Here is a 57267-nt window from a genome sequence, read left to right as displayed (position 1 = left end):
CCCGGCGCGCCCCTGCCGGGGGCGTCCGCGATCTGCACGTGGCCGATGCGCCGCGCGTGGTCGGCGATCACACCGGCCACGTCGTCGCCGTTCACGGCCAGGTGGTACAGGTCGGCGAGGAAGCGCACATTGCGGGCGCCGGACGCGCGCTCCACCCGGTCGATGACCCCGATCGCGTCCGCCGCGGTGAGCAGCGGGTACGCGGGGGCGCCGCTGACCGGCTCCACCAGGACGGTGCCGCCGATGCGCCGCGCCGCCTCGGCCGCCAGCGCCAGGTTCTCGGTGGCCAGGGCGTCCTGCTCCGCCGGGTCGGCGCCCTCGACGCGGTTGCCGTACAGGGCGTTGAACGCGCGGCAGCCCAGCTGTTCACCGATGGCCACGGTCACATCGATGTTGTCGCGGAACTCGGTGCTGCGGGCGGGCCAGGACACCAGGCCGCGGTCGCCGCCCGGCATGTCCCCGGCGAAGAAGTTCAGCCCGGTCAGCCGGACCCCGGCGTCCCGCACGGCGCGTACGAAGGCATCGGCGTCCTTGTCCTCCGGCACCGCCACGGTGTGGGGCCACCAGAACTCGACCGCGTCGAACCCGGCGGCCTTCGCCGCGGCCGGGCGCTCCAGCAGCGGCAGCTCGGTGAAGAGGATCGACAGGTTGACCGTATACGGCAGACGGTGGGTGCTCATTTCTCACATCCCGGGAAGTGGTGCGTGCAGGACTCGTAGGGAGGAAAGGGGTCAGGCCCCGGTGGGGCTCGCGTCCCGGACCGCCGCGGCGACCGCGGGCGCGACGTCCGGGTCGAAGACGCTGGGGACGATGTGTCCGGCGTGCAGTTCGGCGGGCGCCACCGTGTCGGCGATGGCGCGGGCCGCCGCGATGAGCATCGCGTCGGAGATCTCCCGGGCGCCCGCGTCGAGCAGTCCGCGGAAGATGCCGGGGAAGGCCAGGACGTTGTTGATCTGGTTGGGGTAGTCGCTGCGGCCGGTCGCGACGACGGTGGCGTGGCGCCGCGCCCGGACCGGATCGACCTCGGGGTCGGGGTTGGCCAGGGCGAAGACGATCGCGTCGTCCGCCATCGCCGCCACGTCCTCGCCGCTCAGGATGCCGGGCGCGGACACGCCGATGAAGACGTCCGCGCCGCGCAGGGCGTCCGCCACGCCGCCGGTGCGGTTTCCGGCGTTGGTGTCCTCCGCGAGCCGCCGGCGGGACGCGTCCAGTCCGGCCCGGTCGCGGTGGATGACACCGGACCGGTCGCAGGCCACGATGTCGCCGGCGCCCTCGGCGGCCAGCAGCCGGATGATGGCGGTCCCCGCCGCGCCCACTCCGCTCACCACAATCGTCGTATCGGCGAGCTTCTTGCCGACCACGCGCAGGGCGTTGGTGAGGGCGGCGAGGACGACGACCGCGGTGCCGTGCTGGTCGTCGTGGAAGACGGGGATGTCCAGCTTTTCGCGCAGCCGCCGTTCGATCTCGAAGCAGCGCGGTGCGGAGATGTCCTCGAGGTTGACGCCTCCGTACACCGGGGCGATCAGCTCGACGGCCCGGACGATCTCGTCGGTGTCCTGGGTGTCCAGGCACACCGGCCACGCGTCCACGTCGGCGAACCGCTTGAACAGGGCGGCCTTGCCCTCCATGACGGGCAGGGCCGCCGCGGGGCCCAGGTTGCCCAGGCCGAGCACGGCCGATCCGTCGGTCACGACCGCGACGGTGTTTCGCTTCACGGTCAGGCGCCGGGCCTCTTCCCGGTCGGCGGCGATGGCCTGGCAGACGCGCGCGACTCCCGGGGTGTAGGCGCGGGAGAGGTCGTCGCGGCCGCGCAGCTCGACCCGGGGGCTGACCTCCAGCTTGCCGCCGATGTGCGTGAGGAACGTGGCGTCGCCGACCGTGCGCACCCCCACCCCGTCGAGCGCCGCCACCGCGTCGGTGATCACCTTGATGTGGTCGCTGTCGACGGCGTCACAGGTCAGGTCGACCACGATGTGGTCGGCGCCGGTCTCGACGACGTCGAGCGCGGTGAGCACGCCCCCGGCGTCGCCCACCGCCGCGGCCAGCCGCCGGGTGGCGGTGGTGTCGGCGGGGGCCTCCGCACGCAGGGTGAGGGCGAATCCGGGACTCGGTGTGGGCATGGGCTGACCTCGCACGTCGGGGCGCCTCTGGAACGCCGGGCTGCTACGTCTCCACCACTCTCGTAACTTCCACGATGCGGATAGTGGTTTTTGCTTAGTGGAATAACAACCCTTGTGGTCCGTCGGCGTCAACCCCCGGCGACGGTTGATGGCGATGCGTCCGCTTCGGCGAGATGTTTGATCGATCCGCTGGGAGTGAAGCGTTGACATGGATTCGCGGCCGACCTATACATCTCCCAGTTGAAAAAAGATTTCCGCGAAGTGGAATGGCCTGGATCGGGGAGAGGTGACCACCCCTCCTGATGGGCCGAGCCCTCCCCCGGTGGCATCACCCCGGCGGGACCGTCCCACGCTCGTGTCATCCCCAGAGGAGCCCCGCCCCGTCTGAGGAGTGCGGCCCGCCCCAGGAGGTTCTTGACGTGAAACCCATCCATCTGCTCGGCGCGATCCCGTTCATCGGGATCCTCGGGGGGATCTTCTTCGTGAACCGGGTGACGCCCTATGTCCTCGGTATGCCGTTCATCCTCTTCTGGCTGGTCCTGTGGGTCGTCCTGATATCGGCGACCATGGCCGTCATCTACCGGCTCGACCCGGCCAACCGTGAGGAGACCACCTCGTGATCGCCCTCGCCGTCATCTTCGTCTTCCTCGCCGCCGCGCTGCTGCTGGGGCTGCGCGCCCGGCGCGGCAGGGACATGGACCTCGAACAGTGGTCGGTCGGCGGCCGCGGCTTCGGCACGATCTTCGTGTTCCTGCTGCTCGCCGGTGAGATCTACACGACCTTCACCTTCCTCGGCGCCTCGGGCTGGGCCTACGGCAAGGGCGCCCCGGCGTACTACATCCTCTGTTACGCCTCACTCGCCTACGTGCTGTCCTACTGGCTGCTCCCGGCCGTCTGGCGGTACGCCAAACAGCACCGGCTCATCTCCCAGTCCGACTTCTTCGTCGCCAAGTTCGACAGCCCGCTGCTCGGCGCGCTCGTGGCCCTCGTCGGCGTCATCGCGATGGTGCCGTACCTCGTCCTGCAGCTGAAGGGGCTCGGGATCATCGTGTCCGTCTCCTCCGACGGCCGCATCCCCTCCCACTGGGCCATCGTGATCGGCACCATCGCCCTGACCGTCTACGTCACCATCTCGGGCATCCACGGATCGGCCTGGACCGCCGTCATGAAGGACGTCACCATCCTCGCGGTCGTCCTGATCCTCGGCATCTACCTGCCGATCCACTACTTCGGCGGCTTCGAGGACATGTTCCGCGCGGTCGACAAGCACCAGGCGGGCTTCCTCACCCTGCCCACCAGCGGCATGAGCACCTCGTGGTTCGCCTCCACCGTGCTGCTCTCGGCACTCGGCTTCTACATGTGGCCGCACACCTTCAGCGCCGCCTACAGCGCCCAGAACGAACGTGTCTTCCGCCGCAACGCCATCTTCATGCCGCTCTACCAGCTCATCCTGCTCTTCGTCTTCTTCGCCGGGTTCACCGCCATCCTCGTCGTGCCCGGCCTCAAGGGAGCCGACGCGGACCTCTCGCTGCTGCGCATCACCACCGCCACGTTCCCCTCGTGGTTCGTGGGCATCGTCGGCGGCGCGGGACTGCTCACCGCGCTGGTCCCCGGATCGCTGCTGCTGATGACCTCCGCGACCTGCCTGGCGAAGAACGTCTACCGCCTCGCCCGCCCGCGCAGCAGCGACAAGCAGGTGACCCGCCTGGCCCAGTGGCTGGTCCCCGCCCTCGCGCTGGTCTCCCTCTACTTCACCTTCAACGGCGGCAGTTCGATCGTGTCCCTGCTGCTCATGGGCTACGCCCTGGTGACCCAGCTGTTCCCCGCCCTGCTCGCGAGCCTGGCCAAGCGGCAACTGGTGTCCAAGCAGGGAGCGGCCGCGGGCATCGTGGTCGGAGTGGTCACGGTCGCCGCCATCACCCTCTCCGGTGCCACGGTCGGCAGCCTGTTGCCGGGACTCCCGCAGGCGATCAAGGACCTGAACGTGGGCGTCATCGCGCTGGTCCTCAACGTCGTGGTGATGGTGGCGGTCTCCGCCGTCACCCGCCCCGCGGGGCGCCCGAGCCCCGCCCCGCAGATCCAGCCCGAGGCCGCGGCCGGCGCCGGCTGAGCCACTTCGCCCGCATGCCACCACCCCCGGCCGCGCCGGGGGTGGTGGCATGCGGGCGACCGTACGCGGGCGGCCCCGGCGCCGCGCGGGCACGGGCCGGCCTCACCTACGGTCGAATTCGTTCGGCCGGACGGCCCCTCGCGCGGGTGCGCGGCCCGGGCGTCAGAAGACTGAAACCATGCCCATGAGGACCGTCGCCGGGCCCACCGGCCATGTCGTGGTCGTCGGAGCGGGCCTGTCCGGGCTCGCCGCCACCTTGCACCTGCTCGGCGCCGGACGCCGGGTGACCCTGGTGGAACGCGCCACCCGGCCCGGCGGCCGGGCGGGCCGCCTGGAGCGGAGCGGCTACCACTTCGACACCGGCCCCACCGTGCTCACCATGCCGGACCTGCTGGCCGAGCCACTGGCCGCCGTGGGGGAGGAGCTGGCCGACCGGCTCGACCTGGTCGCGCTGCACCCCGCCTACCGGGCCACGTTCGCCGACGGCAGCAGCCTCGACGTCCACACCGGCGCGGACGCCATGGAGGAATCCGTACGCGCCTTCGCCGGGTCACGGGAAGCGGCCGGATACCGGCGGCTGCGGACCTGGCTGGAAGCCCTCCACCGCGTGCAGATCACCCGCTTCATCGACGCCAACTTCGACTCGCCGCTCCAGCTGCTCCACCCCGACCTGGCCCGGCTGGCCGCGCTCGGCGGCTTCGGACGGCTCGACCCGGGCATCGGCCGCTTCCTCCGGGACGAGCGGCTGCGCCGGGTGTTCTCCTTCCAGGCCCTCTACGCGGGCGTGCCACCGGCCCGCGCCCTGGCCGCGTACGCCGTCATCGCCTACATGGACACCGTCGCGGGTGTGTACTTCCCCCGGGGCGGCCTGCACGCCGTGCCCCGCGCGCTGGCCGCCGCGGCCACCGACGCCGGCGCCGACCTGCGATACGGCCAGCGGGTCACCCGGCTGGAGCGGCGGGCCGGGCGGATCACCGCCGTCATCACCACACACGGCCGCGTCCCCTGCGACGCCGTCGTCCTCAGCTGCGAGCTGACCGAGGCCTACCGGCTGCTGGGCCGCGCCCCGCGCCGCCCGCTGCGCCACCGGCGCTCACCCTCGGCCGTCGTCCTGCACACCGGCACCGACCGCACCTGGCCGCAACTGGCCCACCACACCCTCTCCTTCGGCGCCGCGTGGCGCGCCACGTTCGAGGAACTGACCGTCTCCGGGCGGCTGATGAGCGACCCCTCGCTCCTCATCACCCGGCCCACCACCCACGACCCCGCCCTCGCCCCGCCCGGCCGCCACATCCACTACCTCCTCGCGCCCTGCCCCAACACCGACATCGGCCCCCGCGCCGCCGAGTGGCGCACCCTCGGCCCGCGCTACCGGGACCGCGTCCTCACCGAGCTGGAGCGCCGGGGCCTCGCCGGACTCGGGGCGGCCATCGAAGCGGAATGCCTGGTCACCCCGGCCGACTGGGCGGCCCAGGGGCACGCCGCGGGCAGCCCGTTCTCGCTCGCCCACACCTTCGGCCAGACCGGGCCGTTCCGCCCGGCCAACCTCGTACGTGGAACGGAGAACGCGGTGCTGGCGGGCTGTGGCACCACTCCCGGGGTGGGCGTCCCGACCGTGCTGCTCTCGGGAAAGCTGGCCGCCGCCCGCATCACCGGCCACCCCCGCCCGGGCCCCCGCCACGTCCACCTCGACGGTCCCCGCCGCGTCCGGCCGCGGGCCCTCCACCGGCAAGGATCCCCATGACCCGACACGAACTCGACGCCGCGGGCATCCACGACCCGGCGCTGCGCGCCGACTACCTGCGGTGCCGGCAGCTCAACGCCCGCCACGGCAGGACGTACTTCCTGGCCACCCGGCTGCTGCCCGCGGCCCGGCGCCCCGCCGTGCACGCGCTCTACGGATTCGCCCGCTGGGCCGACGACATCGTGGACGACCTCGAAGGCTCCGCCGGTCCCGCGCGACGCGAGGCCTGCCTGGACCGGCTCGCCGACGAGCTGTCCCGGGCGCTGCGCACCGGCCGCGGCCACGAGCCGGTCGTACGGGCACTGGTACACACCGCCGCCACGTACCGCATCGACCACCGGCACTTCACCGACTTCATGGCCTCGATGCGCAGCGATCTGACCGTCACCGACTACCCCACCTTCGCGCACCTGCGCCATTACATGCACGGTTCGGCCGCGGTGATCGGCCTTCAGATGCTGCCCGTCCTCGGCCACGTCGTGCCCCGCGAGACGGCCGAGCCGCACGCGGCGGCGCTCGGTGTCGCCTTCCAGCTCACCAACTTCCTGCGGGACGTGGGGGAGGACCTGGACCGCGGCCGGATCTATCTGCCCGCCGACCTGCTGGCCGCGCACGGAGTGGACCGGGCGTGCCTGCGGTGGTCCCGCCGCACCGGGCGGCGGGACCACCGCATCACCGCCGCCCTGCGCGACTTCGCCGCCCTGACCCGCGGCTACTACCGCCGCGCGCTGCCCGGCATCCCGATGCTCGACCCCGTGGCCCGCCCCTGCATCCGTACCGCCTACGTGCTCTACGGAGGCATCGTCACCGCCGTCGAGCGCGACGGGTACGCGGTGCTGCACCGGCGGTCGGCGGTGCGGCGGCGGGTCCGCGCCGCGGTCGCGCTCGACGGACTGGTCCGGGTCGGCGCCGCCCGGCTGCTGGCCGCCCGTACGGTACGCACCGGCCCGCCCGGCCGGCCGCTCCCCGCCGAGGAGGCCGCATGACACCGGTCGTACCGCGCCGTCTTCCGCTGTCGCTGCGCCGCGGCGGTGTGCCCTGGGACCGGCAGCGGCCCACCTGGCGGGAGGCCAGGCCCGCCCTGATCGCCGCGGCCCTGAAACGGGCCCAGGACCGCCCGTCGGGCAACTGGTACGTGCTCGGCGCGTCCGCCGCCGTCACCCCGGGCCGCCCCTTCGGCCGCACCATCGCCGGCAGCGAGGTGGTGGCCTGGCGGGACGCCACCGGGCGCCTCGCCGCCGGACCCGGCGCCTGTCCGCACCTCGGGGCGCCGCTGAAGGACGCGGCGGTCAGCCGCGGCGCGCTCGTCTGCCACTGGCACGGCCTCGCCCTGCCCGGGGACGCCACCGCGGGCTGGTCCCCGCTGCCCGCCCACGACGACGGCGTGCTCGCCTGGGTACGGCTCGACGCGGCCGGTGGCGAGGAGCCGCTGGAACGCCCCGTACAGCCGCCCCGCCCGGCGGCCGGGGCCACGGTCGCCGCCGTCCACGACGTCACCGGCACCTGCGAGCCCGCCGATGTCATCGCCAACCGCCTCGACCCGTGGCACGGCGCGTGGCTCCACCCGTACTCCTTCGTCGACCTCACCGTCGAGGAGCCGGACGGCGAGGACGCCCTCGCCGTCCGGGTGTCCTTCAAAGTGGCCGGGCGTGTGGTCGTCCCCGTCCGCGCCGTCTTCTCCGCGCCCGGGCCCCGCACCGTCGTCATGCGCGTCACCGAGGGTGAGGGCCGCGGCTCCGTCGTCGAAACCCACGCCACCCCGCTGGCCTCCGACCACCGCGGCCGCCCCCGCACCGCCGTCATCGAGGCCGTCCTCGCCACGTCCGACCGCCCCGGCTTCGCCGTCGCCCGCGCGGCCGCACCCCTGCTGCGCCCCCTGATGCGCGCGGCCGCCGCGCGCTTGTGGCGCGACGACCTCGCCTACGCCGAACGCCGCTGGGCCCTGCGCGAGGCCGGGCGCTTCCCGGGCTGACCGACGGTGGGCGCGGCGGACGGACCGTCGGCCAGCCGGTGCACACCGCGCAGCACGGCCACGCGGCCGTGGCGGGGGACCGTCCACAGCCGCTGGCCGCGCACGCCCCAGCGGGCGAGCAGCGCGTTGGCGGCCAGGAACCCGCTGGTGGCCGCCCGTTCCATCAGCGCGACCGGCAGATCGGTGCGGACGAGGTCCCCGGCCAGCACCACCGCAGGATCGGGCGTGCGCACCGTGGGCCGGTCGCGGTAGCCGCCGACCGGGAAGGCCGGGCAGTCGGCGCGCCACTCGTGGCGGGCGTCGACCAGCCCGGCATCCCGGGTCTCGGGGTAGACCCGGGCCAGCTCCGCCCGCAACCGGCGCTCCACGGCGGTCCGGTCGGCGGCCGGGTCGACGGCGTACGCGTGCAGCTCCAGCACCGATCCGCCGGTGGCCGCCGCCCAGCGGGCGGCTTCGCCCTCCCACCGGGACACCACGCTGACGTTGTCCAGCGGTCCGTAACCGCTCGTGCCGAGGAACCCGGGGCGGCCGGGGTCCGTGGGCGCGCCGAGCCACAGGCGGGAGACCAGGAACGGCGGCGCGGTCCGCAGGGCCGCGATCCGCTCCCGCCACCTCGGGTCGCCGAGGCCGGGGGAGTCCGCCACCAGCGCGCGCAGGCCCGCCGTGTCCAGGGCGAGCACCACCCCGTCGTACGCCTCCCCGTCCACCGCCACCCGCCCGCCGTCCAGCGGGCACACCGACTCCACGGCGGCACCCAGCCGCACCCGTGCGCCGTGGCCCTCCAGATAGCGCCGCAGCGGATCCCACAGCGCGCAGGGGAACGGCTCGCGCACCACGTCGAACAGCAGCCCCTCGCTGGACCCGAGGAAGTAGATGTGGAACATCACCGCCAGCTCGGCCGCGGACAGCTCGCCCGGATCGGTGAAGAAGCTGCGGGAGAACACCTCGAACGCCAGGTGCCGGGCCGCCGCCGGGAAGCGGACCGCGTCCAGGAACTCCGCCGCGCTGAGCGCGTCCAGCCGCTCGTGGATCCCTGGCAGCCGGACGTCGAACAGCGGCAGCGCGGCCACCGGGTCCATGCGCGCCAGGTCCCGCCAGCCGAACGACGGACTGCGCGCGGCGAAGCCGAGCGCGGACCACGGCGGGGTGCGCGGGACGCCCGTGAACCCGTCCCGCAGGCCCGAGGCGTGCCACAGCGGATAGTCCGGCAGCCCGGTGAACAGGCTCAAGTCCGGGTCGATCCGCCGCAGCAGCCCGCGCAGGTTGTAGTACTGCCTGAAGAAGGCGTGGAAACCGCGGCACATCGTCGCCGCCGATCCGTCCGCGAGCGTGGTCGGCCATCCGGCCAGCCGCCCGCCGAGCGTCGCGCCGCGCTCGTACAGCACCACCGCGACCCCGCGTTCGGCCAGCGCGGTCGCCGCCGCGAGCCCCGCGATCCCGCCGCCCACCACGGCGACCCGCGGCGCACATCCGGCCGGGACCCGGGCCCGGCCCGCCGCCACGGGCAGCATCTCGGCCCGCCGGTCCCGCCCCCGGCGAGCCGCCACCGCGCGCTTCACCGCCCCGCCTCGGTGGCGCCCGGCCGGTGCGGGTGCGCACGGGGCCGGTCCGCCACCGCGGCGCCCGCCGCCTTGCGGAGCCAGGGCAGTTCGGCCACCGTGCGCAGCATGGGCGCCACCGGGGTCCGCAACCCCACCATGACGTCCTCCGCCCACCCGGTGCGGCCGTCGAGGAAGCGCAGCAGCCGCTCGGCGGGGACGCGGCGGAAGAGCGTGGTGAAGACATCGGCGCCGGTCACCCGGCCGGTGGCCAGGGCGCGCAGCATCGCCGCGTCCATGGCGAGCGCGCGGGCCGGATACGGGGCGGGCGGCACCGGGCGGCGGCCCGCGGCGAAGGCCGCCGCCACCGCGCGGGACTGCCGCTGCACCGCGGCGAAGGTGTAGCCGGTGGCCGGGCGGGTGGCGCCGCCCGCGGTGCCGATCCGGAACACATGGGCGCCCGCGTGGCGGGGGAAGCGGCCGTCGGTCATCGGGATGACGCCCTGCTCGGCGGAGAGCACCCGGAAGGGCGGCAGCCGCAGCACGGTCCCGGTGTAGTGGCGCAGGGCCGCGTCGTACGCGGTGTCGTCCAGCACCGCGGGCGAGAACTCGGTGTACTCCACCAGCGCCTCACGGTCGCTCAGCGGAAGCACATAGCCGAAGGACAGGCCCCGCTCCGGCTGCGGGGTGCGGAAGTCCATCAGCTCGGCCACCGCGGGGTCCAGGGCGGGGGCGTCGCAGCGGAGGAACCAGCCCCGGAAGTGCTGGAGCAGCGTCGTACGGGCCGGTGGCAGGGCGGCCGCGGGGCGGGAGTCGAAGGCCCACCGGGTGCGCCAGGCCACCGGGCGGCCGTCGGCGCGGACGCCCCGCACGAGGGCGCCGTCCGCGTCGTCGCACACCTCGTCCACCACCGCCTCCATCCGCCGCACCGAGGGCGCGGCGTCGAGGCGGGCGGCCACCCGGCGTTCGAAGTCGCGCGACCGCAGCATCTTGTAGACGAAGGGCGCGATCTCGCGTCTCAGCGGGCGGCCGTCGGCCCCGTGCATCCCGACCCGGCTCCAGCGGGCGGCCAGTGCTCCGTCGAACTCACCGCCCGGCTCCTCCCACCAGCACCACGTCCGCTCCGGTGGCCGCAGCCGCCCCTCCGGCGCCTCGACCAGCAGCACCCGGGGCGGGGAGGGCAGCGTGGCGAGCCGGTGGGCCAGCGTCAGACCGGCCGCGCCCGCGCCGACCACGGCCACTTCCGCGTCCCACGCCACCGCCGAGTCCTTAACGGGCTGGGCTCAGCGCCGGACGCTTCGGTGGCGGCGCATCAGGAGCACACCCCCGGCCGTGACGGCCAGGACCGCGCCACCGAGGAGGGTGGGCTTGTTCTCGCCGACCGCGGCGGGTCCGAAACCGGCGTGGACCCCGCCGGTGGGGCGGCTGCGCTCGACCGCGACCGTATCGGTGATCTTGATGCTCGGCGGACACTTCACGACCACGTCGTGGTCGCCGGACGCGGCGTCCCCGGGAATCCGGAAGTGGCCGGTGAGCACGCCGGTGTGGTTGTCGTCGAACAGGTGGAACTCGTCTCCGCCCGCGGTGCCCTTGCCGTAGGTCACGTCCGAGCCGCAGGCGGTCGTGCTGACGGTGACCGTGGACCCCGGGGCGCCGTTCCTCGGGCTGATGCGGAGCTCCGAGTCATCGGCGGCAGCGGCCGGGCCCTGCAGCGCGAGGGCACAGAGCGCCAGGCCGATGCCTGCGCCGACGGGTACGTAACGCATGAGAATCCTCCAACGGAGCAGTGGCCGACCCGGTTACGCGGCACCTGTGAGGTGTTCCGCTCATGAGCCAACCGACAGTCCGCAACCCCCGCAACACGAGGCGTCACCCCACCGCGCCACGGCCACCACTGAACTTGATCGTTTACGCAGGTCACCGGAGCGCCCTCCCGGCGCGGAGCGGAAGCGACCGGGGAGGGGCGAATGGGCCATCCGCGCGCTGCCGGCAGGCGATTCAGGCCGCGGGCCAGTTGCGCAGCAGGGCGTCGAGTGCGTCCAGGGCCCGGGACCAGGACTCCTCCGAGTCGGGGGAGCTGTGGCTGAACCCGCCGGCCAGCTCCAGGCTGACGTAGCCGTGGAAGACGCTGCCCAGCAGCCGCACCGCATGCGTCTGGTCCGGCTCCGCCAGGTCGTAGCCGCGCAGGATCGCCCGCGTCATCTGGGCGTGCCTGCCGCCCGCGCTGGCGGCCGCCGTCTTCGGGTCCAGCCGGAACTGGGCGGCGGCGTAGCGGCCGGGATGCTCACGGGCGTAGTCGCGGTAGACGTGCCCGAAGGCGGTCAGGGCGTCCTTCCCGGCCCGCCCGGCCAGGGCGTCGGCGGCCCGGTCGGCGAGTTCTTCCAGGGCGAGCAGGGCGATCCTGGTCTTGAGGTCGCGGGAGTTCTTCAGATGCGAGTACAGGCTCGCCACCTTGACGTCGAACCGCCTGGCCAGCTCCGACACGGTCACCTGCTCGAAGCCGACCTCGTCGGCCAGCTCCGCCCCGGCCCGGGTCAGACGCTCCGCGGTCAGCCCTGCGTACCCCATGCCCCTGCCTCTCCGCCGACAGCGTCATGTCGGCCGAGCCCATTATTCATTTGCCTAAGACCTTTAGGCAACTTAGCCTCCAGGTCATGAAGCCGCTGACCGAGCGAGAGATCCGCTCCGCCTTCGTCAACTGCACCAAGGGCGAGGCGAAACGCCTGTCCGTACCCCGCGACCTGGCCGACCGTCCCTGGGACGACCTGGACTACCTCGGCTGGCGAGATCCCCAGGCCTACGACCGTGCCTACCTCGTCACCACGCTGGACGACCGCCCGACGGGCCTCGCGCTGCGCTGCCCCGCGCCCGCCTCCTGGCAGACCCAGCGCGGCATGTGTTCGCTCTGCCTCACCTCCCCCGCGGGCGGCGTCTCCCTGATGGTCGCGCCGAAGGCGGGGAAGGCCAGGCAGCGGGGCGACTCGGTGGGCACCTACATATGCGGCGACCTCGCCTGCTCGCTGTACGTACGCGGCAAGAAGGACGCGGGCGCGGGCGCCCGGCTCCATGAGTCGCTGACCCTGGAGGAGAAGATCGAGCGGACCGTGACCAACCTCGCCGAGTTCCTGGCCAAGGTGACCGCCTGACCCGGGAGGTCCCGGAACGCCTCGGCCAGGGCGGATCTGACGGAACGGTGACGTGATCCACCCCGCTGCCACGGTCCGGCCGCGGGGCTATAGCCTTCCGTCGAACGCGTCCGACATGACAGAGGAGTTCCATGCGACGCAATACGCGTAGGCGGTCGAAGACCGCGAGACGGGCGATCGTCGCCACCGCCGCGTTAGCCCTGGGGGCGGGTGGGCTGGTGACGGTCAACATGTACGCCTCGGCCGACGCGGGCGGATCGCAGCAGGGTGACAGCCGCGACCGGGCACTGTCCGCCCGGGCCTCCACCATCGACTGCCCCGACGTCGGCCAGCGCCTGAGCGCGGTGCCCCAGCGGGCCAGGGCCGAAGTGGACCGGGAGTTGGCCCTGCTGGACAAGCAGGTCGCCGAGGCCTACCAGCGGCTGGCCGGCTCCCAGCGGGCGATCCAGCAGGACGCCAACTTCGCGCAGAACGCGATCATGGGGCCGCTGAAGGACAAGCGCACCGCGACCATCGACCGCATCTCGATCGCCATCGGCAGAGTGGCCGCCACTCCGCAGGGCCTCGACGGGCTCGCCACCTGCACGCTGAAGGAGCAGTCCGGCGGCGGCCAGGGCGGCGGCCAGGGCGGCGGCCAAGGCGGTGGCCAGGGCGGAAACCAGGGCGGTGGCCAAGGCGGCGGTCAGGGTGGCGGTCAGGGCCAGAAGGGCAACGGCCCGGTGGCCGCGGACTTCGTGGACATCACCCGCGTCCAGCCCAATGTGCGCACCCCGCGCCCGGCTGGGAACGCCTCCAAGGGCCTGTTCACCACCACGTGCGGCGTCAACGCCAACAAGCTCTACAACACCGACAACGTCATCGTGGCGCCCGGCGTGTCCAACGGGGCGCATCACACCCACGACTACGTCGGCAACCAGGCCAACAACGCGTTCGCCGACAACGACACCTTCGCCCGTGGCCGCACCACCTGCCAGAACCAGGGCGACAAGTCGACCTACTACTGGCCGGTACTGCGACTGCAGGACGGCACCCGCGAGTTCGACGCGGACAAGCAGGGCGGCGGCGCCGAGGGCAACTCCGGCCGCATCCTGACGGCCAAGAAGGTCACCCTGGAGTACGTGGGCAACCCGCGCGGCAAGGTGGTGGCGATGCCCAGGTTCCTGCGCATCATCACCGGCGACGCGAAGGCCTTCAGCAACGGGACGGCGAACGCCAACGCCTCCTGGAGCTGCACCGGGTTCGAGAACCGGCAGCTGAAGGACAAGTACCCGATCTGCCCGCAGGGCAGCGACGTGGTGCGCACGGCGAAGTTCCAGAGCTGCTGGGACGGCAAGAACGCCGACAGCGCCAACCACCGCTCCCACGTGGCGTTCACCGACGCCGACGGCCGCTGCCCGAAGGGCTTCGTGGCGATTCCGCAGCTCGTGCAGCGCCTGGTGTACGACGTGGACGCGCCCAGCCTGAAGGACAACGGGAAGACCCGGCCGTTCTTCGCCGTGGACGGCTTCCCCGAGCAGTTGCACAAGCCGGTCACCGACCACGGGGACTTCATCAACGTCTTCGACGAGCGTGTGATGAACCAGATGGTGCGGTGCATCAACACCGGCCGCACCTGCCGCTGAGACACCGCGAAGCCCTGCCGGCGGCCCTGCTCCGGGCCCTCGGCAGGGCTTCGCCCTCTTTTTTCAGGGCGTGCGCACCACACGGGCGTACGCCTCGGACAGCGCCGTTGTCACCTTGCCGACGCCGTACCGGTGGCCGTCCACCGCGCCGGCCGGCTGGACCTCGTACGCGGTGCCGGTGAGGAAGACCTCGTCGGCCTCGGCGAGGGCGTCCGGCTCCAGCGGGCGCTCATGGACGGGGATGCCGAGGTCGTGGGCGAGGCCGATTACGGTCTGGCGGGTGATGCCGTTGAGGAAGGTGTCGGGGACGGGGGTGTGCAGGGCTCCGTCGATGACGAGGAAGAGGTTGGCGCCGGTGGCTTCGGCCAGCAGCTCCCGGTGGTCGAGCAGCAGGGCGTCGTCGTAACCGGCCGCTTCGGCCTCGTCGCGGGCGAGGGTGCAGATGTTGTACAGCGACGCCGCCTTGGCCCGCACCGGTGCGGTGTCGGGCGCCGGGCGGCGCCAGCGGGAGGTGCCCAGGCGGATGCCCTCCTCCTGCGTCGCGTCGCCGAAGAGGTTCGGCCACTCCCAGGTGGCGATGGCGACGTGGACGCGGTTGCCCGTACCGGCGACACCGAGCTGCTTGCCGCCCCGCCACGCCACGGGCCGGACGTATCCGTCCGTGATGTCCTGCCTGCGGACCAGTTCGCGTGCGGCGTCGGCGAGTTCGGGCACGCCGAAGGGGACGGTGAAGCCCAGTTCGTGCGCGGAGGTGTGCAGGCGCTCGCTGTGCTCGGTGAGTTTGAAGATCGCGCCACCGTAGACGCGCATCCCCTCGAAGACACCACCGCCGTAGTGCAGGCCGTGGGAGAGGACGTGCAGCTTCGCGTCGCGCCACGGCACGAAGGCGCCGTCGTACCAGATGACGCCGTCACGGTCGTCGAAGGGGAGGGACGTCATCGGTCACTGCCTTCCGGGGCGTACTCGATGCGGATGGCGGTCTCCAGCGTGCGGTGGAACTCCTCGGCCTCGGCGGTGGTGGCGTGCCGGGACAGGACGAACGCCGGGTATCCGGTGAAGTCCGGGTAGGGACGCACCACATCGCCGGGGAAGAGCATCTGCACGACGTGGTCCACCCGGGGGTCGGCGCGCAGCTCGTCCAGGCCGTGGATGGCGGTGATCCGCCCCGAACCGCCGCACGGCACGATGTAGTTGGCCGCCGCGCCCGTGGCGGAGGGGGTGCGGCCGGCGCCGAGGGAGCGTGGCGGCAGCCCGGCGGCGATCCGCAGCGCGTCCGCGGCGAAGTCCAGCCCGGTGACGTTCCGGACGATGTACTCCGAGACCCCCGAACCGCCGATGCGGGCCCCCAGCTCCAGCAGGTACGGCCGGTCGCCGCGCAGCCGCAGTTCGGTGTGGGTGGGGCCGTCGGCGATGCCGAGGGCGGTGTGCGCGGCGGTGACCTCGCGCCGGATGGCGTCCCGCACCGCCTCGGGCAGGACGGCGGGCGCGCGGTAGACGCTCTCCTCGAAGTAGGGCCCTTCGGGCTCGCCCTTGTAGCCGACACCGCACACCGTCACCTCCCCGCGGTGGGCGAGGGATTCCACGGCGAACTCGGGCCCGTCGAGATACTCCTCCACGATCAGGCCCCCGGCCCGGCCCAGCTTGTCCCGGCAGATCTGCCCGACCTCCTCGACCACGGCCTTCAGCTCCTCCGGCCGTTCCGCCTTGGTGACACCGAGGCTGGAGAAGCCGTGCGCGGGCTTGACCACGACGGGGAAGTCCAGGTGCGCGGCCTCCTCCCAGGCGGAGGGGGCCTTCAGGCCGACGAAGCGGGGCACGTTGAGCCCCGCCGCGGCCAGTCGCTCCCGCATCACCCGCTTGTCCTGCGCGCCGAGCGCCGCGTCCCGCCCGATACCGGGCAGCCCGAGGAGTTCGGCGGCCTCCGCCACGAACGGCACGGCCGGGTCGTACAGGGTGCAGATTCCCTGGAACGGGGTGGTCTCGTGCAACTGCCGCAGCGTGGCCAGGGCGCCCGCCCGGTCCCCTTCGACGTCCAGCCGCAGCACCTCGGCCACGGCCGGGGGCAGCCGGTCCGCGCTCACGGTCTCGTCGGGGCGGGGGACCAGGATGAGGCGGATACCGGCGCGCTCGGCGCTGTCGAAGACCCAGGGCAGCGTCGTCCGCTGGTACACCAGGACGATGCTGGGCTGCTGTGTGTTCACGATGTTCCTCGCATCCGTGGCATTCCGGCCGGCGGGCCGGTGTCGTCGGTCGTGCCGGGGCCGGTGGCCGGAGGCCGCGCCCGGCGGGAGCCGCCCACCGTCAGCCACACCCCGGCCGAACAGGCGACGATCAGGACGAGCACGACCGGACCGGGCGGGCCCGCCCACCCCAGCGCCCATTCCCCGAGCCGGATCAGGAACGGCACCACCAGCGCCACGGCGGAGGTGAACAGCGGGCCCTTGCGCAGGATGAGTTCGTGCGAGATGAGGAAGACCGGGGCGGTGAGCCCCGCGCCGAGCAGCGCCACCCCGCCCCAGTCGGCCGCCGTGACGCCGCCCATCGGCACGAAGAGCGCGGTCGTCAGCCCCAGCATGACCGCGCCCGCCCCCGTGATGGCGGGCAGCGCGGCCAGCGGTGAGATGTCGGCCATGCGCTGCCGGTAGACGTAGCCGTAGAGGGCGTACGTGAACGTGCCGCCCAGCGCCAGCAGGGCACCGGCCAGCAGGGTGCCCCCGCCCGTCGCCCCCTCGCCGCCCGGTCCGTCCGCCACCGCGTAACCGCACGCCGCGGCCACCGCGAGCAGGGTGCCGCACATCTTGCGGACCGTGCCGCGCTCGCCGAAGGCGACGATGCCGATGACGAAGGTCACGCACGGCAGCAGCGAGACGATCAGGCCCACCCGGGAGGCGCCGATCCGGCCGATGCCGAGCAACGTACCGGAGTAGTACGCGAAGAACCCGAGGAACGCCAGCAGCAGGAACCCGCCCGGGCGGCCGAACCCCTTCCGGACGTCGGGCCAGCTGCGCGGGCGGAGCACGGCGATCACCGAGATGGCCAGGAAGCTGGCCGCCGTCCGGCCGCTCGCCACGGCGAGCGCGGGCACACCGTCCACCAGACGGGCGGACATCAGCCAGCCCGCGGCGAGCAGCAGCACCATGAGCACCGACAGCGCGGGCACCACCAGCGGTTCGCCACGCCGCGGCGGCGCCGGGGGGCCCGTCACCACTGCGCGAGCGAGAACGTCAGCGGTGGCAGCCGGTCCAGGCTCCGCCTGGCCCGCAGCAGCACCCGTTGGTCCTCGGTGAACCGGTAGCGCTGCCTGGGCTCCCCGGCGGGCGGGCAGGAGCGCACCAGGGCCTTGGCGGCGGCCCGGTACTCGTCGTCGGTGGTGACCTCGGCCTCCATCTTCTCGATGGTGGTGACGTAGTCCCGCAGCGCGGCCACGGTGGCATCCCGGTCCAGGCGCAGCAGACGGCCGTCGTCCGGGGAGCCGGTCAGCGCGCCGCGCTCACGCAGCCAGGAGTAGAGGTCCACGGTCAGGACCTGGTGGACGGTGAAGACCATGGGGACCGGGCCGAAGTCGCGCAGGACCCGCAGTCCGTGCCGCTCCGCGGTGACGAGCGTGGTGATGCAGCCCTCGGCCTTGCCGGCGGCGCAGTCGATGGCGGCCTGGGAGTTGCTGAGCACCTCATGGACCTCGGCCGTGCCGGGGACGAGCCCCCGGGGCGCCGGATGTGAGGCGACGGTGGCCGGTGCCGGCGTTCCGGCGGAGGCGAGCACCATGTTGTGCGTCGGCATGACGAAGCTGTCGACCATCGTCAAGCGGTGGAGGTTGCCGAAGACCAGGGTGTGCAGGGCCGGGTAGACGGCGCAGGCGGTCAGGGCGTGCTGCCCGTCGGCCGGGACGGCTTCCAGCGCCGCCTCGATGGAGGAATGCAGCTGGACCGTTCCCTCGACGCCGCGTCTGCGCAGCCATTCGTGTGAGGCGGCTTCCAAGTTGGTCCCCTGCGGGCCGAGTGTGTGCAGGTGGCGGACGTGATCCGGCCCGGCTTGGATATGCCGCATGATCCCCCCATGTTTTGTGTTCGCTTCGGCGGCGTTCCCCGGAAGCTGAGAGGATAAAAACAGGAGTAAACGGCAACAAACAAGAGCTTTCTGTCAAACATTCCAGATGGCGAGATTCGATGCCTGATGGATGGCGTTATTCGGCCAGCTGCGTCATTCGGCCAACTGGCCGCCGGTGTAACGGAATGCGACGCTCCGACTCCTTCGCGCCCCTCTCCGCCACTGCGTCCCCTCCGTCGCCCCCGGTCGTACGTCCGTGAGGGGCGTTGTCAGTGGGCGCACGTATGTTCATTCGTGCCGCACCGCAGTGGTGCGCAAAGTACCCCCGTGCGCAAAGGAGATGACGCGTTGTCAGCTTGGGAGAGGTCGAGCACGGCACGGGTGATCCCACCCGCGCGGCCGCGCAAGCTCGCCAAGGTCCCGTTCGTCGAGCTGGCCGACGGACGGTTGCAGGGCGTGGTGTCCAGCGGCTCGGACATCGGCCGGGTCTACGTCTCGTCGGTCGCGTCCGGCACCTACGCGTTCGCCTGCAGCACCAACAACAACCGCCCCTGTGGCGGCGCCCACGGCTCGTACTGCAAGCACATCATGGCCCTGATCAGCGAGGCGGTGCTGCAGTACGGCGCCGGGCGCGTCGCCCGCTATCTGAGGGTCGAGGCCGCGGACGGTGAGCCCACCGCGCTGACCATCACCGCCGACATGGCCGACACCTTCCCCTCGCAGGCGGCATCCCAGGCCGCCGCGGCGGTCTTCAGCCGGTTCCTGCGCCATCTGACCTACCTGGAACTCGCCCCGGTCACCGCGCCGTTGCCGGAGATGCAGTGGTTCCCGTCGACCAGGGCGGTGGCGTGATGCGCGCCGATCTGCTCGCCGAGCCCATCACCGACCTCGACGAAGCCCTGGCGGCCGTCGACGCCTTCGACCAGGCACTCGTCACCGGCCTGCTCCGCCCCCAGCCGGGCCGGGCCACCGGTACGGCCGATCTCGCCCAGGCCGTCGCGGGCACGCCGCTGGCCGCCAGGGTCGCCGAGGCGGCCGAGAAGGCGGCGGCCGGAGCCGCGGGCGAGGACCACTTCGTCGCCCTCGCCGCCGCCCGCACCGCACTGCTCGGGTCCGTCCACGACGCACTGCTGGCCCGGGCCCGGGAGGCGATCGCGCGGCCGGGTGGCGAGGAGATCGCCCCGGCCCCGGCGTCCGGTGGGCAGGAAGCGGTGAACCTGCTGGTCGCCGCCCGCTCCTGGCTGTCCGATCTGGCGCGCTCCGGATGGCAGGGCATCGACCACGACGTGGTCTCCGGATCGGCGCGCATCGTCTCCGAGATGCTTCCGGACCCGGCCCTGCGGCGCCTGGCGACGCTCCTCGACGGCTTCGCCGCCGAACTCGCCGCGTCCTGCCCGGGTGCCGCCCTGGACCGCGTTCCGGCGCGCCGTTGGGCCGACCTGTGGGCGCGGGGGCTGCTGCTGACGCTGCCCGGCGCGGCCGCCGCACCCGCGACCGGCACGGTCACCGGCCGCCTCCTGCCCCTCGGCGTCGATGTGCGGGAGCACGCGACCGCGGCACAGGCCCAGGTCCACGCGGTGTTCGAGCCCGCTGACGGCAGCACGCCCCGCCTGGTGCGGGCCAGTGTGTCGGCGCCCAAGCCCGACACGGTCGTCGGAGTCGGCATCTGGCAGCTGCTCAGGCCCCATATGTCGCTCCTGGCGGCCGTCAGCGAGGGCCGCGCGATGGACCTCACCGACATGCCGGTCACCGCCGAGGGCGACCTGCTCTGGAGCGACGAGCACGCACGCCAGGGCGAACCCGCCGACCCCTTCGCCACCGCCCGCGTCGCCCTGCCCACCGCCACCGACGCGCCGACCGCGCCCCTGGACCGGCATCCGGCGCGGATCGCCGTGCCCGTCTTCCTGGAGGGCTATGCCTGCCAGAAGGACGACGACGCGCCGGTGTTCACCATCGCCGGACATCCGCTCGCCGTCGACACCGACCGCCTTCCGGTGGCCGGTCCGCTCACCCCCGAGGCCGTCGCCGGGTCCAGCGCCTGCGTCGGACTGCTCCGCTGGGACGCCGGGGCGTATCGCGTCCAGCCCCTGGCCGTGGAGAAGACCGTGCGGAAGAAGGCCGTCGCCCTGCACGCCGGGGCATGGGCCGGGGGCACGACCGACAAGGCCGGGGTCAAGGCCGAGAAGGCCGCCACCGACGCCGTGGCCGCGCTGCGGGAGCGGGCCGGGAGGCTGCTGCGGACATGATGGAGCACACCACCCCGGACCCGGCTGAGCACACCACCCCGGACCCGGCCCACGACAACCGCCGGCAGGTCCTGTACTGGCGGCTGCTGGCCCGCCTCTTCGACCCCGAGGAGCAGGCCACCCTGGAATCGGCGAGCCTCGCGGTCGTGGAGGACATCGGGCTGCCGCCCGCCCTGCTGGACCCGCAGGCCTCCGTCGACTCCATCGTGCAGCGCCACCCGGGGCTGGCCGACGAGTTCGACGGTCTGATGACCCCCGAGCCCGGCGAGGACGGAGCGCGCGACCGGGCCGCCGAAGTGCGGCGCGCGGCGCTCGCCTCGAAGGTTCTGCTCAACGTCTTCGCCCCCGGCTCCGGCACGGTCACCGCCGGACAGCTGGCGCGCTGGCAGTCCGACGCGGGCTGGCTGGAGCGCGCCCTCGGCTGCGAGCCCGGTGCGCTGCGCGGGGGCCGCTCCGGCGGGACTCCCGGCGGGAGGGCGGCGGGGCCGGGCGTCAGCCCGACCGGCACCGGCGGCCCGGGCACCACGCCCGACCTCAGCCGGCTGATTCCGGAGATCGGCCCGGAGCTGGGCGCCCTGGAGGCCGACCTCGTCAAGCGGATGCGTCTGCGCGAGGTGCTGGCCGACCCCCGGCTCGCCGCGCAGCTGACACCGAGCATGTCGCTCATCGAGCAGCTGCTGCGGGACAAGGACAATCTCTCGGGCGTGGCCCTGGCCAACGCCAAGGCGCTGATCCGCCGGTTCGTCGACGAGGTCGCCGAAGTGCTGCGCACCCAGGTGGAGAAGACCACGGTCGGCGCCCTGGACCGCTCCGTCCCGCCCAAGCGGGTGTTCCGCAACCTCGACCTCGACCGCACGATCTGGAAGAACCTCACCAACTGGAGCCCGGAGGAGGAGCGGCTGTACGTCGACCGCCTCTACTACCGGCACACCGCCCGCAAGACGACGCCGCAGCGGCTGATCGTCGTCGTGGACCAGTCGGGCTCGATGGTCGACTCGATGGTGAACTGCACCATCCTGGCGTCCATCTTCGCCGGGCTCCCCAAGGTGGACGTGCATCTGATCGCGTATGACACACAGGCGCTCGACCTGACGCCGTGGGTGCACGACCCCTTCGAATCCCTGCTGCGCACCAACCTCGGGGGCGGCACCGACGGCACGGTCGCCATGGCCCTGGCCCAGCCGAAGATCGCCGAGCCCCGCAACACCGTCGTGGTGTGGATCTCCGACTTCTACGAATGGCAGAGCGAGCCGCTCTTCGAGAGCATGGCCGCCATTCACCGCTCGGGAGCCAAGTTCATCCCGGTCGGCTCGGTGACCAGCTCCGGACGCGGCAACGTCAACCCGTGGTTCCGGGAGCGCTTCAAGGATCTCGGTGCGCCGGTGCTCTCCGGCCACATCCGCAAGCTCGTCCACGAGCTCAAGACGTTTCTCGCCTGATCCCCTCTACTTTTCTACTTTCCTGCTCAACTTTTCTGCTCAGAAAGGCCCTGTGATGTCCGACCTGTTGCGCGCCCCCGCCGAGATCAAGTACGCCGAGGAGCTGGACTGGCTGGAGTCCATCGACGACAACCCCAAGCCCTTCTCCTGGCGCCTGTCCCCGAAGATGATCCGCCTGTTCATCCTGGGCTCCGAGCGCTCCGACGGCCTGGACCGGGACATCGCCCAGAAGTGGTTCGGCGACCGCAGCTTCGTCGAGCGCTCCGTCGTCACGCTGGCCTCCGACCGCGGCCTGCTGCTCATCGGAGACCCCGGCACCGGTAAGAGCTGGCTGGCCGAGCTGCTGTCCGCCGCGATCTCCCGCAACTCCACCCTGGTGGTGCAGGGCACTGCAGGCACCACCGAGGACCACATCAAGTACTCCTGGAACGTGTCCATGGTGATCGCCAAGGGCCAGTCGCGGGAGGCGATGATCCCCTCGCCGATCATGACCGCCATGGAGACCGGCGCGATCGGCCGCTTCGAGGAACTCACCCGCTCCACCAGCGACGTCCAGGACGCGCTGATCTCGATCCTCTCCGAGAAGTACATCTCCGTTCCCGAACTGGACAGCGACAGCATCGTCTTCGCCAAGCCCGGTTTCTCGGTCATCGCCACCGCCAACAGCCGCGACCGGGGCGTCAACGACCTGTCCTCGGCCCTCAAGCGCCGCTTCAACTTCGTCCGCATCCCGGTCATGACGAACAAGAAGAGTGAGGCGGAGATCGTCCGCTTCCGCACCGAGGAGCTGCTGCGCCGCCACCAGCTCGAGCTGGACGTGCCGCCGACGCTGCTCGACGTCCTGCTGCGGAGCTTCGCCGATCTGCGCGCCTCGGCGGCCGCGGCGGGCAGCGACGACGAGAAGCTGGAGTCCGCGCTGTCCACCGCCGAACAGATCGGTGTGCTCGAGGACGCGATCCTGCACAGCAACTTCTTCGGCGAGCGCGCCCTGACCGCCCACACCCTCGCCACCTCGCTCGTCGGGTCGCTGGCCCGGCGCGAGCCCGAGGACCTGGCCATCCTCAACAAGTACCTGCACGGTGTCGTCGAGCCGCGCAGCAAGGAAGAAGGCGGATCCTGGCCGGAGTTCCTCGAGGGCGGCCGCGACGCGATCGCCACCCTGTCATGAGCCGCCCCGCCATGAGCGACCCCGCCATGAGCGGCACGCACCGGGGGACCTTCGAAGCCCTGCGCGCGCAGCTGCGCGAGGCCGCCGCGACGTTCGCCGACGGGCCCGACGCCCTGGAGGACATCCTCCTCGGTCTCGTCGACGACGTCGACCGCGCGGCGGGCGAGCCACTGGAGATCTTCCCCGTCTGCCACCACTCGCCCGCCTCGGCGATCGCGATGGCCCGCCGTCTGCGCCAGAAGCAGCCGAAGGTCGTGTACCTGGAGCTGTGCGAGGACATGGCGCCGCTGCTGACCGAGCTGCGCAACTGCCGCCTCCCGGTGGCGGTCCAGGCGTTCGCGAGCGACATCGACGGCTTCCCGGCCGAATGGTCCCCGCTGTCGGTGGTCGCACCGGTCACCGAGGCCTCGGCCGAGTACCAGGCGATCGCCTACGCGCTGGACACCCCCGGAGTCGAGCTGGTCCTCGTCGACCGTTCCTCGGACCACGTCTTCCAGTGGGACACGCGCGCCACGCGCCCCGAGGAGCCCGGCGCCGACGAGGGGGAGCCGGGCGCGCCCGCCGCCGACGAAGAGGCCGCGCTGCACGGTGACGCGGTCGGTGTCGAGATCGGCGACCTGCGGCCGCGCTTCGCGCAGCTGGAGGAGCACCTGCTGCGCCACGGCAAGGTGCGCCACTGGTCGGAGTGGTGGCACCAGTACGTCGAGCTGCCGCTCGGCGACGGCGACCACGACACCTACCGCCAGGTCATGTTCCTGATCGGCAGCCTCTTCCGGCGCCTCGCGCCCGGCGATCCGCACCGGGTGCGCGTGGACGAGGACCGCGAGCGCCACATGTGGACCAGGATGCGCGAGCACCTGGCCGCCACCGGCACCGATCCCGCGGACTGCCTCTACGTCTGCGGCGCCTTCCACGCCGCCAGCCGCGTCGAGGAGTTCGGCGTCCACGGCGCCGACACCTACCGGATCAGCCCGCGCACCGCCACCACCTGGCAGTACGGCCTGATCCCGTCCAGCCACGCGGCGATCGAGGCGCAGTTCGGTCTCGCCGCCGGTTCGGTGTCGATCGCCGCCACGGTCTGGGCGAAGAACGTCAAGCGCACCCGGGTGGAGCCGTTCCGCCTGGCAGGACAGGCGGGGACGAAGAAGACCAAGCCCCGGAAGCACACGGCCGCGCCCGCGCCCACCACCCCGGCACCGGCCTCCGACAAGCTGACCGGCTTCCTGCGGCAACCGCCCGTCCTGGACCGGCTGGACGAGACCGAACTGCTCGGCTGGTCGGTGGAGATCGTGCGCGCCGCCCGCCGGAACGGGTACCTCGCCTCCACCGCCGACGCCATCGCCGTCTTCGAGACGTCGATCCTGCTGGCCGGGATGCGCGACCGGGCCAAGCCCACGCCGTACGACTTCCAGGACGCGGCCGTCACCTGCATCGAGAAGGACACCGTGCCCGGCCGGCGCGATGTGCGCCGGCTCGTGGAGATCATGTTGGGCGGCGACCGGATCGGGAAGGTCGGCTACGACGCGCTGCCACCCCTGGCCCGCGACGTGCACGACCGGCTCGCGCCGCTGAACCTGAAGCTCCAGCAGCGCGGCGTGCAGCGGGCGCTGCTGGACATCGCCTCCCGGCCGGAGCTCCAGCAGTGCTCCGACGTGCTGTGGATCCTGCGCTATCTGATGCCGCACGGCACCGCGCGGCCGATCATGGGCGAGCGGACCCTGGGGGAGCGGCCGATCCAGGAGTCCTGGGACGTGGCGCTGGGCACCCATCAGCGGGCGCTCATCGAGCTGGGCTACGAGGGCGTCAGCATCGAGCAGGTCCTGGAGCAGCGCCTTCGCCGCGCGGCGTACGACCCCCAGGCCACCGCGGCGACCGTCCTCGAAGCCGTCGAGGACGCGACGCTGCATCTGCGTGGCCGCCGTCTCGCCGACGAGCTGGGCACCCGCGCCCTGGAGGTGCTGTCCGCCGAGCGCGGCGTCGACGGGGCACCGGAGGTGCTGCGCCGGGTGCGGCGGCTGCTGGCGTACTACCGCACCAGCGAGCCGGTGCTGCCACCGTGGATCGAGTCCTTCGTCAAGGCCGGATACGCGCACTACTGCACCCTGCTGCCGACGGCGTTCACCGACGACGACGCCACCGTCCGCCAGGTGGCGGCGATGCTGGGGTTCCTGTTCAGCATGGAGGGCCTGGCGCTGTCGCTGGGCTGCGACCGCACCCAGCTGGAGCTGGCCGTCGCCCAGTCGCATCCGGCGGACCCGTCGAAGACGGCGCTGCTGTGGGCGGCACAGCAGCAGCTCGGGCACCTCTCCCGCACGGACCTCCGGGCGAGGTGCGACGAGCTGCTGGCCAACCCCCTGGTGGTGCCCGCCTATCCGCGCTACCTCAGCGGCTTCGTCCACGCCCTGGAGCCCGTCCCGGGCCTCACCGACTTCGTCGTGGAGGCGGTGTCGCACGCCTTCGGGCGGCTGCCGGACACGGTGCTGCTGCCCTGGCTGCCGACCCTGATCACCACCCTGCGGTCGGGCGGCGCCGATCTGGCGCCCCTGCTGATCCGCGAGGCCGGACGGATCTTCCCCGGCCGTCTGGGAGCGCTGGACGCCTGGGTGCCGCCGTGGCAAGCACCACCCGAGCCGGAGACGGCTCGCCCCGCGCCCGGCGCGGAGGGTCACCGCCGTGGCGCGCTGCTCGCCGCCCACCCCGCGACCTGCGACGCGGTGGCGGACCTGCTGGGCTGCGACGGGACATGGCCGACGGCGGACTCCCACCCGGCAGGCGCGGCGCTGGCCGGTCGCCATCCGGACACGGCGGTGGCCCTGGAGGCGCTGCTGAGCGGCACCTGACCCCGACCACGACGGTCAGGGCGGGTTCAGTCGACGAGGTCGAGGGCGGCGGTGAGAACGCTGTCGCTGTCGATGCCGTGGTACCGGTAGACCTCGTCGAGGGCGCCGCACTGGCCGAACCGGGTCACACCGAGCGTGGTGACGGGCACCTGATGCACGGTGGCGAGGAAGGCCAGGGTGTGCGGGTGACCGTCGAGCACGGTGACCAGCGGGGTGGCCCGGTCGGCGGGGAAGACCCGGTCGAGGATCCAGTACGGTTCCTCCGCCAGGCCGCGCCGGGCCTGCAGCGCGCGGAACAGCAGGTCCGGGCTGGTCACGCACACCACATCGGCGCCATGGCCGAGCGCGTCGAGCCGTTCGGCCGCGGCCAGGGCCTCGGGGACCAGGGCGCCCATCGCCGCGATCGTCACCACCGGCTTGTCGTGGCGCCGCAACCGGTACCCGCCCGCGACCACCTGCCGGCGCCGTCGCTCCCGCGCGGCGGGGTCGGTGGGCACGGTGGCCAGGGACTGGTCCACCGGCCGGGTGGACAGCCGCAAGTAGGCCGAACTCCCCTGCGGGCGGCCGAGGTTGCCCAGCGCGGCGAGCAGACACCACTCGGTGTCGAGGGCGAAGGCGGGCTCGTAGGACACACATCCCGGCTGCTCTATGCCGAGCGAAGGGGTGGTGATCGACTGGTGTGCGCCGCCCTCCGGGGCGAGGGTGACACCGGACGGGGTGCCCACCAGAATGGACTGCCCGCCCGCGTACATGCCGAAGGACCACGGCTCGAGCGCCCGGTTGACGAAGGGGTCGTACACCACGCCGATGGGCAGCAGCGGCTGCCCCCAGCGGCTCCAGGTGGCGCCCAGCTCGCCCAGCAGACCCACCAGGTTGGTCTCGGCGATGCCCAGCTCCACATGCTGGCCGGTCGGCTTCTCCCGCCAGTGCAGGATCGTCTCGGCGTCGTCGGCGAACCAGTCGGTGTCCTCCGTGGCCGACCACACCCCGACCTTGTTCAGCCAGCCGCCCAGGTTGGTGGTCGAGCTGACGTCCGGGCTGACGGTGACGATGCGGCCCGCCGCCTCCGGTGCCCGGCGGGTGAGGTCCAGCAGCGCCCTCCCGAGCGCCTGCTGGGTGTGACCGGTCCCGGTGGGCGCCGGGCGGCCGAGGTCGGCCGGAACGGCGGGCGGCTGCCGCGGCTCACGCTCGGGCCGGCGCAGCCGGTGCGCGGCGGCCGCGCACAGGGACGCCTCCGCCGAGCCGTCGGGGAAGAGGGCCCACGGACGCTCCGGATCCGCCCCCAGCCGCTCGGCCAGCGGGCGCATCTGATCACCCGTCAGCAGCGAGGAGTGGTTCTGCGGATGGCCCTCGACGGGCAGCCCGTGACCCTTGACCGTGTACGCGAAGATCACGGTCGGCCGGGTGTCGTCGATGGTGTCGTACGCCTCCAGGAGGGCGCCGAGGTCATGGCCGCCCAGGTTGCGCAGTGCGGCAAGCAGCGTGGCGTCGTCCAGCCGCGCGATGAGGCCGGCGATGGGACCGGCCGTGGAGCCGCTGCCGGGCAGCCGCTCGCGCAGCTGGCCGGCGGTGCAGCGCAGCAGGCGCTGGTACTCGGGGTTGCCCATGGCGTCGATGCGGGTGCGCAGGGCGTCCCCGCCGGGCCGGGTGAACAACTCGCTCAGCAGGTTCCCGTACTTGAGCGTGAGCACCTGCCAGCCGGCGGCGGTGAACATGCCCTGCAGCCGGCCGGCGGCGATGCCGGGCACCACGCGGTCCAGGGACTGCCGGTTCAGGTCGACGATCCACGTCACCTCGCCCAGGGAGGACACCACCGGGTCCTGGATCGCCTCCCAGATCGCCCCCTCGTCCAGCTCCGCGTCGCCGAGCAGGGAGTACTGCCGTCCCGTCCCGGCGCCGCCGAAGCGTCCCTCCACATAGCGCCGCGCGAGCGCACCCCACAGGGGAGCGGTGGCGCCGATACCGACCGAGCCGGTGGAGTAGTCGACGCGGTCGGGATCCTTGGACCGGCTGGGGTAGCTCTGCAGTCCGCCGAACGCGCGAAGCGTCGTCAGGTAGGACTCGTCCAGCTCGCCGAGCAGGTAGTTGATGGCGTGCAGCACCGGTGAGGCGTGGGGCTTGACCGACACCCGGTCCTCGGCCGTCAGCGTGTGGAACCACAGCGCCGTCATGATCGAGGTCATCGACGCGCTGGACGCCTGGTGGCCGCCGACCTTCAGCCCCGTGGGGTTCGGCCGCACCCGGTTGGCATGGTCGATCATGGCCGTGGACAGCCACAGCACCCGGCGCTCGACCGCTTCCAGCGTGCCGAGCGTGCCGAGGTGTTCCTTCCCGGCCGGGTCCTTGCCCGGGGCCCCCGAGAAGGCCGCGTCCATGACCACATCAACCACCTCCGCCGCCTGGACCTGGTGTCCAGGAATACCGTGTGATGCGAGAAGTAGACAGAGCGCTCCCGTTCCGCGCAACATGTCTCCTTCCGGCTGGGCACATTGCCCATTGCCCCGGGGGACAAGACGGTCCCGATTGATCAACGTGACCAATGGCCCGGCGGCCGACACCACCCACGCGCGGCGTCCCCGTCGCGGAGCGCTCGATTCCACGGCACGTCGCATCGCGATGTGATTGATACCGTGCCGCGTGCGTCACTCGCTGATGGCGCGACGCTCCGGGCCCGGGCGGTGATCCGCCCGGGCCCGGAGGTTCGGTGTTCAGGCCCGCACGAGCCGGGTGATGGCCTTGGACGCCTCGGTGACCTTGGCCCTGGTGACCGGCCACGGTGGTCTCCTCGTCATCGTCCCCGGCTCATTGGTCCGCGGCCCGGAAGCCACGGAGCCGGAGGCTGTTCCCGACCACGAACACGGAGGAGAAGGCCATGGCGGCTCCGGCGATCATCGGGTTGAGGAGTCCGGAGGCGGCGAGCGGGAGGGCGGCGACGTTGTAGGCGAAGGCCCAGAAGAGGTTGGACTTGATGGTGCCCAGGGTCTTGCGGGACAGCCGGATGGCGTCGGCCGCGGCCCTGAGGTCGCCGCGCACCAGGGTCAGGTCTCCGGCCTCGATGGCGGCGTCGGTGCCGGTGCCCATGGCGAGGCCGAGGTCGGCCTGGGCGAGGGCCGCGGCGTCGTTGACACCGTCGCCGACCATCGCCACCGAACGGCCCTCGGACTGGAGCCGCTTGACCACGTCCACCTTGTCCTGCGGCATGACCTCGGCGATCACCTGCCCGGGGTCCACGCCCACCTCGGCGGCCACCGCCTCGGCGACGGTCTTGTTGTCGCCGGTCAGCAGCATGGGGGTGAGACCGAGGCGCCGCAGCCGCCTGATCGCTTCCGCGCTGGTGTCCTTGACCGCGTCGGCCACCTCCAGGACCGCGCGGGCCTCGCCGTCCCACGCCACCGCGATGGCGGTACGGCCGGCGGCTTCCGCCTCCGCCCTGGCCCGCTCCAGCTCCCGGGGCAGGGAGATGGCCCACTCCGCCAACAGCTTGGTCCGGCCGACCAGGACCGCGTGGCCCTCCACGACACCCTGGACACCGAGCCCGGCGACGCCCGCGAAGTCCTCAGGAGTCGGCAGGCCGCCCACCCGGGCGGACGCCCCCGCGGCGACGGCCCGGGCGATGGGGTGTTCGGAGGAGTGCTCCAGGGCGCCCGCGAGCCGCAGCACATCCGTCTCGTCCGTGCCGTCGGCGGTGTGCACCGCGAGCAGCGTCATCCGGCCGGTGGTGACGGTACCGGTCTTGTCCAGGACGATGGTGTCCACCTTCCGCGTGGTCTCCAGGACTTCGGGCCCCTTGATGAGGATGCCGAGCTGGGCGCCGCGGCCGGTGCCGACCATGAGGGCGGTCGGGGTGGCCAGGCCCAGGGCGCACGGGCAGGCAATGATGAGGACGGCGACCGCGGCGGTGAAGGCGGCGGTCAGGCCCGCGCCGTTGCCGAGCCAGAAGCCCAGCGTGCCCAGGGCCAGGGCGATCACGACCGGGACGAAGACCGCCGAGATCTTGTCGGCGAGCCGCTGGGCTGCCGCCTTGCCGTTCTGCGCGTCCTCCACCAGCTTGGCCATGCGGGCGAGCTGGGTGTCGGCGCCGACCCGGGTCGCCTCCACGACCAGACGGCCCCCCGCGTTGAGCGTGGCCCCGGTGACGTTGTCGCCGACACCGACCTCGACCGGAACCGACTCGCCGGTGAGCATGGAGGCGTCGATCGCGGAGGTGCCCTCGGTGATCGTGCCGTCGGTGGCGATCTTCTCCCCGGGCCGGACCAGGAACCGGTCGCCCACCGCCAACTCGCCGACCGGCACGCGCTGTTCGCGTCCGCCGCGCAGGACCGTGACCTCCTTGGCGCCCAGCTCCATCAACGCCCTGAGAGCCGCGCCCGCTTTCCGCTTCGACCGTGCCTCGACGTACCGCCCGGCGAGGATGAACGCGGTGGCACCGGCCGCGGCCTCCAGGTAGATGCTCCCGGCGCCGTCGGTGCGGGCGATGGTGAACTCGAAGGCGTGGGTCATGCCGGGCGTGCCGGCCGTGCCGAAGAACAGGGCCCACAGCGACCACAGGAACGCCGCGGTCGTGCCGACGGATATCAGCGTGTCCATGGTGGCCGCGCCGTGCCGGGCGTTGGTCCAGGCCGCCTTGTGGAAGGGCCAGGCGGCGTACGTCACCACGGGCGCGGCCAGTGTCAGGGACAGCCACTGCCAGTACTCGAACTGCAAAGCGGGAACCATCGCCATCGCGATCACGGGGACCGCGAGAGCCACGGCAGTGGTCAGCCTCTGCCGCAGCGGCCGCAGTTCGTCGTCCCCCTCGCTCTCCGCGCCGGAGCCCGGCGCCGCACCAGTGGCCACGCGGTCCGGCTCGGGCTCCCGGGCGGTGTATCCCGTGGCCTCGACCGTGGCGATCAGTTCCGCGACGGCGATGTCCTCCCGGAAGGTGACCTTCGCCTTCTCCGTGGCGTAGTTGACGGTGGCCTCGACCCCGTCCATGCGGTTGAGCTTCTTCTCGATCCGGGCGGCGCACGAGGCGCAGGTCATGCCGCCGATGGCGAGTTCGACCTCTTCGGCGCCGGGCGTGGTGGTGGTCATGTCTGCTCCTCGCAGCTCACGGATGTGACACGTGAAGGAAGGGTGGCGGGGCCGTGGCCGGGGCGGCCCCGCCCCGGGTTGCGGCAGGTCAGCCGTCCGCGCGGCCGGCATAGCCGTAGCCGGCCTCGTCGACGGTCGTGGCGATCAGCTTGTCGAGCGCCTCGTCGGGCACGGTGGTGGTCGTGACGGTCACCAGGCCGGTGCCGGTCCCGACCTGGACGGATTTGATGTCGTCGAGGGCTTCCACGGCCCTGGTGACGACGCCCTGGCAGTGAGCGCTGCCGACGCCGTTGACCTTGTAGACGACCGTGCTCTCCGAGGTGGTGTGGCAGCTTCCGTCAGGGGTGCAGCAGTCGGACATGGGTTCCTCCGGACTCGGTGACAGTACCCCAGGGGGGTATGTGTGAAGACTCCGTCCTGTATACCCCCTGCCGGTATGATGCGCAAGGTCCGACCCGTGCTTGACATGATACCCCTTGGGGGTATGTTGACGTGCGGAAGGCCGCATCACGGGCGGCCGGGAGACGAGGAGTGCGCCATGAACACCGGACTGCGGATCACCGCCTTCGCCGCCGCGCTCGCCGCGACCTTCGGCACCGCGTACGGCGTGGGCAGCGGGGTCGGCGAGATCTCGCCCGAACCCGCGAGCTCGACTCACGGTGAGCACGCGGACGCCGCGCGCCCTGGAAGGGGCGGCGGTCATGAGGGAGGCCACGACGGGGGCCGGGCGGCCACCCCGCCCGGAGGTCTGCAGATCTCCGACGGGGGTTACACCCTCGACCTGAAGACCCCGCGCCTTGAGGCCGGCGAGCGCGCCGACCTACGCTTCGCCGTCGTGCGGAACGCGTCGGGACGTCAGGTCACCGACTACACCCGGGAACACGACAAGGAGCTGCATCTGATCGTCGCTTCGCGCGACCTGGCGGAGTACCGCCATCTGCACCCGGCCCGGGCCGCCGACGGCACCTGGTCCACTCCCGTGGACCTGCCCCGGGCCGGCGGCTACCGCGTCTTCGCGGACTTCAAGCCCAAGGGCGGGGAAGCGCTGACGCTCGGCGCCGACCTCGCCGTGTCCGGAGCGTACGAGCCGAAAGCGCTGCCCGCGCGCGGCACCACGGCCGAGGCCGACGGATACGAGGTCGAGCTGGGCGGCGGCCTGACCCCGGGCAAGGCCGGTGAGCTGACGCTGACCGTCGCCAGGAACGGCAAGCCGGTGCGCGACCTCCAGCCCTACCTCGGCGCCTACGGCCACCTGGTCGCCCTGCGCTCCGGCGACCTGGCCTACCTGCACGTGCACCCCAACGGCGAACCGGGCGACGGCGAGACCGAGTCCGGCCCCGGCATCTCCTTCACGGCGACGGCGCCGAGCCCCGGTGCGTACCGGCTGTTCCTGGACTTCAAGCACCAGGGCAAGGTCCGCACGGCGGCCTTCACGGTGCACACGCGCGGCGCGGGCGAGCAGGCGGACAGCACCCCCGAACCCGAGCACTCGCACTGACGGGCCGTGACCAGCGCCTTGGTGACAGCGACCGAGTCCGGCAGGGCCTACCCGGCGCCGAGGACGGAGGGGTGGTGGCCAGGCGGCGCCAGTGAGACGCCGGGTCTCGAGGTCGAGCACGCCGATGACGCTCTCCACCGTGGCGGCCAACGTGCGGTCGGCGCGCCGGAGTTCCTGGGTGACCCGGCCGGTCTTCTTGTCGGCGCCGTCGTACGTGAACACGCAGGTGACGTCCCTCCACCGGGTCGACGCCGGCCTCCCGTACGCAGGTCCAGCGGCATGGTTGGCGGTCACACCGCACATCATTCCCGGTCGGTGCCGAGCGTGTCGTGGCTTTGCGCCGACCGAGCCGCGCGTCGGCGCCGACGCGCGGGGCGCGCCTGGTCTACGAACGCCGCCGCCTCGCCACGGCAATGCCCGTTCCGATACCCGTGATCACCAGCCCGAGCCCACCGAAGATCAGCGGCAGCAGCCACAGCGAGACGAATCCGTTGATGCGCGCGTCACCGGGGGAATCGGCGCGGTACAGCACCTCGACCCGGTCACCTTCGTCGTAGGACGGTGGATTGGAACCCGTCGAGCTCCGGAACGTCCTCGAGGTGCCCTCCGCCGACGTGAACTCGACCACCGGGTACGCCGCGGGCTTGTTGCTCTGCGTCGCCTTGCGGGACGCGCCGCTGCTGTCGTTCCGCCACTCCAGCGCCACCACCGTGCCCTGGGCGCGCTTCGCGTCCGTCAGGAACGAGACCGACACCCCCGCCAGGATCAACCCGATGACCAGGAACACCGCTCCGAAGGCGATCACCCCGACGATGATCCACCGGCTGGCACCCTGCCCACGCTGACGCACCTGAACCCGCACGAAATGTCCCCCTCGCTCATCTGGAATGAGAGGACGCTATCCCAGGCACCCGGTCGCCGTGCTCCCGCCCCCCGCGCACGGTCCCGCGTCCGTACCCAACCGGCCTCGCATCCGTGTGCCGCAGGTCAACCGGTCGCCGCGTCAGGTCCTGGGGCGCACCCGGATGCCGGCCCGGTCGTACGCGCCGTACGTGATCAGGTCCTCGGCGACGAGCAGCACCACCCAGGACTCGCCCCGCTCCCACACCAGGCACCTGTTCACCGTCTCCTCCTCCCCGAGGGGATCGCACTCGCCCTCGGGCAGCGGGTCGCCGAGCCGGGCGCGGAGCATCCCGGACACCTGCTCGTACTGGGCCGCGAAGTCCTCGGCCGTGGCCTCGGGGTGCACATCCGCCCGGCTGTGGAAGGGGCCGAACTCGTTGTCCCACTCCTCCGGGTCGCTCGGATCGGTGAAGTACGCGAAGGGGTGTTCCACGAAGCAGCCCGTCCGGCACCCGGGGTGCTCGCAGACCACGGTGGGGTCCGGTCGGCGGCGGCACCCGGGGGCTTCCCCGAGCAGCAGCCACCAGTCGTCCACCATCTCCTCCCCGCTGATCCACCAGGGTTCTTCCCAGCCCACGCCCGGCGCCCCGGGGTCCGCGCCGGCGCACCAGCCGTTGCGCGCGAAGGCGTCCTCGAACGCCTGCCGGCTCCAGGGCAGGTCCGCGAGTTCGATCACGCGGTCCACCAGGGCGTCGTCGAAGGGCAGCAGTTGCATAGCCATGGAGGAACGCTATCCGGCCGGGTGAGGCCGGTGTCCGGTCGGAGGCGAAGCCGCTCAGCGCGTCTTCTGGAGGCCGATCGGGCCGGTCGGGGCGGTCCCGTCACCGGGAGTGTGCCGGGTCTCGCGGGCGAGGCCGACGGTGACGATGGTCAGCGCGCTCATGAGGGCGATGAAGAGGACGACGCCGGTGATGCTGTGGTCGAACCAGAGCAGGAGGGCGGAGCAGAGCATGGGGGCGAGCCCGCCGGTGAGGACGGTGCCGATGTTGTTGGCGATGCCGACGGCGCTGAACCGGACGCTGGTGTCGAAGAGTTCGGCGAAGAAGGCGGGCTGGGAGCCGAGGACGGCGGACTGGCCGATGCCGAGGGTGACGAAGAGCGCGGCCCAGATGGCCCACGTACTACCGGTGTCGACGATCTGGAAGAAGGGCCAGGCGGAGGCGAGCAGGAGGGCGGCGCCGAGGATGGAGACGGGGCGCCGGCCGATGCGGTCGGACAGGGCGCCGAAGAGGGGGACGGTGAGGAGTTTGACGGCGGCGATGGCGGTGATGCCGCTGAGGAGACCGGCGGTGGCCAGTCCGCGGTCGTCGGCGTAGGTGAGGGAGAAGGTGCCGAAGACGTAGTAGCCGGCGTTCTCGGCCGCGCCGGCGCCGATGACGATGAGCATTTCCTTCGGGTAGCGGCGCCAGGCGCTCATGCAGCGGCTTCCGGCGATGCGCCGGCGCAGGGGGAGTGCGGGGGCGGGCGTCTGAGGGGTGGCTTCGCGCTGGAAGTCGGCGGTTTCGGGCAGGGAGCGCCGCACCCACAGGCCGAAGAAGGTGAGGACGGCGCTGAGCAGGAAGGGGACGCGCCAGCCCCAGGAGAGGAAGGCGTCTTCGGAGAGCAGGCCGGTGATGACGGCGAAGGCTCCGGTGGACAGCAGGGTGCCGGTGCCGGTGCCGATGGCGGGCAATGAGGTCAGCAGGCCCCGCCACTTGGGGGGAGCGTTCTCGAAGAGGATGATCAGCGCTCCGGTCTTCTCGCCACCGGCGGCGAAGCCCTGGACGAAGCGGAGCGCCGTCAGCAGGATCGGTGCCGCGATGCCGATGTGGCCGTAGGTGGGCAGCAGGCCGATGCCCGTGGTGGCCGCGCCCATGAGCAGGAGTGTGGCGACGAGTACGCCCTTGCGTCCCTTGGTGTCCCCGCGTTCGCCGAAGTACGCGCCGCCGAGGGGGCGGGCGAGGAAGCCGATGGCGAAGGTTCCGAAGGCGAGGATCGTGCCCACCAGAGGGCTGCTGCCGGGGAAGTACAGCTTGTTGAACACGAGGCCGGCGGCGATGCCGTAGAGGGCGAAGTCGTACCACTCGACGGTCGTGCCGAAGATCGCGGCCAGGGCGACGCGGGGTTGGACCAGCGGCCGGCGGCCGGGCGGTTGCGTGGGTGTCGTCACTGCGGCTCCTTTGCCATGAATGCGTACCGTCTGGTGGTACCGACGTTCCGCTGTATGGTGCGGTGATGCTACGAAGGTGTTCGCCTCCTGGCAACAGCTAGCGCCGCGCGATCTCGCTCCTGGTGCGGCCGCCTCGGTGATTCTCGTGCGTACCGCCAGGTGGAACTCTTGTGCCGTAGTACGGTTCGATGGTGTGATGGGAAGCGCCGCCACCCCGTCGTTCCCGCCCCGCCGGACGTGGCCCGCATCCTGGCCACGCTCAACAGCCCTGGAGGGAAAGCCAGTTGACCTCGTACGACACCCAGGCCCCGCTCGGCGACCCCACCCCCCTCGCGTTGCTGGACGGCGTGCGCGTCCTGGACCTCACCAACGTCCTGGCCGGTCCCTTCGCCGGATACCAGCTCGCCCTGCACGGCGCCGAGGTCCTCAAGGTGGAGATGCCGGGGTCCGGAGACCTGGCCCGCCGGCTGGGCGCCGACCGTGAACTGAGCGAGGACCTGCTCGGGGCGTCCTTCCTGGCGCAGAACGCCGGAAAGCGCTCCCTCACCCTGAACCTCAAGGACCCGCAGGGCCGCGAGGCGCTGCTGCGCGCCGTACGCGAGTACGACGTGCTGATCGAGAACTTCCGCCCGGGCGTCATGGACCGGCTGGGCGTGGGCTGGCAGGCCCTGCGCGAGGAGAACCCGCGGCTGGTCTACTGCGCGATCTCCGGGTTCGGGCAGAGCGGACCGCTGCGGGCCCGCCCGGCCTACGACCAGATCGTGCAGGGCCTGTCCGGCATGATGAGCGTCACCGGCACCCCCGAGAACAGTCCGCTGCGTGCCGGGTTCCCCGTCGCCGACACCCTCGGCGGAATGGCCGCCGCGTACGCCGTCGCCGCCGCCCTGGTGCGCCGCGAGCGCACCGGCGCGGGGGCCTGCCTGGATGTGTCGATGCTGGAGTCGGCGCTCACCGCGATGGGCTGGGTGACGTCCAACTACCTCATCACCGGGCATCCGCCGCAGCCCATGGGCAACGAGAACTTCACCGCCGCCCCGTCCGGCACCTTCGCCACCGCCGACGGCCATCTGAACATCGCCGCCAACCGGCAGCGGCAGTTCACCACGCTGTGCCGGCTCATCGGCCGCGCCGACCTCATCGACGACGAACGGTTCGCCCACCCCGCGGACCGCAAGACGCACCGGGACGAGCTGCGCCACGAGGTGGAGAAGGGGCTGAGCCTGCGTACGGCCAAGGAGTGGGAGGACATCCTCTCCGACGCGGGCGTGCCCGCCGCCCGGGTGCTGTCCGTGCCCGACGCACTGGGGCTGGAGCAGCTGGCCGAGCGGGACTTCGTGCGCACCCTGCCCTTCCCCGGCGGGCGCTCCCGCCCGCTGCGCGTGCTGGGCAGCCCTTTCCAGGTCGACGGCGTCGCCGTCGACGACGCCACCCCGCCACCGGTGCTCGGCGAGCACACCGACCAGGTCCTGGCCGAACTCGGCTACGGCACGGACGAGATCACCGCGATGAAGGAACGAGGCACCGTATGAGCACCCCCGCCGGCGGCGCGCCGAACACCGAACCGCTGCCCGAGGTCAGCGACTGGTGGACCACCGCCGTCAGCCGCATCCGGCCCGGCGAGATCCTGCTGCGCGGGTACCCGGTGGAACAGCTGATCGGCCAGGTGTCCTTCGCGGACATGATCTGGCTCATGGTCCGCGGCGACCTGCCCACCCGCGCCCAGTCCCAGCTCCTCGAGGCCGCGCTGGTCGCCGGCGTCGACCACGGCCCCCAGGCGCCCTCCATCGCCGCCGCCCGCATGGCCGCCACCTGCGGACTGGGCCTGAACAGCGTGATGGCCACCGGCGTGAACCTCCTCGGCGACGTCCACGGAGGCGCCGGCCAGCAGTGCATGCAGCTCCTGGCCGACCTCACCCAGCGGGCCGGCGAGGACGGCGACCTCGACCGGGCCGCCGAGGACCTCGTCGCCGCCTACCGCTCCGAGCGCCGCCACGTCCCCGGCTTCGGACACCGCTTCCACCCGCACGACCCCCGCCGCGACCCCCTGCTCGACCACGTCGACCGGGCCGCCGGGAACGGCGACGTACCGGGCCGGGCGCTCCGGGCCGGTACCGCGCTGGAACGGGCCCTGGCCAAGGGCCGCCGTCCCGTCCCCATGAACATCGACGGGGCCACCGCCATCGTCTACAGCGAACTCGGCTTCGCACCGGAGATGGGCCGCGGCCTGTTCGTCCTCTCCCGCAGCGTCGGGATCCTCGCCCACGGCTGGGAGGAGAAGACGGCGGGCACCCGCATCAAGGGCCCCATCCCGCGCCGGCTGCTGCCCTCCTACGACGGGTCCGCACCGCGCGACCTGCGGCGCGAGGACCCCTCCTCACAGCGGTGCCCGTGAGACCGGTCGCCGCGCCCACACGAGGCTGACGTCAGATGGCGCTGCCGTTGAGGAAGCGCAGCGTCGACAAGTGCCCGGCAGCCTCGGTCAGCACCGGAACGAACGCCGCCACCCGCTCGGAGGTGAACCGGTTGCTGGGACCACCCAGGGCGAGAGCGGCCACGACCTGGCCGTCCTCACCGACGATGGGAGCGGCCACACCGGCCACCCCGTCCTCACGCTCCCCGTCACTGGACGCCCAGCCCTGCTCCCGCGCCGCCCGCACCCGGGCGGCCAGCACCTGCTCGAACTCAGCCCCGCGCCCCGAGGCTTCCGCCGCCGTCTGGACGAACTCCTGCGGACAGCCGATCAGCAGCACGTGCCCGGAGGCGCCCGCGCCCAGCGGCATCTCCTCTCCGATGCGCACCACATGCCGAAGGGGCTGAGTCCCCTCGTGCTGCGCCACGCACACCCGCCCCAGACCCTGCCGCACATAGATCCGGGAGGACTCACCGCCGGACCGCACCGACACCTCCCGCAGACAGTCCACCGCCTCCGGCGGCAGGCGCCAGGCATCCTGCGCCAGCGTCGCCCAGCGCAACAGCCCCGCCCCCGGGACCAGGTGCCCGTCACCGCGGTTCCACAGCAGACCCCGCTGCTCCAGCGTCGCCACCAGGCGCACCACCGTCGACTTCGCCAGCCCTGACGCGTCGATCAGCTCGCGTACCGTACGCGAGCGGTGGGACTCGTCGAACAGTGCGAGCAGGTCCAGGGCGCGCAGCACACTGCGCACCCCGTCCGTGCCCTCGCCGCCTGCCTTCTGCATGGGGCTGCCGCCTTCCTCGTCCATCTGGCGAATCTACGGTACCGCTAGATGGTACTGCGTGCCGAGGGCGGCCTACGCCTGCTCGGTGGCCTCGCCTTCGCCTGCGCTGACCAGCCCTGTCTCGTAGGCGACGATGACGGCCTGGACACGGTCACGGAGCCCGAGCTTGGCGAGGATACGGGCGACGTGCGTCTTGACGGTCGCCTCGGCCAGGTGGAGGCGGGCGGCCAGTTCGGCGTTGCTCAGCCCGCGGGCCAGCAGACCGAGGACCTCCAGTTCGCGCGGGGTGAGCGAGACGAGGTCGCGGTGGAGGGCGCCGGTGTCGCTGCCGCGCTGGGCGTTGTGTGGATGTCCGCGGTCGCCGCGGCCATCAAGGCCGCCGCCGGAACCGGGAAGTACTACGGAGCCACGACCGTACGGGCGACCGTGTCCGGCCTGACCGGCGCCATCGACGTGACCGCGTTCACCGGGGACGCCTCCTGGGGCGGCTACACGATGGTCTCGGGACGCTGGATCGGCCGGCCCGGCGAGGCCGTGGTCCCGACCCCCTTCCTGGCCGCCACCGGCACCCGCGTCGGCGACACCGTCACCCTGAACGGCCTGTCCGAGCCGGTCACGGTCCGGATCGTCGGCGAGGTCCTCGACCCCCGCAACGACGGCATGCAGGTCTTCACCGACGCCTCGACCCTCAGGGCCGCGCATCCCGCCCTGACGGAGACGAGCCATCACATCGCGGTCCGGTCGGGCATCGACGTGACCGGTTACATCGACGCGCTGAACAGGGACCTGGCGCCGCTGGAGGCCACCGCTCGGGTCGGCGGGCCCGACGCCGGCGGCGACATGGTCGTCACGCTCAACGCGCTGTCCGTGACCCTCACGCTGATGCTCGTCGCCGTCGCCGCGCTCGGCGTGCTCAACGGCGTGCTGCTCGACACCCGGGAGCGCGTCCGGGAGATCGGTGTCGACAAGGCGCTCGGCATGACCCCTCGGCAGACCATCGCCATGGTCCTCACCTCGGTCGCCGGCGCCCTGGGCGTGCCGCTCGGCGTGACCCTGCACGGCTGGGTCCTGCCCGCCGGCTGGGCCGCCAGGGCCCGGACCTCCACGGCCCTGCGCACCGAATAGGGCCACCACGCCGGGCCACACCGCGATGCGGAGCCGTCATTCGACATCATGTGGATCATCTGCCCATGATGGCAACGGACTTGAGCGGAGTCGTCCTCCGCTTCGAAATCCGGTTCTCACGGATCCCCCGTGTGCCACGCACGAGTCGAGGAGTACACCATGAGCACGATCGAACAGACCGTCGAGATCCCCCACCTCGGGGGCTCGACCATCGGGTACACCTTCGACAAGCCGTACGACCCCGCGCTCCCGACGCTGGTCCTCATCAACTCGTACACCACCTCGGCCGCGTTGTACCGGCCGCAGTTCGCCGACCCGGACCTCGGGTCCGCGGCCAACCTGCTGGCCCTCGAGCCGTACGGGCACGGCCGCACGAGGTCCACGTACCAGCACTTCACCTACTGGGACAGCGCGATCGCGAACCTGCAGGCCCTCGAGGCACTCGGGATCGACGAGGCCTTCGTGCTGGGAACCTCGCAGGGCGGCTGGATCGCGGCCCGCATGGCGCTGCTCGCCCCGGCCGTCGTGAGGGGACTCATCACGCTCGGTACGTCGATGGACTTCGAGAGCCCGCGCAGCCGCGACCTGGGGTGTTGGGACGGGATCGGGTTCAACACGCCGCTCGTCGACGCCCTCGCCGACCCGGTCGGCGAGGGCTGGGTCGTGCCGGACGAGGTCGTGGACGCCGTCCTCGACACGGCCCTGGGCGGCATCCCGGCCGAGGAGCGCGAGTTCTGGCTCACCACCTACCGCGCGAACTACACCGGTGACGCCGGGCGCCGCCGTCTGCGCCTCAGCACGGTGAACCTGCGGGACCGCGACGGCCTCCACGGCAGGCTCGACGACGTCCGCTGCCCCGTCCTGTGGCTGCACGGCACCGAGGACCAGGTGTACTCCGTGCCGAACGCCCAGGAGGAGATACGGATGTTCACCGGGTCCCCCGAGGCGCGCCTGGAGATCGTCGAGGGTGGTCAGCACTTCCTGAGCGCCTCGCATCCCGAGAAGGTCGACTCCGCGGCCATCGAATTCCTGAAGCGCTGGGCCTGAGCCCGAAGCCACCGGCGCCCCGCGAGGGAAGGGCTCGTGGTTAGGGGACGTGGCCGGCGCGCCACGCCCCCGTACGTCCCACCCGAGCCACCGGGCGGCGGGCCGGTGATGACGCGTTGGACCTGGCGACGGGGCGGTGGGCGCGGACGCCCCACCGTCGCCGCGGCGCGTGACGGCAGGACCTGGCTCGGCCTGACGGCGGTGTCAGCCGTTCATGGCCGCCCAGAACTCCTCGAAGGACATCTGGCGATCGCCGTTGGTGTCGAGCGAGTCGATCAGCCCTTGGGCCTGCGCCTCGGTGATCTCCGAACCCTCCAGCTCCGCCACGACCTTGCGGTATTCGTCCGCGGTGACCAGGCCGTCGCCGTCGACGTCGTAGCGCTCGAAGACCTTGCGCGCCGCCGTCTCCATGATGTCTGCCATGTTCTCCGCCCTTCTGCGATCTTCGCTGACGGGCCCAGGCTATCCGTCCGCCCGGAGCGCCACGGAGCCCGCCCAACCGGCCGGGGCGGAGGGGAGCGGCCAGACGCTTCTGGTTCTGCGAGGGTCGTCGGCCCGGATGCCTCGAAGATCCGGGCGTCCTCGCGGGCGATGACTCGGCGTGCCGCGCCCAGAACTCCTCGGTGGGCTCCGGCAGCAGCATCCGGGCGTTGAGCGTGGCCCAAGGGGTCGGCCAGTCCGGGGGTGAGTCATATACCCCCTCGGGGTATCATCCGCGGGAAGGTCGAACGTAGGGGTGGGCGAAGTGAACGTCGAGGGTTTCACCGAAGACGGGTATGACCCGGTGCGTCATGCGTTCCAGCGGCTGGTGGACGAGGGGCTGGAAACAGGGGCGGCTGTGTCGGTCTGGCGGGAGGGGCGCGAGGTCGTCCGGCTCCATGCGGGGTGGGCCGACGCGGGGCGGAGCCGTCCCTGGCGCGGCGACACCCTGGTCCAGCCCTACTCGCTGTCGAAGTCGTTCGTCACGCTCGCCGCCCTGGTGGCGGTTCGCGAGGGCGCGCTGACGCTGGACGAGCCGATCGCCAGGTACTGGCGCGCGTATGGGAGCCGTGGCAAGGAGCGGACCACTCTGCGCCACGTGCTCACACACCGGGCGGGTCAGCCGCGCTTCGGACCGGAAGCCGCGGGTCTCGACCTGCTGGATGACAGTGGCCTGCGGGAAAGCCTGGTGCGGGCCGCGCCGGAGTACGTTCCCGGGACGTCGCTCGGGGAGCACGCACTGACATACGGGCATCTGGTCGACGGCCTTCTGCGTGCGGGAGCCGGGGTGACGCTGGGGGAGATGTTCAACGATGTGGTGCGGCCCGCGCTCGGCCTCGACGCATGGTTCGCCGTACCGGATCAGGAACTGGGCCGCGTCGCCGACCTGGAGTACGCGGACCCGGACTGGCCGCGGCAACTCCACGCGGCACCATGGCTCCGGATTCCCGCCGGGGCCTTGGACACGGAACGGGTCAACTCCCGGGCTTGGCGGCAATCGGTCTTCGGGGCGGTCAACCTGCACACGACCGCGACCGCCATGGCCGCGTTCTTCTCCCAGCTCACCAGCCCTGACGGACCGGTACGAGAACTGCTGGGGCCGCGACTGCACAACGAGCTGCTCGCGTCCCAAGTGACCGGCCATGACGAGGTCTTCGGTACCGAGATCACCTGGACGCTGGGCTTCGTGCGGGACAAGGGCAAGATCGCCAAGGGAGGGATCGGTGGCTCCGCCGCCTGGTGGTCGCTCCGCCACCAGCACTCCTGCGCCTACCTGACGCGCCGACTGGACGATCACTCCCGGGCCGCCCGGATCGCCGTCGCTCTGGGCGACGCTTTGACCGTGGTCGGCGAGGACTGAGGATGCGCTTGACCGCCATGGCCCTGCCCGCCGCCGAGTCCGAGCACGGCGGCGGGCAGGGCCATGGCGGCCATGCGCGGGCCCGGCAGCGGCTCACCCACCGCCGCGAACCGGGCCTTGGACGCTCAGGACTGGTAGGCCACCAGTGCCATCATCCCGGACTCGCCGTGGTAGGCGTTGTGGCAGTGCAGCATCCATTGGCCGGGGTTGTCGGCATCGAAGACGACGGACACCTTCCTCTTGGGCAGCACGATGGTGGTGTCCTTGCGCGGGCCCGTGCTGCCGAGCTGGTAGGTGTGGCCGTGGAGATGCATGGGGTGCCACATGTCGGTGGCGTTGACGAAGTCCAGCCGCACCCGCTGGCCCTCCTCGATGCGCAGAGGGTGCGCGTCCGGGTTGCGCATGTCGAACCTCCTGCCGTTGATGGCCCAGTCGTACCTGTCCATGCCGCCGGTCAGCTCGATGCGGTGGACCCGGTCGGGCTTCTTCGAGGACAGCCGCACATCATCGGCGGCGCGCAGCTGGGACGCGCTCAGGATCAGGCCGTCCAGTTCCCCGGGGCGGACGGTCGGGGACGGCTTCCCGCCCGAGCCGGTGCGGACCAGCGCCATGGCGCTCGCCTTCTTGCCCTCGGCCATCGCGACCAGCGGGAAGACGCCGTCCTCGAGGGTGACCAGGACGTCGTAGCGCTCTCCCATGCCGATGAGCAGTGCGTCTGCCTGCCGGTGCTCGACGGGGTAGCCGTCGGTGTGGGTGATGGTCAGCTTGTGCCCGCCCAGCGCCACCCGGTACGCGGTGTCCGCGCCCGCGTTGATGATCCGTAGCCGCACTCGCTTGCCCGGTTTACCGGTGTAGACGTCCGGGTCGTTCGGGACCCTGCCGTTGACCAGGTGGTGGGGGTATTTCACATCGCCCGCGTCGCCGCCGAGGAGCCGGCTGTCGGCTCCCATGAGCATGAACTTCGCCGACATGCCGCCGTCGGCGGAGTCGGAGGGGGACGGCGACGCGCTCATCCCGTCCATGCCGCTCATGTCGCTCATACCGCTGTGGTGCATCCCGCCCATGCCTCGCTTGAGCTCCGCGAATGCCTCATCAGGGGTGCCGGTGACGCCGTCGAGCCAGTCGTCGAGGACGACGACCCACTCGTCGTCGTAGGTCAGCGGCTCCCTCGGATCCTCGACGATCAGCGGGGCGTACAGTCCGCGGTCGAGCTGGACGCCGACGTGCGGATGGAAGAAGTACGTGCCGGGGGTGTCGGCGATGAAGCGGTAGGTGAAGGTCGATCCGGCGCGGACCGCCCGCTGGGTGGCCGGGGGTACGCCGTCCATGTCGTTGCGCAGCGCCAGGCCGTGCCAGTGAACGGACGTGGTGGTCCCGCCCGGTAGCTGATTGGTCAACTCGGCGGCCAGGGTGTCCCCGGCCGAGAGGCGGATCTCGCGACCGGGGGCGCGCCCGTCGAACGCCCAGGTCTTCGCCATGATGCCGCCACCCAGGTCGAGCTTGACGGGTGCGGCGGTCAGGCTCCGCTGATGCACCCTGCCGGTGGACGGGCGCTTCTTCTCCACGCGGGTCACCGCGGAACCGGAGGGATCGATCAGACCCGGAGTGCTGCCGGAACCGGAGCTGTTGCCGCAGGCGGCGAGCGCACCGGCGCCGGCCGCTCCCAGTCCGGCCAGCAGGACGGATCGGCGATTGACGCTGTTCACAGAGGTGGTGTCCTTGTCTCGATATGCCGTTTCAGGTCGCATGCGGAGACGGCTCCTCGCCCTGTCGCCGGGCGGGGACGCCGTGGGGCGCGACCTAAATGCGCAAACGAGAAAGGACGGAGAGGACGTCGGGAGGCGCACGCTCGGCCGTGCCGGAGGCGCCGCGCTCGGAGACGGCGGCGTGCGGGGCGGCGTGGTGCTCGGCGTACGGCGTCGCGGTCGGCGCCGTGAGCTTCAGCGTGTCGACACCCGAGGCGGAACAGTGCTCCATGCCCGCGCCGCCACAGGCCGTCTTCCCGTCCCCGTACATGACCGGGTCGGCCCGGAGCGCCGACGTGGCGGTGGCTGACGCGGCACGAGCGTGGGCGTCGTGCCCGCCGGAGGGCATGGGCATCGGCATGGTGGTCATCACGTGTGCGGCGCTCGGCGATGTCGAGGTCATCGCCGCGGCCACCTGGTGGTGGACCAGGACGGCGAACGCCGCGAACAGGGCGACGACGGCAGCGCGTGCCCAGCGGACGCCACCCCTGCGGGGGCGGGTCAGCCGGAGCTTCCGCACGGTCATCGCTTCCACCTACGTTTCCTGTCAGCGGATGGCCAATATACCCGTGGGGGGTAGCGAGCCGTCCACCCCCTCCCGCATGAGGGTGAGCATGCGAGGCCGGGCCGTCGCCGGGGACGGCGGCCCGGTGCGGATCAATGGGACGTGGCGGGCCCGGTCTTCTTGCGGGCGCGGTACGCGGCCGCCTTGATCTTGTTGCCACAGGACTCCATGCCGCACCACTGCCGCCGCATGCCCCGCGAGCGGTCGATGTAGACGCGGGTGCATTCCGGGTTGCCGCATTCTTTGAGCAGCGGAACGTCCGCCCCGCTCAGCAGCTCGACGGCGTGGCGCGCCACCGTGGAGAGGGCTTCCTCCGGCGTGGCCTGTGTCCATCGCCCCGACCGCGTGAGCTGCGGCACGGCGGGGGGCTTGCGGGCCGCGTAGTTCACCACGGTCAGCGCCGCCCCGTCGTACTCCTCCCCGAGCCGGCGGGCGGTGGCCAGCTGGTAAATGGCTTCCCGTACGGTCGTCGCCTGCTCGACGTCGCTCTCCTTGCCGGGGGAGACCGCGTCGACGATGCCGGACTCCACGTACCACGCGTTCAGCCGGGCCGGCGTCGTGAACATCTCGAAACAGGCCGAGCGGCGCGCTCGGAGCGTTGCGGCGAAGTCGAGCGCCGGGTTTCCGCATACGAAAACGTGGTCCATGTCAGAAGTGGTCCACGTCGATGACGGCCTGGGCGAAGGCGGTGGGCGCCTCCTGGGGCAGGTTGTGGCCGACCCCCGCCAGGGTTCGGTGCTCGTACTCACCCGTGAACCTGTCCCGGTACGAGGCTCCGTCGTCCGCAGGGGTGAAGGGGTCCCGTTCGGGGTCGAGGGTGATGGTGGGCACCTCGATGACCGGTCGCGCGGCGAGCCGCTTCTCCAGTTCGTCGTAGCGGCGCTCACCGTCGGCGAGGCTCAGCCGCCAGCGGTAGTTGTGGATGACGATGTCCGCGTAGTCCGGGTTGTCGAAGGCCGCCGCCGTGCGTTCGAACGTGGCGTCGTCGAAGTCCCAGGTCGGGGAGACGGTGTCCCATACGAGCCTGGTGAGGTCGTGGCGCAGGGTCGCGTCCTCCATGGCGAGCCGGCCTCGCTCGGTCGAGAAGTAGTACTGGTACCACCAGGCGTGTTCGGCTTTGGCCGCCAGCGGCTTCAGGTTCGCCCGGAGGTTGGTGATGAGGTAACCGCCCACCGACACGAGGGCCTTGCAGCGTTCGGGCCAGAGCGCGGCGACGATGCCGGCGGTGCGTGAGCCCCAGTCGAAACCGGCCAGAACCGCCCTCTCGATCTCCAGGGCGTCCATCAGGGCGAGGACGTCGAGGGCGATGGCCGACTGCTGGGCATTCCGGGGTGTCCGCCCGGAGAGGAAGCGGGTCGTGCCATGGCCGCGCAGATAGGGGACGACCACCCGGTAGCCCTCCTCGGCCAGCAGAGGGGCGACGTCGACGTAGCTGTGGATGTCGTACGGCCAGCCGTGCAGGCAGATGACCGCGGGGCCGTGGGCGGGGCCCAGTTCGGCGTAGCCGACGTTCAGCAGACCGGCCCTGATCCGTTTCAGCCGCGGGAAGGCGGTGTGCGTTCCGGGGATGACCGTGGGGGCGGTCGGCGCCGCGGACGCGCTCCGCGTGGCGGCGGACGCGGCCTGCGGGCCGGTCAGTGAGACGGTGGCCGCGCCCAGCCCCAGGGCCTTGCTGAAACCGCGTCTGCCGATCATGTGCGTCACTCCCGGTGTCTGGTGAGCCGCCTTCTGTGATGACCGACTGTCCCATAGGGGTTCGTCACCGGTCAAGATGGTGACTTAGGCCATCACGTGGCGAATATGCAGGGCATCATCACCCTCTGAAGCGGTGATGGAGAGAGTGCGTGTGTGCCCGTCGGATCCGTCGTACCAGCGGTGGACCCGCTCGGCCCGGTCGTACTGCGTTCTCAGTAGCGACAACTGTCGGCAGGCGTACGACGACAGGGCGGCCCGCTCCCGGAGAGCCTGGGCGGACAGTCGGCACCAGATGTGGAGAGCTCCTGCCGTGGCTACATTCCTTTACCAAGTGGGCCGTCTGGCCTTCCGGCGACGCTGGTACGTCGCCCTGGTCTGGGCGGCCGTCCTGGCCGCCGTCGGGCTGGGCGCCCTCAAGTCCTCGGGAGCCACCGACGAGGGGTTCTCCATGCCGGGCATCGAGTCCCAGAAGGCGTTCGACCTGATGGAACAGCGCTTCCCCGGAGCCACCGGCGACGGCGCGACCGCCCGGGTCGTCTTCGTCGCGCCGAGCGGTGAGAAGGTCACCGCCACCGAGAACAAGCGGGCCATCGGAAAGGCCGTGGCCGACCTGGCCGACGGTACGCAGGTCGCGAGCGCCGTCGACCCGTTCCGGGCGAAGGCCGTCAGTAAGGACGGCACGACGGCGTACGCGGCCGTCACCTACAAGGTCGCGGTCGACGACCTCACCGATGCCAGCAGGGCCCAGCTGGAGCGGGCCATCCACACGGCCCAGGACTCCGGGCTGACCGTCGAGGCCGGCGGAAGCGCGATGGACGACGGCGGTGGGCCCGGCGGCGCGGCCGAGGTGATCGGTGTCGCGATAGCCGCCGTCGTGCTGCTGGTCACCTTCGGTTCCCTGGCCGCCGCCGGACTGCCGCTGCTGACCGCCGTCATCGGCGTCGGCGTGAGCATGGCCACCATCCTGACCTTGTCCGAGGCGCTGGGCCTGTCCACGACGACCGGCACCTTGGCGATGATGCTGGGCCTCGCCGTCGGCATCGACTACGCCCTGTTCGTCGTCTCCCGCTACCGCGAGGAGCGCGCCGAGGGCCGCGTGCCGCAGGAGGCGGTCGGTCGGGCGGTCGGCACGGCCGGTTCCGCGGTCGTGTTCGCCGGGCTCACCGTCGTCATCGCGCTGGCCGGACTCACGGTGGTCGGCATCCCGATGCTCACCAAGATGGGGCTGGCCGCGGCGGGCGCGGTGGTGGTCGCCGTACTGATCGCGCTGACGCTGGTCCCGGCGTTCCTCGGCTTCTGGCCGAACGCCGTGCTCCGGCGGCGCGCCCGCCGGAGCGGCCGCGTCGAGGAGAACACCGGGAACAACCGCGGCACCCGCTGGGCACGGTTCGTCCTGCGCCATCCGCTGCCCGTGCTGCTGCTCGGCGTGGTGGGCCTCGGGGCCCTCGCGATGCCGATGACGGACCTGCGGCTCGGCATGCCCGGGGACGAGGCCAAGTCGGCCTCCACCACCGAGCGCCGGGCCTACGACGCGCTCGCCAAGGCCTTCGGGCCGGGCTTCAACGGGCCGCTGACCGTCGTCGTGGACGCGAAGGGGGACGCCGACCCGAAGGGCGCCGCCGGGACGGTCGCCAAGGAGATCGGGCACACCGAGGGTGTCGTGTCCGTCTCCCCGGCCCGCTTCAACGAAGCCGGTGACACGGCCGTCTTCCAGGTCGTGCCGTCGACGGCGCCCACCGCCGAGAAGACCAAGGGCCTGGTCACGGCCATCCGGGGCGAGCGGCCCGGGATCGAGTCCGAGACGGGGGCGACCTTCGAGGTCACCGGCACCACCGCGCTGAACATCGACATCTCCGACAAGGTGCAGGGTGCGCTGATCCCCTACCTGGTCGTCGTGGTGGGACTCGCGATCGTGCTCCTGCTGGTGGTCTTCCGGTCCCTGCTCGTCCCGCTGAAGGCCGCCCTCGGATTCCTGCTGTCGGTGCTGGCCTCCCTCGGCGTGGTGGTCCTGGTCTTCCAGCAGGGCCACGCCGCCGGACTCCTGGGCGTGGAACAGACCGGCCCGATCATGAGCCTGATGCCGATCTTCCTGGTGGGCATCGTCTTCGGCCTGGCCATGGACTACGAGGTGTTCCTGGTCTCGCGGATGCGGGAGGCGTACGTCCACGGCGAGCGGCCCGGCCAGGCGATCACGTCCGGCTTCCGGCACAGCGCCCGCGTGGTGGTGGCCGCCGCGCTGATCATGATCGCGGTGTTCGCCGGGTTCGTCGGCGAGACCGACTCCATGATCAAGATGATCGGGTTCGGACTCGCCTCCGCCGTCCTGTTCGATGCCTTCGTCGTACGGATGGCCATCGTGCCCGCCGTGCTCGCCCTGCTCGGCGAAAGGGCCTGGTGGTTGCCGAAGTGGCTGGACCGGCTGCTGCCCAACGTGGACGTGGAGGGCGAGGCGCTCAGCCGCCGGCCGGAAGCGGACCTCGAACCGGCCGGGACGCCCGCCCGGGAAGTGGCCCGCACCTGATACGACCGCCCGGTTAACCCGACGCGGCTGCCCGTGCCGAACGGCACGGGCAGCCCCGGTGGAGGCGGGGCGGGCGCGGAACGGTCAGGATGGTCCCAGAGCAGCGACCGGAGAGCCCGATGAGCACCAGCTTTGAGCGTTACACGGACCGTTTCGAGCAGTACGCCGACCGCTACCCCCGCGTCGCCGACGTGGTGGTCGTCCTGGCGCTGATGGGGTGCGCGTCCCTCGGCAGCAATCTCACCCTGCCCGGCGCCGACCCGCCCGGCCAGGACAGGATGGCCACCGTCCTCATGGGCGTGTCCTGCCTCGCCCTGCTGAGGTACCGCAGCCATCCGCGCACCGCCGTCGTCGTGACCGCGGTCTGCACGGCGATCGCGATCGCGCTGGGGTACCTGCTCACCCCCCTGCTGCTGGGCCCCGTCATGGCGGCGCTCTACTGGCTGGCGACGCTCACCGACCGCAGGACCACACGCGTCTTCGGGGTCACCGCCATGGCGGCGCTGATGATCGCGTCAGTGGTCTCCGACTCCATGGACGGCCTGTCCCTGGTGCTCAGGACGATCGGGCCCTTCTTCTGGCTCCTGTTGCCGCTCGCCGCCGGCAGCATGACCCGGCTGCGGCGTGCCTACCTGGCATCGGTGCAGGCCCGCGCCGAACACGCCGAGCACACCCGGGAGGAGGAGGCCCGGCTGCGCGTCACCGAGGAACGGATGCGCATCGCCCGCGAGTTGCACGATGTCGTGGCCCACCACCTGGCCCTGGCCAACGCGCAGGCCGGTACGGCCGCCCACCTCGCGCTCACCAGTCCGCAGCAGACGAAGGACATCCTCACCGATCTGACCGGCACCACGTCCTCCGCGCTGCGCGAGCTGAAGGCCACGCTGGGACTGCTGCGCCGATCCGACGATCCGGCCGCCCCATCGCTGGAGCCGTCCCCCGGCCTCGCCCGCCTGCCCGAACTGGTCTCGGCGTGTGCGTCCGCGGGGGTCGCCGTCACGGTCACCACGACGGGAGAGCCCCGCCCGCTCTCGCCCGGGGTGGACCTGACCGCGTTCCGGATCGTGCAGGAGGCGCTCACCAACGTCACCAAGCACGCCGCCGCGGACTCCGCACAGGTGCGCCTCGCCTACTCCGGATCACGCCTGCTGATCACGGTCAGCAACGACGGCCCGGACACCGCCGGCGCCACCGGTGTGGCCGGCGCCGTGCCGAGCCGGGGCTTCGGCGTCATGGGGATGCGGGAACGCGCCCACACCATCGGCGGAGAACTCCGTGCGGGACCCCGCGCGGAAGGCGGGTTCGAGGTCGCCACCGCGCTGCCGCTCCAGCCCGCGCCCTCGGTACCCGAAGCCGCCGCCGACGTTCCAGCGGGAGGAGAGGCGTCATGACCATCAGGGTGCTGCTCGCCGACGACCAGACCTTGCTGCGGGCCACCTTCCGGATCCTGATCGACTCCTGCGAGGACATGACGGTGGTCGGCGAGGCCTCGGACGGCGCGGAGGCGCTGGAACTGACCCGCGCCCACCACCCCGACATCGTCCTCATGGACATCCGGATGCCGGGCACGGACGGTCTCGCCGCCACCTCGGCGATCTGCGCCGACCCGGAGCTGGCCGCCACCCGCGTCCTCATCCTCACGACGTTCGAGACCGAGGACTACGTCGCCCAGGCGCTGCGCGCCGGTGCCAGCGGCTTCCTCGGCAAGGACGTCACCGCCGACACCCTGCTGGCCGGCCTGCGCACGGTGGCCTCCGGCGAGGCACTTCTGTCTCCCGCGGCGACCCGCACACTCATCACGAACTTCCTCATGTCCCCCGCCCCCGGCGCCCATCTCGCGGCCCCGCGACGCCTGTCGGAGCTGACCGTCCGCGAGCGCGAGGTGATGGGCCTGGCCGCCGAGGGCAGGTCCAACACCGAGATCGCCGAGATCCTCACGCTCAGCCCGCTGACCGTGCGCACCCACATCCACCGCGCCATGATGAAGCTGGGCGCTCGCGACCGCGCCCAGCTGGTCGTCATCGCCTATCAGACGGGCCTGGTGCGGGCGGCCCCGCCCGCACCGTGACCGCGTACGCCGGCGTGCTCGCCGCAGGGCGTGGGGAGCACGCCGAGGCGTCACCGCCGTCGCGTGAGCGGGGGGAGGCGGGCGGCCGAGGTGCCCAGCCCGGTGGGGATGTCGAGACGGCGGTGCGGGCGCCCGGGGAGGTCGCGGCGCAGGTCCTCCTCCCTGTAGCGGCGGCAGCCCTGGTGCCAGGTGAGGATGCCCGACAGCCAGTTCTCCAGCTCGCGCACATAGCCGTCCAGGATGCGGCGGGCGTCCGGACCCAGCTTGAAGTCGTCGTAGACGACCGGGAGTTCATGCTCCGCGACATGTTGGAACTGGCGCATCCGGGAGGTCATCAGGTCGTGGACGATGCCGAGGGCGGTCGGGTAGTCGCAGTTGAAGAAGTTCTGGACGACCAGGACGCCGTTGTGCACCTCTCCCTCGTACTCGATCTCCTTCTGGTAGGAGAAGACGTCGTTGAGGAGGCAGGCGTAGTCGGCGGCGGCGTTCTCCAGGGAGCGCAACGGGCCGCTGCGGTAGATCTCGGGCGGGACCTGCTGTCCGTGGGCCAGCCGGCACAGGCTCATGGTGAGGTCGGAGCCGAAGGTCATCCGCCGCATCTCGATGTAGTCGACGGGGTCGGGGATGCGGTTCTGGGCCTGGTTGGCCAGTTCCCACAGCCAGCTGGAGGTCATGTCCTCGATGGCCGTACGGAAGGTACGGCGGGCCTGCGGGGTCATCGGGCCGGCGGTGCGGGTCCACAGATCGGCCAGGCCGCGCTCCAGCGCGTTGGCGGGGGCGGGCGGCGCGGAGCCGTCCACCGGCATGAAGGACGAGAGCCGCTGGTTGGCGGCCTTCGCCCCGGCCAGGTCCCGGGTGCGGCCGAAGACGACGGGGAAGTAGTCGTCCCCGTACGTGCCCCAGGTCAGCCAGCCGGAGGTGATGTCGAGCTGCCCGGGGGTGGCGTCGGGGTGGATGCCGGCCGCGCACAGGGGGAAGTCGAAACCGGCGAGCTTGCGCTCGGTCCAGATGTGCGAGCCGGGGATGCCGGGCTGGGCCTCCAGCATGCCCATGCGGTGCCCCCACTCGATCACGTTCCGCCGGGCGCCGTCCAGGTGCGGACTGAGCCGGGTGGTGAACGGCATGAAGAAGTCGGGCAGTCGCGAGGGCCCCACGCGCTGGTGCGGGACGTGGGTGAAGCTCCGCAGCCGGCCGGCCTCGGCCCGGCGGGTGGTCGTCAGCCCGATCCGCGCCGCCGAGGTGCCCAGGCCGCTCGGCAGCAGTGAGAACCCGCCGAATCCCGACGGGCCCGGGCCCCCCTCCGCCCCGCTCCCGTTCATGTAGCGGCTGGAGCGCATGTGCCACTCGTGGCCGCCCGACTGCCAGTCCTGCAGCCCCTTGACGTAGGCGAGGACGGCCGCGCACTGGTCCGGGCCCAGGCCGGTCTCGGCGAAGAGCGGAGAGAGCTCGGTGAAGACGGTGTTCTCGAACTGCTGGAGGCGGGAGGTGAGCAGGTCGTTGACGGCGTCGGCGGCCTCCTGGGTGCCGCAGCCGAGGAAGGTCTCCAGGACCAGCACGCCGTTGCTGTTCTCTCCCTCCTCCTCGACCTCGCGCTGGTACGAGAAGAGGTCGTTCCGCAGGTGCACGGCGTCGGAGAAGCTGTCCCGCAGCACCTGCAACGGGCGTGACGCGGCGACCGGTGCGGGCACCTCGGCCCCGATCGCGTACTCGACGAGCCCCGCCGACCAGGGGGCGCCGCCGACCTTGCGGCGCATCTCGATGTACTCGACGGGGTTGGGGATGCGGTGGGCGTTGATGTTCGACAGCTCCCACAACGACTCGTTGAGGAGGTTCTCGGTGCTCTCCGCGAACCGCGCCCGCCAGTTGGCCGACATGCTCGGCACCGTACGGGCCCACAGGTCGGCCAGACCGGCTTCGACCGGGTTCGTCGGCTCGGGGACGGCCGTGGCCGGGTCGGTCGGCATGAAGAGCGGCAGCCGGTCCAGGTACGCCTTGGCGCCCTCCCGGTCGTTCGAGTACTTGAATTCCTCGAGGAAGTGGTCGTCGAAGAAGAAGACCCACACGTACCAGTCGGTCACCAGGGAAAGGGCCGGGCCGGACGCGTCGGGGTGGGTGTAGGCGCACAGCAGGGCGTAGTCGTGCGCGTCGAGGTCCCGCTCCTCCCAGACCCCCGAGCCTTCGAGCATGCCCATCTCACGGGCCCACCGCTTCGCGTGCTGCCGCGCCTCCTCCAGATGAGGGTTCAGGCGCGCGGGGTGCGGCATGTAGAAGTCCGGCAGTTCAAAAGGCTGTGTCACGGGTGCCCGGCCCTTTCCTGAATGCGAAGCGTGCGGTCAAGCCGTGTCCGGCGGATCACGCCGGGGCGGGTGCGGGGCGCGCCTGTCCCGTGGCCGGTCGCGCGGTGACCGGCGCCCCTCGGGGGCGCACCCTGACCCGCCCGGCACTCTCTAGCTCTCGTAGTGGCCGATCTCGACGTCTTCGAGGATGCCGAGCGCGTCCGGCACGAGGACCGCCGCGGAATAGTAGGTGCTGACCAGGTAGGAGATGATCGCCTTCTCGTCGATGCCCATGAAGCGGGCGTTGAGGCCGGGCTCGATCTCGTCGGGGATGCCGGTCTGGTGCAGGCCGACGACGCCCTGGTCCTCCTCGCCCGTGCGCATGGCCAGGATGGAGCTGGTGCCGGCGGGGCTGACCGGGAGCTTGTTGCAGGGCAGGATCGGGATGCCGCGCCAGGCCGGCACCTGGTGGCCCTCCAGCTCCCCGCCCTGCGGGTAGAGCCCGCGCTTGTTGCACTCCCGGCCGAAGGCCGCGATCGCCTTCGGGTGGGCGAGCAGGAACTGGGTCTTGCGCCGCCGCGAGATCAGCTCGTCGAGGTCGTCGGGAGTGGGCGGGCCGCTGTGCGTACGGATGCGCTGCTTGAGGTCGGCGTTGTGGAGGAGACCGAAGTCGCGGTTGTTGACCAGCTCGTGTTCCTGGCGCTCGCGCAGTGCCTCGACCGTGAGACGGAGCTGCTGCTCCACCTGGTTCATGGGGTCGTTGTAGAGGTCGGCGACGCGGCTGTGCACACGGAGCACGGTCTGGGCGACGCTCAGCTCGTACTCGCGGGGGCTGAGCTCGTAGTCGACGAAGGTGCCCGGCAGGGTCCACTCGCCCTCGTGCCCCGAGGCCAGGTCGATGGCGGCCTCACCCTGCTTGTTCTGCGGCGGGCGAGCGGCGGAACGGACCGCCTCCAGGTGGGTACGCAGCCCTTCCGAACGGCCCTGGACCTCCTCGAACGCCGCCCGCGACAGACCCAGGACGGTGCACGCCGTCACCGCGCGCACCGTGAACTCCCACTCGCCGGCCGAGCCGGTCAGCAGCCCCTCGCCGACGTAGTCGCCGTCCGCGAGCACACCGAGGACGGTCGGGTCGCCGTACTTGCCGGTGCCCAGCTTGTTGCCCTTGCCGTGCGCGATGAGGACGACCTCGTCGGCCGGGCGGCCCGACTCCACGATGGTCTCGCCGGCGGCCACCTCCCGCTGCTCGAACCGCTCCGCCAGCGCGCCCAGGACCTGCTCGTCCGTGAAGTCCCGCAGCGGCGGCAGCTCACGCAGCTCGGCCGGGATGACCCGGACGTCCGTGCCGGTGGCGACGAACTCCACCCGGCCGTCGCCGAGCGTGTGGGTGAGCCGGCGGTTCACCCGGTACGTACCCCCGGAGACCTGCACCCACGGCAGCAGGCGCAGCAGCCACCGCGAGGAGAGGCCCTGCATCTGCGGAGGAGTCTTGGTCGTACTCGCCAGATTCCGCGCGGCAGCCGTGGCCAGGCTCAGCTGCGGCTGTGGGCCGTTCTGGTCGGCGGGGGGCGGGTCGAGCGGCAGAGACATGAAGGCGCCATCCATCCGTGAGTGGGGGAGGGGGGAACGACAGCGACGGCCGGCCGCCACTGCCGGGGCGCGGAAGTTGATCTTCGCCCACACCGGACCCTAACACTCCGCTTTCGGACGTCAACAAGGTGTACGGGAAGGGTAGTTTGCGGCGGAAGCGACTCGATTCCCGCCTGCGGCACACCGGTTGTGCGGCGGTGAGCGCGATCACCGACCACCGCGCGGCGTCGCGCTCGTGGCGGGGCGGCGGGGGCGAGTCCGGGACGGGCGGGAACTGAGCGACCGGCGCGACCGACTCATAGGACGAGCAGCGCTGCTCCCGAAGAGCGATGAGGGCCGGACGTGACGGGCGAGAGATGTCAGTCGCGATGGCCGGTCTCGGTTCGGTCGGGACCTTCGCGGCGCCCGCAGCGTCCACGGACGCTTCACCAGTCAAGGAGACGAAGCCGATGCCTCTACGTGTTCGGATCCTCATGTACGACGGGGTCGAGGAGCAGGACGCCATCGGGCCGCGTGACGTTCTCGGCCACGCCGCGCGGGCGGGCGGCCAGGTGGAGACGACTCTGGTGCGGCCATCGGCTCCTGGCGAGGTGACAGGCTTCTTCGGCACGAGAATCACGGTGCCGACCGCGTGGGAGCCCACCGACGCCGATCTCCTGATCGTGCCGGGCGGCGGCGACCAGCTGATGCGCGATCCAGATGTCCTGCGGAACCTCGTACGGGCGCAGCAGGCCGGAGTCACCGTCGCCGGTATCTGCACCGGGGTCATGCTGCTGTCCGCGGCAGGCTTGACCGCGGGCCGTCCGTGCACGACGCATCACCTGGCCAAGGCCGAACTGGCCGCCCGGGGAGGCAAGGTGATCGACGCTCGAGTCGTCGACGACGGGAACCTGGTGACCGCGGGTGGTGTCACCAGTGGAATCGATCTGGCGCTGTGGATGATCACCCGCGAGTGCGGAGCATCCGTCGCCCTCGGCGTCGAGTCCGTCATGGAGTACGAGCAGCGCGGTGTCGTCTGGCGAAGCTCCTGATCGCCGCCGCATTCCGCATCCGACGAATTCCTGGGAACTCGAGGCCACTTTCGGCCCGACTACCTGAAAGACACCTTATCGCCCGATGAATTCCTTTCGCACGCAGGGAGCCCGTATGCCGATGAACCGGCCGGTCACCACCGCTCTGGCCGCAGCCCTCCGTCTGCTCACAGCGGCATGCGGCGGCTCCTTCGACGACGGCAAGGCGAACACGAACCCCGAGCGGATCTTCGCTCCGCAGGGTGACTACGGCCGCTACCAGTGCATCCGCCCCTGCACCCGCCGGACCTGGCCCATCAAGCCGGTCATCGAACGGCTGCTGGTCGCCCTGGATGCTGAGCGCGGCACGATCACCGACCCCACGACCCCGCCCGCCCGCCCGAACTGCGGCGGCGAGGTCTTCCCCCACGTCCGCGTCGGCCCGGAGTTCATCGACGACCAGCTCATGCCCGCCGGACACCGCCTCACGCGCTGGCTCCGCTCCCTGCCCGCCGCCGCGCACCTGCTGGTGCTGGAGATCGGCGCCGGATTCAACACCCCCGGCGTCATCCGCCGGCCCGCCGAGCGTGTCACCCACAGCCGGCCCCACACCTCTCTGATACGGATCAACGACGGGCACCCGGAGGTCCCCGGCCGCCTCGCCGGCCGTGCCCTGTCTCTCGCGCACCCGGCGGACCGGGTGATCACCGCGCTCGCGCGTACGTAGCCGCACGTGTGGCACTCGAACCGCCTCGCACCCGAGCGCGCGACCGGCCCCGCTGGACACCTTGGCGAGGCCGGCCGGAACTGCGAGAGGTGATCGTGGTCGCGCGGCAGGCTTCCAGGGGGTGTCGTGTGGATCAGGCCGGGCTCCCGATGCCGCTGTGACATCAGCCGCTGCCGCGGCGGGCGGCACCTCGCGGCCCCGCGCTCGTCGCACGCAGCGCCGCCGCGCTCTCCTCACGCGGGTTGC

Annotated in this window: 47 protein-coding genes and 1 pseudogene (1 of these 48 only partly in view); 23 read left to right on the top strand and 25 right to left on the bottom strand. The window is 72.0% G+C overall.

What is annotated here, in order from left to right:
• Both ABZ562_RS20490 and ABZ562_RS20485 read right to left on the bottom strand, forming a co-directional pair.
• Positions 1-680: the 5' portion of a TIM barrel protein gene (locus tag ABZ562_RS20490; RefSeq protein WP_361481385.1), read on the bottom strand. It extends 154 nt beyond the left edge of the window; the window shows 680 of its 834 coding nt (coding positions 1-680); its start codon is at positions 678-680; its stop codon lies off the left edge, out of view.
• Positions 681-731: 51 nt separating this feature from the next.
• Positions 732-2120 (bottom strand): NAD-dependent malic enzyme, encoded by a 1389-nt coding sequence (locus ABZ562_RS20485; protein WP_361481382.1) that lies wholly within the window; start codon positions 2118-2120, stop codon positions 732-734.
• A 419-nt stretch (positions 2121-2539) separates the two neighbouring features.
• Between ABZ562_RS20485 and ABZ562_RS20480 the strand changes: the two genes are divergently transcribed.
• The 5 genes from ABZ562_RS20480 (at position 2540) to ABZ562_RS20460 (ending at position 7946) form a co-directional block, all read left to right on the top strand.
• On the top strand, positions 2540-2740 hold the full coding sequence (locus tag ABZ562_RS20480; protein WP_055551281.1) for a DUF3311 domain-containing protein: 201 nt from the start codon (positions 2540-2542) through the stop codon (positions 2738-2740).
• Positions 2737-4230, top strand: coding sequence for a sodium:solute symporter (locus ABZ562_RS20475; protein ID WP_361481379.1), 1494 nt, complete (start codon positions 2737-2739; stop codon positions 4228-4230). The genes ABZ562_RS20480 and ABZ562_RS20475 overlap by 4 nt, the downstream gene beginning before the upstream one ends.
• Positions 4231-4414: 184 nt before the next feature.
• A complete protein-coding gene (gene crtI / locus ABZ562_RS20470; RefSeq protein WP_361481635.1) occupies positions 4415-5974 on the top strand; it encodes a phytoene desaturase family protein in 1560 nt (519 codons plus the stop codon).
• Positions 5971-6960, top strand: a complete 990-nt coding sequence (locus ABZ562_RS20465; RefSeq protein WP_361481376.1) for a phytoene/squalene synthase family protein — start codon at positions 5971-5973, stop codon at positions 6958-6960. Before crtI ends, ABZ562_RS20465 begins: the two co-directional genes overlap by 4 nt.
• A complete protein-coding gene (locus tag ABZ562_RS20460; RefSeq protein ID WP_361481373.1) occupies positions 6957-7946 on the top strand; it encodes a DUF5914 domain-containing protein in 990 nt (329 codons plus the stop codon). Before ABZ562_RS20465 ends, ABZ562_RS20460 begins: the two co-directional genes overlap by 4 nt.
• Here ABZ562_RS20460 and ABZ562_RS20455 read toward each other — a convergent pair.
• The 4 genes from ABZ562_RS20455 to ABZ562_RS20440 all read right to left on the bottom strand — a co-directional run bounded on the left by ABZ562_RS20455 (position 7895) and on the right by ABZ562_RS20440 (position 12052).
• The gene (locus ABZ562_RS20455) at positions 7895-9457 is read right to left on the bottom strand and encodes an FAD-dependent oxidoreductase (protein ID WP_361481633.1); all 1563 of its coding nucleotides are present in this window, start codon (positions 9455-9457) and stop codon (positions 7895-7897) included. The genes ABZ562_RS20460 and ABZ562_RS20455 overlap by 52 nt on opposite strands.
• A gap of 44 nt (positions 9458-9501) precedes the next feature.
• On the bottom strand, positions 9502-10743 hold the full coding sequence (locus ABZ562_RS20450) for a lycopene cyclase family protein (RefSeq protein WP_361481370.1): 1242 nt from the start codon (positions 10741-10743) through the stop codon (positions 9502-9504).
• Between the two features lie 24 nt (positions 10744-10767).
• Entirely contained in the window at positions 10768-11250 is a 483-nt protein-coding gene (locus ABZ562_RS20445) for a sortase (RefSeq protein ID WP_361481367.1), read from the bottom strand.
• 232 nt (positions 11251-11482) lie between these two features.
• Entirely contained in the window at positions 11483-12052 is a 570-nt protein-coding gene (locus ABZ562_RS20440; RefSeq protein WP_361481364.1) for a WHG domain-containing protein, read from the bottom strand.
• 86 nt (positions 12053-12138) lie between these two features.
• On the opposite strand from ABZ562_RS20440, the gene ABZ562_RS20435 reads away from it, so the two are divergent.
• Complete coding sequence (locus tag ABZ562_RS20435; RefSeq protein WP_361481361.1) at positions 12139-12630, top strand: FBP domain-containing protein; 492 nt, start codon at positions 12139-12141, stop codon at positions 12628-12630.
• A gap of 131 nt (positions 12631-12761) precedes the next feature.
• Positions 12762-14252, top strand: coding sequence for a DUF1996 domain-containing protein (locus ABZ562_RS20430; protein ID WP_361481358.1), 1491 nt, complete (start codon positions 12762-12764; stop codon positions 14250-14252).
• A gap of 63 nt (positions 14253-14315) precedes the next feature.
• On the opposite strand, the gene ABZ562_RS20425 is transcribed toward ABZ562_RS20430, so the two are convergent.
• Genes ABZ562_RS20425 through ABZ562_RS20410 form a run of 4 tightly spaced genes read right to left on the bottom strand, consistent with a single transcriptional unit; the run spans position 14316 to position 18299 of the window.
• Positions 14316-15191 carry a branched-chain amino acid aminotransferase gene (locus tag ABZ562_RS20425; protein ID WP_361481355.1) on the bottom strand — a complete coding sequence of 292 codons (876 nt, stop codon included), beginning with the start codon at positions 15189-15191 and terminating at the stop codon, positions 14316-14318.
• On the bottom strand, positions 15188-16453 hold the full coding sequence (locus ABZ562_RS20420) for an ATP-grasp domain-containing protein (RefSeq protein ID WP_361481352.1): 1266 nt from the start codon (positions 16451-16453) through the stop codon (positions 15188-15190). The genes ABZ562_RS20425 and ABZ562_RS20420 overlap by 4 nt, the downstream gene beginning before the upstream one ends.
• The gene (locus ABZ562_RS20415; RefSeq protein ID WP_361481349.1) at positions 16450-17460 is read right to left on the bottom strand and encodes a DMT family transporter; all 1011 of its coding nucleotides are present in this window, start codon (positions 17458-17460) and stop codon (positions 16450-16452) included. The genes ABZ562_RS20420 and ABZ562_RS20415 overlap by 4 nt, the downstream gene beginning before the upstream one ends.
• Positions 17454-18299: a hypothetical protein gene (locus ABZ562_RS20410; RefSeq protein WP_361481346.1), complete on the bottom strand. Its 846-nt coding sequence runs from the start codon at positions 18297-18299 to the stop codon at positions 17454-17456. The genes ABZ562_RS20415 and ABZ562_RS20410 overlap by 7 nt, the downstream gene beginning before the upstream one ends.
• A gap of 348 nt (positions 18300-18647) precedes the next feature.
• Here ABZ562_RS20410 and ABZ562_RS20405 point away from each other — a divergent pair, with 348 nt between their 5' ends.
• From ABZ562_RS20405 to ABZ562_RS20385, 5 genes are read left to right on the top strand one after another with little or no spacing between them, the layout of a single operon-like run.
• The gene (locus tag ABZ562_RS20405) at positions 18648-19151 is read left to right on the top strand and encodes a hypothetical protein (protein ID WP_361481343.1); all 504 of its coding nucleotides are present in this window, start codon (positions 18648-18650) and stop codon (positions 19149-19151) included.
• On the top strand, positions 19151-20545 hold the full coding sequence (locus ABZ562_RS20400; protein WP_361481630.1) for a hypothetical protein: 1395 nt from the start codon (positions 19151-19153) through the stop codon (positions 20543-20545). Before ABZ562_RS20405 ends, ABZ562_RS20400 begins: the two co-directional genes overlap by 1 nt.
• On the top strand, positions 20542-21984 hold the full coding sequence (locus ABZ562_RS20395) for a VWA domain-containing protein (RefSeq protein WP_361481340.1): 1443 nt from the start codon (positions 20542-20544) through the stop codon (positions 21982-21984). Before ABZ562_RS20400 ends, ABZ562_RS20395 begins: the two co-directional genes overlap by 4 nt.
• A gap of 55 nt (positions 21985-22039) precedes the next feature.
• Positions 22040-23152: an AAA family ATPase gene (locus ABZ562_RS20390; RefSeq protein WP_361481337.1), complete on the top strand. Its 1113-nt coding sequence runs from the start codon at positions 22040-22042 to the stop codon at positions 23150-23152.
• 26 nt (positions 23153-23178) lie between these two features.
• On the top strand, positions 23179-25992 hold the full coding sequence (locus tag ABZ562_RS20385; RefSeq protein ID WP_361481627.1) for a hypothetical protein: 2814 nt from the start codon (positions 23179-23181) through the stop codon (positions 25990-25992).
• Between the two features lie 26 nt (positions 25993-26018).
• Here ABZ562_RS20385 and ABZ562_RS20380 read toward each other — a convergent pair whose 3' ends face one another.
• The 3 genes from ABZ562_RS20380 to ABZ562_RS20370 all read right to left on the bottom strand — a co-directional run bounded on the left by ABZ562_RS20380 (position 26019) and on the right by ABZ562_RS20370 (position 31426).
• Positions 26019-28253 carry a pyruvate dehydrogenase gene (locus ABZ562_RS20380; RefSeq protein WP_361481624.1) on the bottom strand — a complete coding sequence of 745 codons (2235 nt, stop codon included), beginning with the start codon at positions 28251-28253 and terminating at the stop codon, positions 26019-26021.
• 541 nt (positions 28254-28794) lie between these two features.
• Positions 28795-31065 carry a heavy metal translocating P-type ATPase gene (locus ABZ562_RS20375; RefSeq protein ID WP_361481334.1) on the bottom strand — a complete coding sequence of 757 codons (2271 nt, stop codon included), beginning with the start codon at positions 31063-31065 and terminating at the stop codon, positions 28795-28797.
• Between the two features lie 88 nt (positions 31066-31153).
• A complete protein-coding gene (locus ABZ562_RS20370) occupies positions 31154-31426 on the bottom strand; it encodes a cation transporter (protein WP_361481331.1) in 273 nt (90 codons plus the stop codon).
• 177 nt (positions 31427-31603) lie between these two features.
• On the opposite strand from ABZ562_RS20370, the gene ABZ562_RS20365 reads away from it, so the two are divergent.
• The gene (locus ABZ562_RS20365) at positions 31604-32563 is read left to right on the top strand and encodes a hypothetical protein (protein ID WP_361481328.1); all 960 of its coding nucleotides are present in this window, start codon (positions 31604-31606) and stop codon (positions 32561-32563) included.
• Between the two features lie 385 nt (positions 32564-32948).
• On the opposite strand, the gene ABZ562_RS20360 is transcribed toward ABZ562_RS20365, so the two are convergent.
• The 3 genes from ABZ562_RS20360 to ABZ562_RS20350 all read right to left on the bottom strand — a co-directional run bounded on the left by ABZ562_RS20360 (position 32949) and on the right by ABZ562_RS20350 (position 35615).
• Positions 32949-33368 carry a DUF3592 domain-containing protein gene (locus ABZ562_RS20360; protein ID WP_361481326.1) on the bottom strand — a complete coding sequence of 140 codons (420 nt, stop codon included), beginning with the start codon at positions 33366-33368 and terminating at the stop codon, positions 32949-32951.
• A 198-nt stretch (positions 33369-33566) separates the two neighbouring features.
• The gene (locus ABZ562_RS20355) at positions 33567-34187 is read right to left on the bottom strand and encodes a hypothetical protein (RefSeq protein WP_361481323.1); all 621 of its coding nucleotides are present in this window, start codon (positions 34185-34187) and stop codon (positions 33567-33569) included.
• Positions 34188-34241: 54 nt separating this feature from the next.
• Entirely contained in the window at positions 34242-35615 is a 1374-nt protein-coding gene (locus tag ABZ562_RS20350; protein ID WP_361481320.1) for an MFS transporter, read from the bottom strand.
• Between the two features lie 284 nt (positions 35616-35899).
• Between ABZ562_RS20350 and ABZ562_RS20345 the strand changes: the two genes are divergently transcribed.
• Together ABZ562_RS20345 and ABZ562_RS20340 are read left to right on the top strand one after the other, a co-directional pair.
• Positions 35900-37144: a CoA transferase gene (locus ABZ562_RS20345; protein ID WP_361481318.1), complete on the top strand. Its 1245-nt coding sequence runs from the start codon at positions 35900-35902 to the stop codon at positions 37142-37144.
• Positions 37141-38007, top strand: a complete 867-nt coding sequence (locus ABZ562_RS20340; RefSeq protein ID WP_361481315.1) for a citryl-CoA lyase — start codon at positions 37141-37143, stop codon at positions 38005-38007. Before ABZ562_RS20345 ends, ABZ562_RS20340 begins: the two co-directional genes overlap by 4 nt.
• A gap of 31 nt (positions 38008-38038) precedes the next feature.
• On the opposite strand, the gene ABZ562_RS20335 is transcribed toward ABZ562_RS20340, so the two are convergent.
• Positions 38039-38836 (bottom strand): IclR family transcriptional regulator, encoded by a 798-nt coding sequence (locus ABZ562_RS20335; RefSeq protein ID WP_361481312.1) that lies wholly within the window; start codon positions 38834-38836, stop codon positions 38039-38041.
• A 48-nt stretch (positions 38837-38884) separates the two neighbouring features.
• Positions 38885-39145, bottom strand: a pseudogene (locus tag ABZ562_RS20330) (response regulator transcription factor); the annotation flags it as partial.
• 15 nt (positions 39146-39160) lie between these two features.
• Here ABZ562_RS20330 and ABZ562_RS20325 point away from each other — a divergent pair.
• Complete coding sequence (locus tag ABZ562_RS20325) at positions 39161-39937, top strand: ABC transporter permease (RefSeq protein WP_361481621.1); 777 nt, start codon at positions 39161-39163, stop codon at positions 39935-39937.
• Positions 39938-40096: 159 nt separating this feature from the next.
• Positions 40097-40984 (top strand): alpha/beta hydrolase, encoded by an 888-nt coding sequence (locus ABZ562_RS20320; protein ID WP_361481309.1) that lies wholly within the window; start codon positions 40097-40099, stop codon positions 40982-40984.
• A gap of 204 nt (positions 40985-41188) precedes the next feature.
• On the opposite strand, the gene ABZ562_RS20315 is transcribed toward ABZ562_RS20320, so the two are convergent.
• Positions 41189-41407 (bottom strand): EF-hand domain-containing protein, encoded by a 219-nt coding sequence (locus ABZ562_RS20315; protein WP_055551323.1) that lies wholly within the window; start codon positions 41405-41407, stop codon positions 41189-41191.
• A 322-nt stretch (positions 41408-41729) separates the two neighbouring features.
• On the opposite strand from ABZ562_RS20315, the gene ABZ562_RS20310 reads away from it, so the two are divergent.
• A complete protein-coding gene (locus ABZ562_RS20310) occupies positions 41730-42824 on the top strand; it encodes a serine hydrolase domain-containing protein (protein WP_361481305.1) in 1095 nt (364 codons plus the stop codon).
• Between the two features lie 125 nt (positions 42825-42949).
• On the opposite strand, the gene ABZ562_RS20305 is transcribed toward ABZ562_RS20310, so the two are convergent.
• From ABZ562_RS20305 to ABZ562_RS20290, 4 genes are all read right to left on the bottom strand, one after another.
• Complete coding sequence (locus tag ABZ562_RS20305) at positions 42950-44530, bottom strand: multicopper oxidase family protein (protein WP_361481302.1); 1581 nt, start codon at positions 44528-44530, stop codon at positions 42950-42952.
• Positions 44531-44624: 94 nt separating this feature from the next.
• Positions 44625-45095, bottom strand: a complete 471-nt coding sequence (locus tag ABZ562_RS20300; RefSeq protein WP_361481299.1) for a hypothetical protein — start codon at positions 45093-45095, stop codon at positions 44625-44627.
• 131 nt (positions 45096-45226) lie between these two features.
• On the bottom strand, positions 45227-45781 hold the full coding sequence (locus ABZ562_RS20295) for a CGNR zinc finger domain-containing protein (RefSeq protein ID WP_361481296.1): 555 nt from the start codon (positions 45779-45781) through the stop codon (positions 45227-45229).
• Between the two features lies 1 nt (position 45782).
• On the bottom strand, positions 45783-46829 hold the full coding sequence (locus ABZ562_RS20290) for an alpha/beta hydrolase (RefSeq protein ID WP_361481293.1): 1047 nt from the start codon (positions 46827-46829) through the stop codon (positions 45783-45785).
• 310 nt (positions 46830-47139) lie between these two features.
• Between ABZ562_RS20290 and ABZ562_RS20285 the strand changes: the two genes are divergently transcribed.
• The 3 genes from ABZ562_RS20285 to ABZ562_RS20275 all read left to right on the top strand — a co-directional run bounded on the left by ABZ562_RS20285 (position 47140) and on the right by ABZ562_RS20275 (position 51418).
• A complete protein-coding gene (locus tag ABZ562_RS20285) occupies positions 47140-49350 on the top strand; it encodes an MMPL family transporter (RefSeq protein WP_361481290.1) in 2211 nt (736 codons plus the stop codon).
• Positions 49351-49469: 119 nt separating this feature from the next.
• Complete coding sequence (locus ABZ562_RS20280) at positions 49470-50741, top strand: sensor histidine kinase (RefSeq protein WP_361481287.1); 1272 nt, start codon at positions 49470-49472, stop codon at positions 50739-50741.
• Entirely contained in the window at positions 50738-51418 is a 681-nt protein-coding gene (locus ABZ562_RS20275) for a response regulator transcription factor (RefSeq protein ID WP_361481284.1), read from the top strand. The genes ABZ562_RS20280 and ABZ562_RS20275 overlap by 4 nt, the downstream gene beginning before the upstream one ends.
• A 50-nt stretch (positions 51419-51468) precedes the next feature.
• On the opposite strand, the gene ABZ562_RS20270 is transcribed toward ABZ562_RS20275, so the two are convergent.
• Both ABZ562_RS20270 and ABZ562_RS20265 read right to left on the bottom strand, forming a co-directional pair.
• Entirely contained in the window at positions 51469-53715 is a 2247-nt protein-coding gene (locus ABZ562_RS20270; protein WP_361481281.1) for a family 2 encapsulin nanocompartment cargo protein terpene cyclase, read from the bottom strand.
• A gap of 150 nt (positions 53716-53865) precedes the next feature.
• Entirely contained in the window at positions 53866-55284 is a 1419-nt protein-coding gene (locus tag ABZ562_RS20265; RefSeq protein WP_361481278.1) for a family 2B encapsulin nanocompartment shell protein, read from the bottom strand.
• A 449-nt stretch (positions 55285-55733) separates the two neighbouring features.
• On the opposite strand from ABZ562_RS20265, the gene ABZ562_RS20260 reads away from it, so the two are divergent.
• Complete coding sequence (locus ABZ562_RS20260; protein WP_361481275.1) at positions 55734-56315, top strand: DJ-1/PfpI family protein; 582 nt, start codon at positions 55734-55736, stop codon at positions 56313-56315.
• 115 nt (positions 56316-56430) lie between these two features.
• Positions 56431-57021 (top strand): hypothetical protein, encoded by a 591-nt coding sequence (locus ABZ562_RS20255; protein ID WP_361481272.1) that lies wholly within the window; start codon positions 56431-56433, stop codon positions 57019-57021.
• The last annotated feature ends 246 nt before the right edge of the window (positions 57022-57267 follow it).

Source organism: Streptomyces sp. NPDC019937, from assembly GCF_040631655.1.
Classification (GTDB): Bacteria; Actinomycetota; Actinomycetes; order Streptomycetales; family Streptomycetaceae; genus Streptomyces.
Note: the sequence above shows the minus strand (reverse complement) of the source record. Positions and strands in the feature narration are given on the sequence as shown.

Bases quoted from the DNA above. Each gene is read 5' to 3' on its own strand.
- ABZ562_RS20485 (WP_361481382.1), bottom strand. From the start codon at position 2,120: ATGCCCACACCGAGTCCCGGATTCGCCCTCACCCTGCGTGCGGAGGCC.
- crtI (WP_361481635.1), top strand. From the start codon at position 4,415: ATGAGGACCGTCGCCGGGCCCACCGGCCATGTCGTGGTCGTCGGAGCG.
- ABZ562_RS20465 (WP_361481376.1), top strand. From the start codon at position 5,971: ATGACCCGACACGAACTCGACGCCGCGGGCATCCACGACCCGGCGCTG.
- ABZ562_RS20460 (WP_361481373.1), top strand. From the start codon at position 6,957: ATGACACCGGTCGTACCGCGCCGTCTTCCGCTGTCGCTGCGCCGCGGC.
- ABZ562_RS20455 (WP_361481633.1), bottom strand. From the start codon at position 9,457: ATGCTGCCCGTGGCGGCGGGCCGGGCCCGGGTCCCGGCCGGATGTGCG.
- ABZ562_RS20445 (WP_361481367.1), bottom strand. From the start codon at position 11,250: ATGCGTTACGTACCCGTCGGCGCAGGCATCGGCCTGGCGCTCTGTGCC.
- ABZ562_RS20440 (WP_361481364.1), bottom strand. From the start codon at position 12,052: ATGGGGTACGCAGGGCTGACCGCGGAGCGTCTGACCCGGGCCGGGGCG.
- ABZ562_RS20435 (WP_361481361.1), top strand. From the start codon at position 12,139: ATGAAGCCGCTGACCGAGCGAGAGATCCGCTCCGCCTTCGTCAACTGC.
- ABZ562_RS20430 (WP_361481358.1), top strand. From the start codon at position 12,762: ATGCGACGCAATACGCGTAGGCGGTCGAAGACCGCGAGACGGGCGATC.
- ABZ562_RS20425 (WP_361481355.1), bottom strand. From the start codon at position 15,191: ATGACGTCCCTCCCCTTCGACGACCGTGACGGCGTCATCTGGTACGAC.
- ABZ562_RS20410 (WP_361481346.1), bottom strand. From the start codon at position 18,299: ATGCGGCATATCCAAGCCGGGCCGGATCACGTCCGCCACCTGCACACA.
- ABZ562_RS20400 (WP_361481630.1), top strand. From the start codon at position 19,151: ATGCGCGCCGATCTGCTCGCCGAGCCCATCACCGACCTCGACGAAGCC.
- ABZ562_RS20395 (WP_361481340.1), top strand. From the start codon at position 20,542: ATGATGGAGCACACCACCCCGGACCCGGCTGAGCACACCACCCCGGAC.
- ABZ562_RS20390 (WP_361481337.1), top strand. From the start codon at position 22,040: ATGTCCGACCTGTTGCGCGCCCCCGCCGAGATCAAGTACGCCGAGGAG.
- ABZ562_RS20385 (WP_361481627.1), top strand. From the start codon at position 23,179: ATGAGCGGCACGCACCGGGGGACCTTCGAAGCCCTGCGCGCGCAGCTG.
- ABZ562_RS20380 (WP_361481624.1), bottom strand. From the start codon at position 28,253: ATGATCGACCATGCCAACCGGGTGCGGCCGAACCCCACGGGGCTGAAG.
- ABZ562_RS20375 (WP_361481334.1), bottom strand. From the start codon at position 31,065: ATGACCACCACCACGCCCGGCGCCGAAGAGGTCGAACTCGCCATCGGC.
- ABZ562_RS20370 (WP_361481331.1), bottom strand. From the start codon at position 31,426: ATGTCCGACTGCTGCACCCCTGACGGAAGCTGCCACACCACCTCGGAG.
- ABZ562_RS20365 (WP_361481328.1), top strand. From the start codon at position 31,604: ATGAACACCGGACTGCGGATCACCGCCTTCGCCGCCGCGCTCGCCGCG.
- ABZ562_RS20355 (WP_361481323.1), bottom strand. From the start codon at position 34,187: ATGGCTATGCAACTGCTGCCCTTCGACGACGCCCTGGTGGACCGCGTG.
- ABZ562_RS20340 (WP_361481315.1), top strand. From the start codon at position 37,141: ATGAGCACCCCCGCCGGCGGCGCGCCGAACACCGAACCGCTGCCCGAG.
- ABZ562_RS20335 (WP_361481312.1), bottom strand. From the start codon at position 38,836: ATGGACGAGGAAGGCGGCAGCCCCATGCAGAAGGCAGGCGGCGAGGGC.
- ABZ562_RS20325 (WP_361481621.1), top strand. From the start codon at position 39,161: ATGTCCGCGGTCGCCGCGGCCATCAAGGCCGCCGCCGGAACCGGGAAG.
- ABZ562_RS20320 (WP_361481309.1), top strand. From the start codon at position 40,097: ATGAGCACGATCGAACAGACCGTCGAGATCCCCCACCTCGGGGGCTCG.
- ABZ562_RS20315 (WP_055551323.1), bottom strand. From the start codon at position 41,407: ATGGCAGACATCATGGAGACGGCGGCGCGCAAGGTCTTCGAGCGCTAC.
- ABZ562_RS20300 (WP_361481299.1), bottom strand. From the start codon at position 45,095: ATGACCGTGCGGAAGCTCCGGCTGACCCGCCCCCGCAGGGGTGGCGTC.
- ABZ562_RS20295 (WP_361481296.1), bottom strand. From the start codon at position 45,781: ATGGACCACGTTTTCGTATGCGGAAACCCGGCGCTCGACTTCGCCGCA.
- ABZ562_RS20290 (WP_361481293.1), bottom strand. From the start codon at position 46,829: ATGATCGGCAGACGCGGTTTCAGCAAGGCCCTGGGGCTGGGCGCGGCC.
- ABZ562_RS20280 (WP_361481287.1), top strand. From the start codon at position 49,470: ATGAGCACCAGCTTTGAGCGTTACACGGACCGTTTCGAGCAGTACGCC.
- ABZ562_RS20275 (WP_361481284.1), top strand. From the start codon at position 50,738: ATGACCATCAGGGTGCTGCTCGCCGACGACCAGACCTTGCTGCGGGCC.
- ABZ562_RS20265 (WP_361481278.1), bottom strand. From the start codon at position 55,284: ATGTCTCTGCCGCTCGACCCGCCCCCCGCCGACCAGAACGGCCCACAG.
- ABZ562_RS20260 (WP_361481275.1), top strand. From the start codon at position 55,734: ATGCCTCTACGTGTTCGGATCCTCATGTACGACGGGGTCGAGGAGCAG.
- ABZ562_RS20255 (WP_361481272.1), top strand. From the start codon at position 56,431: ATGCCGATGAACCGGCCGGTCACCACCGCTCTGGCCGCAGCCCTCCGT.